At 43.3% G+C, this 57,671-nt stretch carries 50 protein-coding genes, 1 pseudogene and 1 riboswitch (2 of these 52 cut by a window edge); of the genes and pseudogenes, 21 read left to right on the top strand and 30 right to left on the bottom strand.

Annotation, left to right across the window (positions count from 1 at the left end):
• The 5 genes from LJ707_RS04660 to LJ707_RS04680 all read right to left on the bottom strand — a co-directional run.
• Window positions 1-1,484 carry the 5' portion of a TonB-dependent receptor gene (locus LJ707_RS04660; RefSeq protein WP_228949631.1) on the bottom strand. Its footprint begins 1,786 nt before the window's first position, so only the first 1,484 of its 3,270 coding nucleotides appear in the window; it begins with the start codon at window positions 1,482-1,484; its stop codon lies off the left edge, out of view.
• Window positions 1,485-1,783: 299 nt separating this feature from the next.
• Window positions 1,784-2,848, bottom strand: a complete 1,065-nt coding sequence (locus LJ707_RS04665) for a FecR family protein (RefSeq protein WP_228949632.1) — start codon at window positions 2,846-2,848, stop codon at window positions 1,784-1,786.
• 80 nt (window positions 2,849-2,928) lie between these two features.
• Window positions 2,929-3,471: an RNA polymerase sigma-70 factor gene (locus tag LJ707_RS04670; RefSeq protein WP_228949633.1), complete on the bottom strand. Its 543-nt coding sequence runs from the start codon at window positions 3,469-3,471 to the stop codon at window positions 2,929-2,931.
• Between the two features lie 204 nt (window positions 3,472-3,675).
• Window positions 3,676-4,917, bottom strand: coding sequence for a sodium:proton antiporter (locus tag LJ707_RS04675; protein ID WP_228949634.1), 1,242 nt, complete (start codon window positions 4,915-4,917; stop codon window positions 3,676-3,678).
• A 326-nt stretch (window positions 4,918-5,243) separates the two neighbouring features.
• Complete coding sequence (locus LJ707_RS04680; RefSeq protein ID WP_228949635.1) at window positions 5,244-6,182, bottom strand: alpha/beta fold hydrolase; 939 nt, start codon at window positions 6,180-6,182, stop codon at window positions 5,244-5,246.
• Between the two features lie 319 nt (window positions 6,183-6,501).
• On the opposite strand from LJ707_RS04680, the gene LJ707_RS04685 reads away from it, so the two are divergent.
• Window positions 6,502-6,723, top strand: a complete 222-nt coding sequence (locus LJ707_RS04685; RefSeq protein ID WP_370632375.1) for a VF530 family DNA-binding protein — start codon at window positions 6,502-6,504, stop codon at window positions 6,721-6,723.
• Between the two features lie 45 nt (window positions 6,724-6,768).
• Here LJ707_RS04685 and LJ707_RS04690 read toward each other — a convergent pair whose 3' ends face one another.
• The 8 genes from LJ707_RS04690 to LJ707_RS04725 form a co-directional block, all read right to left on the bottom strand.
• Window positions 6,769-8,064, bottom strand: coding sequence for a DEAD/DEAH box helicase (locus LJ707_RS04690; RefSeq protein WP_228949637.1), 1,296 nt, complete (start codon window positions 8,062-8,064; stop codon window positions 6,769-6,771).
• A 164-nt stretch (window positions 8,065-8,228) separates the two neighbouring features.
• Window positions 8,229-8,489 (bottom strand): Trm112 family protein, encoded by a 261-nt coding sequence (locus tag LJ707_RS04695; RefSeq protein ID WP_228949638.1) that lies wholly within the window; start codon window positions 8,487-8,489, stop codon window positions 8,229-8,231.
• Window positions 8,490-8,501: 12 nt separating this feature from the next.
• Window positions 8,502-9,137 carry a thiamine phosphate synthase gene (locus LJ707_RS04700; protein ID WP_228949639.1) on the bottom strand — a complete coding sequence of 212 codons (636 nt, stop codon included), beginning with the start codon at window positions 9,135-9,137 and terminating at the stop codon, window positions 8,502-8,504.
• The gene (locus tag LJ707_RS04705; RefSeq protein ID WP_228949640.1) at window positions 9,134-10,180 is read right to left on the bottom strand and encodes an AIR synthase-related protein; all 1,047 of its coding nucleotides are present in this window, start codon (window positions 10,178-10,180) and stop codon (window positions 9,134-9,136) included. The genes LJ707_RS04700 and LJ707_RS04705 overlap by 4 nt, the downstream gene beginning before the upstream one ends.
• A gap of 10 nt (window positions 10,181-10,190) precedes the next feature.
• Window positions 10,191-10,910: a class I SAM-dependent methyltransferase gene (locus tag LJ707_RS04710; protein ID WP_228949641.1), complete on the bottom strand. Its 720-nt coding sequence runs from the start codon at window positions 10,908-10,910 to the stop codon at window positions 10,191-10,193.
• 101 nt (window positions 10,911-11,011) lie between these two features.
• Window positions 11,012-11,109, bottom strand: a riboswitch (TPP riboswitch).
• A gap of 162 nt (window positions 11,110-11,271) precedes the next feature.
• Window positions 11,272-13,236 (bottom strand): OmpA family protein, encoded by a 1,965-nt coding sequence (locus LJ707_RS04715; RefSeq protein ID WP_228949642.1) that lies wholly within the window; start codon window positions 13,234-13,236, stop codon window positions 11,272-11,274.
• A gap of 11 nt (window positions 13,237-13,247) precedes the next feature.
• Window positions 13,248-14,246 (bottom strand): PorP/SprF family type IX secretion system membrane protein, encoded by a 999-nt coding sequence (locus LJ707_RS04720; protein ID WP_228949643.1) that lies wholly within the window; start codon window positions 14,244-14,246, stop codon window positions 13,248-13,250.
• The gene (locus LJ707_RS04725) at window positions 14,243-22,132 is read right to left on the bottom strand and encodes a gliding motility-associated C-terminal domain-containing protein (RefSeq protein ID WP_228949644.1); all 7,890 of its coding nucleotides are present in this window, start codon (window positions 22,130-22,132) and stop codon (window positions 14,243-14,245) included. The genes LJ707_RS04720 and LJ707_RS04725 overlap by 4 nt, the downstream gene beginning before the upstream one ends.
• A gap of 285 nt (window positions 22,133-22,417) precedes the next feature.
• Between LJ707_RS04725 and LJ707_RS04730 the strand changes: the two genes are divergently transcribed.
• Window positions 22,418-24,988, top strand: a complete 2,571-nt coding sequence (locus LJ707_RS04730; RefSeq protein WP_228949645.1) for an NACHT domain-containing protein — start codon at window positions 22,418-22,420, stop codon at window positions 24,986-24,988.
• Between the two features lie 364 nt (window positions 24,989-25,352).
• Here LJ707_RS04730 and LJ707_RS04735 read toward each other — a convergent pair whose 3' ends face one another.
• The 9 genes and pseudogenes from LJ707_RS04735 to LJ707_RS04775 form a co-directional block, all read right to left on the bottom strand.
• Window positions 25,353-29,123 (bottom strand): ATP-binding protein, encoded by a 3,771-nt coding sequence (locus LJ707_RS04735; protein WP_228949646.1) that lies wholly within the window; start codon window positions 29,121-29,123, stop codon window positions 25,353-25,355.
• Between the two features lie 191 nt (window positions 29,124-29,314).
• Window positions 29,315-29,734, bottom strand: a pseudogene (locus LJ707_RS04740) (DUF892 family protein); the annotation flags it as partial.
• 130 nt (window positions 29,735-29,864) lie between these two features.
• Window positions 29,865-30,233, bottom strand: a complete 369-nt coding sequence (locus tag LJ707_RS04745; RefSeq protein WP_228949647.1) for a PleD family two-component system response regulator — start codon at window positions 30,231-30,233, stop codon at window positions 29,865-29,867.
• Window positions 30,234-30,419: 186 nt separating this feature from the next.
• A complete protein-coding gene (locus LJ707_RS04750) occupies window positions 30,420-30,737 on the bottom strand; it encodes a histidine kinase dimerization/phospho-acceptor domain-containing protein (RefSeq protein WP_228949648.1) in 318 nt (105 codons plus the stop codon).
• A gap of 53 nt (window positions 30,738-30,790) precedes the next feature.
• Entirely contained in the window at window positions 30,791-31,312 is a 522-nt protein-coding gene (locus LJ707_RS04755; protein WP_228949649.1) for a cupin domain-containing protein, read from the bottom strand.
• Window positions 31,313-31,632: 320 nt separating this feature from the next.
• The gene (locus LJ707_RS04760; RefSeq protein WP_370632376.1) at window positions 31,633-32,349 is read right to left on the bottom strand and encodes an AI-2E family transporter; all 717 of its coding nucleotides are present in this window, start codon (window positions 32,347-32,349) and stop codon (window positions 31,633-31,635) included.
• Window positions 32,350-32,505: 156 nt separating this feature from the next.
• Window positions 32,506-32,724 (bottom strand): hypothetical protein, encoded by a 219-nt coding sequence (locus LJ707_RS04765; protein WP_228949651.1) that lies wholly within the window; start codon window positions 32,722-32,724, stop codon window positions 32,506-32,508.
• A gap of 19 nt (window positions 32,725-32,743) precedes the next feature.
• Entirely contained in the window at window positions 32,744-33,991 is a 1,248-nt protein-coding gene (locus LJ707_RS04770) for a sodium:proton antiporter (protein ID WP_228949652.1), read from the bottom strand.
• Window positions 33,992-34,268: 277 nt separating this feature from the next.
• Entirely contained in the window at window positions 34,269-34,607 is a 339-nt protein-coding gene (locus LJ707_RS04775) for a single-stranded DNA-binding protein (protein WP_228949653.1), read from the bottom strand.
• A 127-nt stretch (window positions 34,608-34,734) separates the two neighbouring features.
• Here LJ707_RS04775 and LJ707_RS04780 point away from each other — a divergent pair, with 127 nt between their 5' ends.
• Window positions 34,735-35,154 carry a DMT family transporter gene (locus LJ707_RS04780; RefSeq protein WP_370632377.1) on the top strand — a complete coding sequence of 140 codons (420 nt, stop codon included), beginning with the start codon at window positions 34,735-34,737 and terminating at the stop codon, window positions 35,152-35,154.
• Window positions 35,155-35,563: 409 nt separating this feature from the next.
• Here the strand turns inward: LJ707_RS04780 and LJ707_RS04785 are convergent, their stop codons facing one another.
• On the bottom strand, window positions 35,564-36,391 hold the full coding sequence (locus LJ707_RS04785; RefSeq protein WP_255678741.1) for an NAD(P)H-dependent oxidoreductase: 828 nt from the start codon (window positions 36,389-36,391) through the stop codon (window positions 35,564-35,566).
• Window positions 36,392-36,484: 93 nt separating this feature from the next.
• Entirely contained in the window at window positions 36,485-37,072 is a 588-nt protein-coding gene (locus LJ707_RS04790) for a Crp/Fnr family transcriptional regulator (protein ID WP_228949655.1), read from the bottom strand.
• Between the two features lie 141 nt (window positions 37,073-37,213).
• On the opposite strand from LJ707_RS04790, the gene LJ707_RS04795 reads away from it, so the two are divergent.
• The 9 genes from LJ707_RS04795 (at window position 37,214) to LJ707_RS04835 (ending at window position 42,994) form a co-directional block, all read left to right on the top strand.
• Window positions 37,214-38,518, top strand: a complete 1,305-nt coding sequence (locus LJ707_RS04795) for a spondin domain-containing protein (RefSeq protein WP_228949656.1) — start codon at window positions 37,214-37,216, stop codon at window positions 38,516-38,518.
• A gap of 99 nt (window positions 38,519-38,617) precedes the next feature.
• Entirely contained in the window at window positions 38,618-38,839 is a 222-nt protein-coding gene (locus LJ707_RS04800; protein WP_228949657.1) for a hypothetical protein, read from the top strand.
• A 62-nt stretch (window positions 38,840-38,901) separates the two neighbouring features.
• Window positions 38,902-39,564 (top strand): peroxiredoxin-like family protein, encoded by a 663-nt coding sequence (locus LJ707_RS04805; RefSeq protein ID WP_228949658.1) that lies wholly within the window; start codon window positions 38,902-38,904, stop codon window positions 39,562-39,564.
• 14 nt (window positions 39,565-39,578) lie between these two features.
• Window positions 39,579-40,034: a thioredoxin fold domain-containing protein gene (locus tag LJ707_RS04810; RefSeq protein ID WP_228949659.1), complete on the top strand. Its 456-nt coding sequence runs from the start codon at window positions 39,579-39,581 to the stop codon at window positions 40,032-40,034.
• A gap of 98 nt (window positions 40,035-40,132) precedes the next feature.
• Complete coding sequence (locus LJ707_RS04815; RefSeq protein WP_228949660.1) at window positions 40,133-40,741, top strand: sigma-70 family RNA polymerase sigma factor; 609 nt, start codon at window positions 40,133-40,135, stop codon at window positions 40,739-40,741.
• Between the two features lies 1 nt (window position 40,742).
• Window positions 40,743-41,033: a hypothetical protein gene (locus LJ707_RS04820; protein ID WP_228949661.1), complete on the top strand. Its 291-nt coding sequence runs from the start codon at window positions 40,743-40,745 to the stop codon at window positions 41,031-41,033.
• 19 nt (window positions 41,034-41,052) lie between these two features.
• On the top strand, window positions 41,053-41,742 hold the full coding sequence (locus LJ707_RS04825; RefSeq protein ID WP_228949662.1) for a cytochrome b/b6 domain-containing protein: 690 nt from the start codon (window positions 41,053-41,055) through the stop codon (window positions 41,740-41,742).
• The gene (locus LJ707_RS04830; protein WP_228949663.1) at window positions 41,723-42,502 is read left to right on the top strand and encodes a molybdopterin-dependent oxidoreductase; all 780 of its coding nucleotides are present in this window, start codon (window positions 41,723-41,725) and stop codon (window positions 42,500-42,502) included. Before LJ707_RS04825 ends, LJ707_RS04830 begins: the two co-directional genes overlap by 20 nt.
• Before the next feature lie 69 nt (window positions 42,503-42,571).
• Window positions 42,572-42,994 carry a DUF417 family protein gene (locus LJ707_RS04835; RefSeq protein ID WP_228949664.1) on the top strand — a complete coding sequence of 141 codons (423 nt, stop codon included), beginning with the start codon at window positions 42,572-42,574 and terminating at the stop codon, window positions 42,992-42,994.
• A 78-nt stretch (window positions 42,995-43,072) separates the two neighbouring features.
• Here the strand turns inward: LJ707_RS04835 and LJ707_RS04840 are convergent, their stop codons facing one another.
• On the bottom strand, window positions 43,073-43,357 hold the full coding sequence (locus LJ707_RS04840) for a hypothetical protein (RefSeq protein ID WP_228949665.1): 285 nt from the start codon (window positions 43,355-43,357) through the stop codon (window positions 43,073-43,075).
• A 109-nt stretch (window positions 43,358-43,466) separates the two neighbouring features.
• Window positions 43,467-43,691: a transposase gene (locus tag LJ707_RS04845; RefSeq protein WP_228949666.1), complete on the bottom strand. Its 225-nt coding sequence runs from the start codon at window positions 43,689-43,691 to the stop codon at window positions 43,467-43,469.
• Window positions 43,692-44,054: 363 nt separating this feature from the next.
• Here LJ707_RS04845 and LJ707_RS04850 point away from each other — a divergent pair, with 363 nt between their 5' ends.
• From LJ707_RS04850 to LJ707_RS04875, 6 genes are all read left to right on the top strand, one after another.
• The gene (locus LJ707_RS04850) at window positions 44,055-44,444 is read left to right on the top strand and encodes a hypothetical protein (protein WP_228949667.1); all 390 of its coding nucleotides are present in this window, start codon (window positions 44,055-44,057) and stop codon (window positions 44,442-44,444) included.
• Window positions 44,445-45,826: 1,382 nt separating this feature from the next.
• A complete protein-coding gene (locus LJ707_RS04855) occupies window positions 45,827-46,069 on the top strand; it encodes a hypothetical protein (protein ID WP_228949668.1) in 243 nt (80 codons plus the stop codon).
• Between the two features lie 1,190 nt (window positions 46,070-47,259).
• A complete protein-coding gene (locus LJ707_RS04860; protein ID WP_228949669.1) occupies window positions 47,260-49,113 on the top strand; it encodes a hypothetical protein in 1,854 nt (617 codons plus the stop codon).
• Between the two features lie 2 nt (window positions 49,114-49,115).
• A complete protein-coding gene (locus LJ707_RS04865; protein ID WP_228949670.1) occupies window positions 49,116-49,544 on the top strand; it encodes a hypothetical protein in 429 nt (142 codons plus the stop codon).
• 354 nt (window positions 49,545-49,898) lie between these two features.
• The gene (gene uvrA / locus LJ707_RS04870; RefSeq protein ID WP_228949671.1) at window positions 49,899-52,421 is read left to right on the top strand and encodes an excinuclease ABC subunit UvrA; all 2,523 of its coding nucleotides are present in this window, start codon (window positions 49,899-49,901) and stop codon (window positions 52,419-52,421) included.
• Window positions 52,418-52,855: a DUF4385 family protein gene (locus tag LJ707_RS04875; RefSeq protein WP_228949672.1), complete on the top strand. Its 438-nt coding sequence runs from the start codon at window positions 52,418-52,420 to the stop codon at window positions 52,853-52,855. The genes uvrA and LJ707_RS04875 overlap by 4 nt, the downstream gene beginning before the upstream one ends.
• Window positions 52,856-53,266: 411 nt before the next feature.
• Here the strand turns inward: LJ707_RS04875 and LJ707_RS04880 are convergent, their stop codons facing one another.
• The 4 genes from LJ707_RS04880 to LJ707_RS04895 form a co-directional block, all read right to left on the bottom strand.
• Window positions 53,267-53,608, bottom strand: coding sequence for a putative quinol monooxygenase (locus tag LJ707_RS04880; RefSeq protein ID WP_228949673.1), 342 nt, complete (start codon window positions 53,606-53,608; stop codon window positions 53,267-53,269).
• Window positions 53,609-53,673: 65 nt separating this feature from the next.
• Complete coding sequence (locus LJ707_RS04885) at window positions 53,674-54,051, bottom strand: nuclear transport factor 2 family protein (RefSeq protein ID WP_228949674.1); 378 nt, start codon at window positions 54,049-54,051, stop codon at window positions 53,674-53,676.
• Window positions 54,052-54,142: 91 nt separating this feature from the next.
• A complete protein-coding gene (locus LJ707_RS04890; RefSeq protein WP_228949675.1) occupies window positions 54,143-54,991 on the bottom strand; it encodes a sialate O-acetylesterase in 849 nt (282 codons plus the stop codon).
• A 20-nt stretch (window positions 54,992-55,011) separates the two neighbouring features.
• A complete protein-coding gene (locus tag LJ707_RS04895) occupies window positions 55,012-55,623 on the bottom strand; it encodes a TetR/AcrR family transcriptional regulator (protein ID WP_228949676.1) in 612 nt (203 codons plus the stop codon).
• Window positions 55,624-55,719: 96 nt separating this feature from the next.
• Between LJ707_RS04895 and LJ707_RS04900 the strand changes: the two genes are divergently transcribed.
• From LJ707_RS04900 to LJ707_RS04910, 3 genes are all read left to right on the top strand, one after another.
• The gene (locus LJ707_RS04900) at window positions 55,720-56,112 is read left to right on the top strand and encodes a RidA family protein (protein WP_228949677.1); all 393 of its coding nucleotides are present in this window, start codon (window positions 55,720-55,722) and stop codon (window positions 56,110-56,112) included.
• A gap of 79 nt (window positions 56,113-56,191) precedes the next feature.
• On the top strand, window positions 56,192-56,734 hold the full coding sequence (locus LJ707_RS04905) for a VOC family protein (protein WP_228949678.1): 543 nt from the start codon (window positions 56,192-56,194) through the stop codon (window positions 56,732-56,734).
• 118 nt (window positions 56,735-56,852) lie between these two features.
• Window positions 56,853-57,671, top strand: the 5' portion of a protein-coding gene (locus LJ707_RS04910) for an SDR family NAD(P)-dependent oxidoreductase (RefSeq protein WP_228949679.1). The gene runs 60 nt beyond the window's last position; the window shows 819 of its 879 coding nt (coding positions 1-819); its start codon is at window positions 56,853-56,855; the stop codon falls past the right edge of the window.

A 57,671-nucleotide genomic window follows, 5' to 3' on the forward strand; every position in this document is an offset into this window, starting at 1 on the left:
CGGTTATATCTATCTGTTTGCTGTATGGTTGAGTATGGGTTATTAATATCACCCAACTGGTTGGCAAACGCTTTTGATGTACCGAATGTACCATCAGGGTTAACGGTTGGTATGGCCGGGTTAAACCTCAATGCCGAAAATATTAAACCCGTTTGCGAGTTGTTATTATCAAACCCGTTATTGTTGGCAAAGGTAAGCTGCACATTTTCGCCAAGCTTTAACCATGGTTTTACTTTATGCTCGGAGTTTATACGCACGCTGTAACGCTTAAAGTCTGATTTATCGATAATACCTTTCTCGTTATAAATTGAAGTTGAGATATAATAAGTTGATACATCGTTACCGCCCTGTAGGTTAACATCACCATAGGTTACATGCCCGGTGCCCATAATGGCACGCTGCCAGTCGGTACGCTGGGTTGAGTAATAACTATCATTCCATGGTGCTTCAATGTCAACGCCATCATTGGTATAGCGCTCACGTTTCAGGGTATACAGATCGGGCGCGGTAAGCAGGCTTATGTATTTGGTGGAATTGGAGAAGCCACTGTAAAAATTCACGCTGGTTGATAGCTTTTGGCTGTAAGTACCTTTTTTAGTAGTAACCAACACCACACCGTTGGCCGCCCTTGTACCATAAATGGCACTTGATGAGGCATCCTTCAATATATCAACAGAGGCAATATCATTAGGGTTAATATCATTTAACGCATCAGGGTTACTGGTGGGCACACCATCAATAACAATCAGCGGGTTGGCATCATTAAGCGTACCTGTACCCCTTATCCTGATGCTTGGCGCGGCACCCGGCGAGCCATCGTTACGTACAATGTTTACACCGCTTGCCCGTCCTTCAAGCGCCTGAGCGGCAGTGGTTACGGGCAAATTTTGTATATCAGTACCCTTTACATTGGCTACAGAACCCGTTAGATCAACCTTTTTACTGGTACCGTAACCTACCACCACTACCTCGCCAAGTGCTGATGGTAATGCGGATAAGGTTACATTTACGGGCTGATCGCCGGTAATGGTAACAAGCTTTTTTTCGAACCCGATGTAAGTAAACTCCAGCACGCCGTTTACCTGCGCGTTGATGCTGAACGCGCCGTTTACATCGGTTGTGGTTGCTACATTACTGCCCTGAAGCCTTACCGTTACACCAATAAGCGGCTGACCGACAGAATCAATTACCCGGCCTTTTACAAGTATCTGGTTGCTTGCATTTTCGGCCGTTGAAATAATAACCACGTGCCCGTCGGCCATTTTGTAGGATAGCTTATCATCTATCAACCTGTTAAGCACCTGCTCAACGGTAGCATCCTTTACATTCAAATCAACACGGCCGAGTTTTTTGAGGGCGGCGTAATTGTAAAAGAAACGGTAATCACTTTGTTTTTGAATTTTGGTAAGTATGCTGCTTACCTCGGTTTGCTTAATGTTGAGTGTAAATTTTTGCTGCGAGTATACGTGCGCCGAAACCTGCATACATGTCACAAAAATCAAGAGGAAAGCTGCTTTCATTAGCAAAATAACTTTTAGGCATACAGAGGCACCCCGAATGGCAAATGCCCTTCTTGTTTTTTTCATTACTTTTGTTTTGAAAATTAACGGATAGAGTAAGCGCCGTCGAAAATCGTCTTACTCTTAATTAATAAGTCCCATATTTTTACAGGGAGGGGGTGCAACCCTTCCCTTGTTTATTATATATGATGCGCTTTTCAGGAATCGGTTTGGTAAATCTTTTTCTTCATACTTTAGTTTTTGAGTTATTAATAGTTTAGTTTTTATTGCTTGCGTGCCAGGTACACGGTACCCTGCTCTATTTTCGCGTTTATAGGTACAATATCTTTAAGTATATGCAGCGCGGTTTCAAGGTTCTCATTTTCAAGCACGCCGCTTATTTGTTCGTTACGTAAGGTTACATCTTCAAACACTATGCGCACATTGTATTTACGCTCCATAGCCAAAGCTGCATCAGCTAAGGTGGTATTGGCAAATATGATCTTATTCTCTATCCAGGCATTTTCAGGATAAACATTATCAACCGGTGCCGCCAAAGCAGCAACCTCATATTTTATCTGAGGCTCGCTTTTTCTATCGCCTTGTGCAGGTTTGGCAAAAGGCTTATTAATGGTAAGCTTTTCGTTAGGTGTTAATACAATCTTTTTTTCAGGGTCAGCAGTTAATTCAACCTGTACCTTACCTTCAAGCAGTGTAGTTTCAATTTTATCGTCATTACGGTAAGCTTTCAGATTAAATACCGTACCCAGTACCTTCACCGTGATACCGCCTGTATGTACATAAAATGGCTTGTGAGCATTTTTGGCTACCTCAAAAAAACCTTCGCCATCGAGCTGAACTTCACGTTTAGCACCCTGAAATTTAATTGGATACGAAAAGTGACTACCCGCGTTAAGCTTAACCCTGGTACCATCAGCCAATGTAATCTGCTTTGTTTTACCATAAGGCACATCAATTTGCTGTATTACGGCCAGTTGGTTTTGCTGATTTTTTACATAGTTAACATATAACATGTAAGCGGCTACCGCTACAGTCAACATAGCCGCTGCGGCACCTATCCACTTAAAATATTTTATACTGCCTACCTGCTTAACAACGGCATTATCACGGTCATCATAATTATTTATACGTGTCCAGATAGCATCTATCTCTTTATCAATATCCAGCGGCGGCTCATCCGCTTTTTGTGAGATAGCGTAGGTAACCTGCTGCGTTTTTTTATAGTGCGGGTATTGTGCTAAAAATAATTCGAGTTCTTTCAACTCCTCCTCAGTGGCTGAACCATCCAGGCTTTTGGCCATTAGTTCAGCAAACCTTGATTTTCCCATATCTTACTAATCTGATACAAGGACAGACACAAATACTGATTTTCCTAAACGGTTTGAAACTTTTTTTGGCAAACAGGCGATTATCTAAAATTACTGACAACGCTTTCAATTTTTTTAACAGCGATGGCAAGCTGCGCGAAAACGGTTTTGTTAGACAGGTCAAGTATCGTGGCTACTTCGTTGCAGGTAAGTCCGTCCTCTTTCACCATTTTAAATATGAGCTTACAGCGTGGGGGCAGGTTGTTTACAGCGGCTACAATTTCTTGCTGTAGCTGCTTACTGATAAGCAACTGGGATGGATCAGCATTGAGCTGAAAATAAAGCCTGTTACCTGCATTCAGTTCGCGCGCTTTACGGGATGAGGTGCTTTTAAGGTAATTTAAACTGGCATTTTTTACTGATACATATAAGTAAATCTCAATATTACGCACCATGGCCAAACTGTCGCGGTTATGCCATAGCTTAACAAATACATCGTTCACTATTTCTTTACCGGCTTCAGTATCATCTAAAAAAGTACAGGCAAAACGCGAAAGCTTTGTTGCCTGCATACGGTACAGGGCATTAAAAGCTGACTCATCATGATCAAAACGAACTAAATCAAAAAGTTCCTGCGTGTTCAAAACAACAGCAATTAACAACTTCTTTTTTTAAAAACGTGCTTTGTTCATTATTAAAATAACCAAAATGTTACAAACAGATTTGCTCCCTATAATTATATCAAAGCGTTAACTTTTAATTAAAATGATTTTGTGCCTGCTATAGATATTCATCCGGTGTTTACCGTAATTGCTCTTTTAAACAAGCGGCTGCGCAAGAAAAGATTACTAAGAGGTTTTAACCACCATATTTATGAATTTGTTTAATGTTAATCCTTGAACAACGATAGAGAAAATAACGATCACAAAGCCAGCAGTAAGAATAAGTGGCTTGTACTCAGAATCAGGTAATGAAAGAGCAAGAGCGACTGAAATACCCCCTCTTAAACCACCCCAGGTGAGTATGGCAACACTACTGTACTGCAAAGCCAGTGTTCGCCTTAATAAAGCTACAGGTAAAATAATGCTTAGCATCCTGGCAATCAATAATATGACAATCGAGACTGCTCCGATGAGCAGATAATCCGGACGAACCGTTATAGATACTAACTGCAGCCCGATAAGTACAAACAGAATGGTATTTAAAAGTTCATCTGCCAGTGACCATACCTTTTCAAGATTTTCGCCCTCTTTGATAGACTCATTCCTTTTGAAAGAATGGCTGCCGATAAGCAGTCCCGCAGCCACCACGGCAAGCGGTGCCGAAACATGTAATATACCTGCAATAGCCGCAATGCTGAGCACCAGGGTTAATGACAACATAACGATTGTTTGAAAATCGTTGATGGCACGCATCATGCGGTACGCTATTAAACCAAGTAAGCCACCCAATAACAACCCACCAAAAACCTCCTGACCGAAAAGCTTTGCTGCCTCCGCAAATGAAAAATTCTTTTCGGGGATACTCGCCACTTCTGAAAAACTAACAAATAATACGATGCCTATACCATCATTGAACAAAGATTCTCCTGAAATAATAGTTTTTAATCTGTCAGGCATTTTTGATTTTGTCATTAATGCAGCTACAGCAACGGCATCTGTGGGTGATATTAATGCGCCAAATACAAGGCAATATATAAATGGAATCCCGATCCCCGTTAAATGCAAAAGTTCATAGAATATTCCGGCAAAAAGTAATGTCGAGATTACCACACCAACAGTACTGATCAATAAAACCCCTCTGAGATTTTCCTTTAATTTGTTTACGTCAAAGTGAAGCGCGCTGGCAAATAAAAGAAACCCAAGCATCACATCGAGCAAGGTTTTTGAAAAATCAACCGAATGGGCAAGTTCAAGTATAATTCGGCTGAATCCGGGAAATATCGATCCGGTAGCAACAGTAATCATTGATGCTATAATGGCAAGTACCATTACGCCGATAACTCCCGGCAACTTTATAAAACGGGCATTAATAAAACTAAAGATCGTACTTATGGCGATCAGCGTGGTTATTATCAGGATTGTATTCATAGGCAATATAGATCAGGTGAGCCGTACCTTTGGTGCAGCGTTTAATAATTATATAAGTGACGATGGCGCTTTTTGTTCGATTTTAAGAGAAAACCAACATTAAGAAAATGCAAAGAACTTACATAAAACGGCAATTAATACTTTGGTTTTGAATACCTTAATAGCAATTAAAAATCCAGTTAATTCATCAGAAAAGTTTACACCCGGTCAATCCCACGATTGGAATCTCGATTTGGGGATAATTACATGCACACATTACAGAGCAGGCAAAAAAAAAGCCACCCAATACAGGATAGCTCTCTTTTATTTATATTATATATTAAGGTTTATTCTTTAATAAACCTTAATAATTCGTTATTGAATTTCTCGCGTTCTTCAATAAACAGCGCATGTCCGCTTTTATCAAAAGTCACCAGTTGTGAGCCGGTTATGGCTTTATTCATTTGTTGCGCAAGTGCATAAGCTACAATATGGTCTTCTTTCGCCTGCATAATTAAGGTAGGGATTTTTATTTTAGGCAGATCAGCTCTCAAATCTTCATCACGTAATGATATTAGAGCTTGCTCCATAGCGTAGGGAGATGATTGCAGCTCCTGATTGTAAAGCCAGTTACCAATTCCGGGATTTATAGCGGTCGGGGTTAAAGCAAACTGGCTGCCGATGCCGGCTAAAAGGGCCGGCCTGTCTATACTGATTTGATTTACCCAGCCTGTAATGGTTTCTTTATTAAACAACGGATATGGATAATCGGCAGTTTTGGTGTGCCTTGGTGCGGCAGCGGCAAACAAGGCCAGCTTTTTTAAGTGAGCTCCATTATATTTTGCGGTATAATGCAGTGAAATAGCACCGCCCATTGAATGACCACCCAAAACCGCGTCCTTGATATTCATCTGATCTAAAACACTTTTTATATCATCCGCAAACTGATCATAGGTGTACTTTCCGTAGGGCTTATCAGAATTACCGAAACCCCTCATTGTTATCCCTACAACCCTGTAACCAGCCTTCACTAACGCCGGGTACTGGTACTCCCACGATTCATCTCCAAGAGGATAACCAGGTATTAAAACCACAACAGGTCCGTCGCCCAGGTCGGTAACGTGCAGTTTTACATTTGGCGCTACCTCGTAATACGACTTACGCGCTGATGACGATGAGCTGTATGCCTGAGCGGATTCACTTTCTTTTTCGGATTTTTGAGAACAACCGGTAAAGCCGAACGCGATACCGATTGTTAGTAAGGACAATGTGAAGATAGTTTTCATGTTTTTTGATTTTTATTGATTTGTGTAATCTGTTAATACTGTTGCGGCCATTTTAAAACCTAACATAAAAAACATATCCAAAGCGTAAGCCAAACCATAAAAATCTACATTACAGATACTTACAAACAAACAATCATTTTTTTATTAACGAAATATCGCCAATATCCGAATAACGTTATACACATGCTTACGTATCATAACCGCTGTGTTCAGGTAATTACTATAAGGGTAGCATTAAATAAACAGCGTTTAAAAAACAAGATGATCCTGATTGGTAAGTAGTGATTTTAAGTTTCTATTTATACTACTTTTGTGAATGATGCAACAGCAAGTCAATAATCCACTTCATGGTAAAACTTTAGAAACGATATTGAATGATCTTGTAACTTATTACGGGTGGCATGAACTTGGGGCTCGCATTCGTATCAATTGTTTTAATGACAGTCCAAGTATTAAATCAAGCCTGAAATTTCTTCGTAAAACAGCGTGGGCAAGAAAAAAGGTGGAAGACCTGTATGTTTCCACCTCGTTCAATAGTTAAGTAAAATCATGCAGGATGACACCCTACATATCTGCCGGTTAGCTATTAATGCTTTTTCTTATTATTCATTTTAGCTTTTAAACCAGCCCGGTAATTATAAGTTTTAGCATTGCTGGCTTTCTTTTCGTGAAATGCAGCTCCGGGAATATCATCATTCGCTTTGGCAACTTTCTTTTCGGCAACATCAGCAAAAGTGCGTTCTTTTTCAACAATCAAATCTTCAGGCAATTCCCCCATAGGGATTTTTTGGCCGGTGGCCTGCTCAATTTTTTTAACCGCTGTTAGTTCAAGGTCCGTGGCAAAGGTAATGGCCATGGTTTCACTTTCAACATCCGGCAAATCGTTAATCATTCGGCCGATGTAGGTTTCCTTTTCAACCGGTAATTCAAAATGAATCAGGAAGGGAATATCATCCAGATCCAGCTTCTGCTCGGCATCATTAACTATAATAAGCACCCGTGTAGCCGAACTTTTAAACTCATGCAGCGATGCAAAACCATCCATCTCAAAAAACCATGAGTTTAGCAAAGCAACTGTACTTATACGGTCGTGCAGGTTTTTATAAAGTTTTTCAGCCGTTGGGCGGGTATTTACAAACAGTACTACTTTGGTAAACAGGTCTTCATCTTGTATAAACAAGTTCAACAAATTCAATTTGGTACCAAAATTTGGCAACAGGTACAACATCTGCGGATGCAGATTAAACCGCGGCTCTCCTATTTCTTCAACCTCAACTGTAGCTGGTTGCCTCATAAAAGGGCTTATCATTTTATTTAAACGCTCGTGCAATACTTCGGTAAACACAAGGTGCTGGCATTTAGGTATGCTGTGAGCAAGTTCGGTTACAGGTAATTGCAGGCCTTGTTTAACAATCAATTCGGCATCATCAATAACCAGTAATTCAATCTTGTTTACATCAAGGCCAAGTTTAAGATAAATTGCACGCGCCCTGTCGGGTGTTGCAACTACAATATCAGCACCATTGGCCATGGCATCAAGCTGTGCTTCTATGCCCTGGGCAGCAAATAAAGGCACTACATTAAGCGCTTTATTTTTGTTGAGCCGGCCAATTTTAGCAATAACCTCTTCTACCTTTTCTTTACCGGGTACCAGTATTAAAACTTTAGGCACACCAGTGGGTTTAAAGTTAAATTTATTAAGTGCGGCTAAAATATAAGTAGTGGTTTTGCCGCAACCTTCGGGGCCAACCCCTATTACATCCTGGCCCCCGTTAATACGCGCCAACGTTTTTTGCTGTATTTCTTTAGGAGCTACGAAACCTACTTCATTTAAAGACTGTACTAACCCTTTTTTTAGCTTAAATTTATCTGACCACGCCATACCTTATATTTAAAACCCCGAAAGTGCGACAAATTTAGTTTTTTATGCCGCATTTATCTCCCGGCTTATATTGGTTAATTGTTTTTATTTAATGAGGTTGCCAATAGTAGTGCTAAAAGTGTTTCGAAACAGGCTACTTTTGCGATGGGCATATATTTAAGTACTCAAGCAGGTAACAGATTAACCAGATCAAAATCATACTGTATTTTCCAGCGATCAACTATTGGCTGTTCAAGGGCTACCTGGCGGTATTCGTCAGGAGCCATGATAGGTACACCATATACAATAGGATATTTTCGCTTGCAAGTAGTACAGGTAAGCAATCCTTCTATCACGTTCTTTTCTATGTCTTGCGCCAGTACATGTAATTGTAAATCCTGCTTATCAAATGGGCAGCAAAGTTTATTTATAGTGTTTAACTTCATTATTACAGATTATTATTTTAAAGCATTTTGGTAACGCAATACTTTTTCAAACGGATTATCGGCGCTCATGACACCTGAAATTATTGCTACACCATCAAACGGTGTTTGCTCGCGAAGCGAACAAATATTGTCTGGCGTTATACCACCTGAAACGAATAATGGCATTGATGTGAGTTGACGTGCCTGCCTTACCGTTGAGGGCATAACAATGTCACAGCTACCGGCTGAAGGGGATGCAAACATGGCACAAAATGATACGTAATGTATTTTATTACTATCAGCCCACTTAACAGTTTTTAAATCGCCTGAACAGGTAATACCCGCCAAAAACGGACGATTTATTTGCTGTTTAATTAAGTCATAATTATCAGGTATGGCTGCAAAATGCACACCATCTAAAAATGGCGAATTGAGCATTAACTCCCACTCATTATCAATAATTAAAGGCACTTTATGAGCGCGGCATACGTCAGAAACCACTGCGATGTATTCCTGTTTATTTGTTTCGGGTAACCAGTTATTCCAAAGCTGCACAGCTACAAGCCCGGCCTTTAATGCTGCAGCCAATTTGCATAGCAGCAACGAGCGTTCCATAGCGGGATCAACAACAAGGTATACACCACCTTTTATAGTTTGAATGCCTTTCATTTCCACCCTTGTTTATAAGCTTTATAAAAAGCTGCCCAATAAGGGTCTTTCTCGTGATAAGGCATAACCCGCTCGTTATGCTCATCATCAATCAGCATACATCCCTGCTCACACTCAGCAAACGAACCGATTACGGTACCCTTTATTTGCCTGGCATTAAGTGCGGATATAACTTCATTAACTGTTCCCGGTTTTGCTGCTATAATCATAGCACCGGCACCAATACAATATCGATGATCAATACCAAATAGCCGGGTAACCTGTTGCTGAGCGTTGCCAACCGGCAAAAGATGATCGTATATTCTAACGCCAAGGCCCGATGCAACGGCCATCTCGTAGACAGCTCCCAGCACTCCTCCCTCTGTTACATCATGCATAGCCCTCACCTGCCCCGTTGCCTTTGCTGCAAGAGCATCCGGTAACGATGAGGTTTGATAAAACAGATCACAACAATTATAATAAACCTCCGTACCAAGCCTGTTTTTAACCGTTTCAGGAAAGCTCATTGCCAGTATAGCGGCTGATGATAAGGCACACCCCTTGGTAACAATGATCACGTCACCCGGCTGAGCTTTATTGCTTAATAAAATATCGTTTATCGGTGCGGTTAGCAACATAGTGCCGCCACCGGCGATAGTAGAGTTTTGTCCTTCTATGCTACCTGTGTGTCCCCCGGTTATCGCAACGCCGATAGCCTTGCAATAACGGTGCACATATTCCCAATATATCTTAAAATCCTCGTGAGATAAAGTTTGTGGCAGGTTGAGCACCATTTGCGCATACATCGGCGAAAAACCGGTTGTTGCCATATCATTAGCCATCAGATGTACCGAAAGCCAGGCAGACTCCGCAAGTCCCAGCGATGGGATAAGTGACAAAGGATCACTTGTCATGGCAATGCCTATATTGCCCCCTGCATCAACTACTGATACATCAACGCCGAAAGCCGGACCGCATTTAACATTGCTTCGCTCAAAACCCAGGCGAGGTAAAATCAGTTCATCAAAACCGCCAACCGATATTTTTCCGGATAGTTGAGTCATGGGTTAAATTTCAATCATTGAACTTTACGTAAAGACCAAAGAAGTCGCCCAGGGGCATACTCCACTGTTGCACCGGAAACCATTCAGGCAAACCGGTACAGGTCCATTCTATACTATAATTACGTCCCTGCAATGCTTTGTCAATCTTTTCGATCAGTAATTTTGGAGTATAAAAGGTGGCTGTAACATAAAAGGGGTTTTTACCGAATATTTGCTGCACCCGCCTGCGCAGTACCTTGGGCGAATTACGGTTCATCATGCCAAAGGCAATGCCATGACGGCCTACCCGTGCCGCTTCGCGGATTACCTGAACAGGATCACGATAATACTCAAACGTAGTTATAAATGCTACGGCATCAAAGGTATGGTCTTTAAAAGGCATATAATGCGAGTCGGCGTTCACCAAGTCGCCTTTAAATAAATGCACGGCCTGGCCAAGCATAAATGGTGACAGGTCGGCACCCGTGGCATCAATATCTATCTCGTGCCACCAGCGGGTAAAGCGTGTGGTACCACAGCCAAATTCTAACAGTTCCTTTACGCGTGTATCTTTGCCAAGCAACTGTGCCATTACCTTTTTTTGCCACACTTCGGCACGTTTATAACGTCCTTCGTACCATTGCTCGTAAGTATCGGTATGTTCGCGGTTAAAAAACCATTCTTTACGCCCTTGCCAATTAGTCAAACTCCGGGTCATGAGCCCAAAATCGCCGCTTTGTTTTAGTTCCATCAGAATTATTATTAATATAAAAGCCTTGCTCCCGGCACCATATATATACGGCAGCAGAAACAAGGCTTTGTATTAAATTGAACAGCATTTGCTGTAACATCCTAATGAAACCTTTGCATCCCTCCGCCGGTATTATCCGTATCAGGTTATCGGGTATCATCTCAGCCTTTAATTAATAAAAGCACCCCGTGCAAACATTGGCAATTTAGATATAGTTATTGTAGAATACAAGTGCGTTGTAAAAATCATTATGCTTGTATTTTTTGTTGTAAAATTATTTTTACCCTCTGCAGCATCAGTTTTTAAAACACCTGGAACATCGGTAGTGTGCAGTAAATTATATTTCGTTTAATAAATATCTTTATTCAACTTTTTTTACAGTGAACTCTGTACGCCTGTTTAATTGCCGCCCCTCGGGGCTATCCTTACCGTTGGGTAACGTATTTGGCGCTACAGGCCGCCGTTCGCCATACCCTTTTGCATAGAGCTGGCTTTCGCTTACGCCTTTTGATATGATATAATCAACACATGCCTTTGCCCTTGCTAAAGATAGGGCATCATTATATGCGTCTTTGCCTTTTGAGTCGGTATGGGCAGCAAGTTCAACCAACAGCTTAGGATTGTTGAGCATGATGGTAGCGAGTTCGTCAAGCACTAATTTAGATTCCGGCCGCAGGGTAGCTTCGTTATAATCATACCACACGTTTTGTATAACTATCGGCTTATTTATCTGGTACGCCTGCAAACATATATCGCCATTAAACAAGGTATCATTACCGGTACGCGCAGATGGCCTGCCCGGTAAAACTTTGGTAAAATATCCGCGCTTCTCTAACCTGATATTATACATTTTGCCTCCCCCGCCTATCAAGGTGTATATACCATTGATGTTGGTAATGGTATCGCCGGTTACTTTTTTGGTGAGCGAATCAATAAAGCTCACCTTAACACCGGCTAATGGTTTATGAGTAACACAATCTGACACTGAGCCTGAAAGAATACTTCGCCTGTCATACCCCTCAAAAATATTCAGGCAGCAGTCAGATTCACGATCAGAACTGAAATAGAACTTGTTGGAATTCTCATCATCAGGAAAATAATACAGATCATCTTTAGCTGAATTAAAGGGATAGCCCATATTACGAGATGCCGACCATTGACCTGATGAATTGCCGCTTTCAAAAAAATCAAATCCGCCCAAGCCGGTAAATCCTTTTGAACTATAGATAAGCTTTTGCTTTTTAGCGTTGTAATACGGTGCCTGCTCATCAAATTCCGTGTTTATAGTGCTCCCTAAATTGGTAGCATTCAACGGGCTTCCATCACTATTTAAATCACTCACCCAAATATCATCGCCACCCAGGCCACCGGGCTTGTTAGATACAAAGTATAATTGTTTACCATCAGCCGATACAAAAGGTTGTTTACTATGATGACCATCAGCATTTACATTACTGTTGAGCTTCTTCATAGCGCCTAACCCTTCGCTCCCAACCTGTATCATATAAATGTCGCAGGTAATTTTGCTGCCCTGCTTATACCAGCGTGTAAAATACAAGCGTTTGCCGGTAGGATCAAATGATGGCGTACCATATTCAACATCGTCTATATCCTGATCCTCTTTAAACACAACTATCTCTGGCGTTACAATGCCATTGCCTGCCGCGTAAATCCGGTTAAGCCGATCCTTATCGCCCGCAATCAAACGGGATGATGTAAACCAGTAATTGCCATTATACTTCATTACCGAGTAGGATGATCCATCAGCATTCCAGCCATCTTTTGCCTTAATAACATCAACCGCCGCAGGGTTTTTATATTGATACCTGGCAAAGCGGCAATTGGCTATCTCCTTTTGAGCAATAGCAAGATACTTATTGTCGCCCTTGTAACCGGCATTAAAGCGCTCCAGTTCGGCAATGGCTGCATCAAACTTTTGGGTAGCCCGCTGGCATACGCCATGCCAAAGCCTTGCCAGCGGATACTGCGCCTCATCAGCACTGCCTGCAATACGGGCATACCAGCCTTCGGCTTCAATATAATTTTCGTATAACCGATATGATTCTGCCAACTGATACACCAGGTAAGCCCTGCTCTTGTTAATTTTTACTTTTTTATCAACCTTTTCACCTGCCTGATATGGCACGTTTACAGCTATAGTAGTATCTAAACCCTCAGCCGCCTTACGGTAATAATGCGCGGCCTCGTAATAATCTTTATTACGGAACGCCTTGTCGCCCAATGAAATATTATTGTCTTTACTAAACTGGGCAAAGGCCGAGGCAATCAGTAGGGTTATAATTATGGTAAGGAGGATTTTTCTCATAACATCTAAAATTATAACCGTGGACAAATTGGTTCGGGGCCCTGAATACGTTTGCGAAAAACATAGCTAACCGACAGCTCGATACCTCCCCTGCTATTGCTGGCAGCATTTAGTGCCGATGTATTGAAATCATAGCTTGCACCAATAATCATGCTGTTTACATGGTAGCCTATATTGGCTATCGCGGCATCATCAAACCGGTACATGGCACCTAATATCAATCCGTTATCATTGGCCATCTTCATTTCGGTATACGCGCCAAAGGCTTTTATCTGGTTCTTGTTCTGCCTTACGTATATAGCGTGTGGTATCACGTCAAACGCTTCGGCTACCATCAGGCGTACCCCGGCATGAAAATTATAGCGCATAGGCAGTTTGGCGTTCAATCCATCGGTAGCGAACGGATCGCGGCTGCGGGTAAGGTGCGACACACTTACGCCACCAAAAAAATTCGCGGTTGAAGAAGGGTCACCGTCATAATAAAACATACCCGCGCTTGCATCAAACACCGTTGCACTGCTGCTTGAAAAATTTTCAAAATTGGGCATGTTAGGGTTATAACCGGTTGATGGATCGTACTGATTGCCTAACTGTAGTTTATTCATATCAAAACTACGGTTAATTATACCCGCCTGAACGCCAAAATTCAGCTTCTTGTTACCATCTTCGGATATGGCAATACCGTATCCGAATGAGCCGTAAGCGGCAAAGTAATTAAACCCCGCCGAGCCTGCCGCCTGGTTGATCACATTAAAGCCGATGCCTGCTTTTTCATTCGGTTTAAAATCAACAGAAAGAGCACCTGTTTTATAAGCATCGCCAATGCTGGCCCACTGGTTTTTAAAGTTGGCATTTACACGCAGATCGCCATTTATAACCCCGGTAAGCGCCGGGTTTAACCATAAAGGATAAGCATAATATTGTGAAAAATGCGGGTCAATCTGCGCTTTTGTTATTCCGGCTGTTACAAACTGCAGCAGCACGGTTATTAGTATTATAAGTCTTCTCATCGTAATAGGGTGATTGTTCCTTTTTTAAATATTTTCTGGCCATCGTTGGTTACTATATCCAGGTAGTATACATATACACCGACCGGTTGCCGGGTACCTTTATAAGTTCCGTCCCAGCCGTTTGCCTGGGTATTTGAACGGAAGATGTTTTCGCCCCACTGGGTATACACATTAAAGGTCATCGATTTAATAACCGAACCGTACACATATAGTATATCGTTATTCCCATCGCCATTCGGGGTAAACGCGTTAGGCACAAAGATCAGGTTGTCAGGTGTACGTGCTGTGGCTTTTACCAATACGGAGTTGCTGCTGGTTTGGCAATCAGCAGTACCTATAGCCCGTACTACTATTGAAATTGTTTCGCCGCTTTGCAGCCCTGTTACCGTGTAAGTAGTTGTATTGCCGGCATCGGTAAAGGTTTGCCCGTTATCAACACTTACCTGGTAACCGCCTGCCCCGGTAATACTTGTCCAGCTAATGGTAACACTGCTGGTGTTTGTTTCGGTTATTGATACCACCAGCGCGGCAAGTTGCTGAAATACAATCACCTGTACTGCCTTACGGGTTAACGAGGTACAGCCGCCATTATCAAACACGGCCTCAGCATAATAAGTGGTACTTGTATTCAAAGCCGGTGTATTAAAACTTGTACCCGTAAATACCGGCGTACCACCTGTTTGACTTGTATACCAACGAATGGTAGTACCGGTAGCCGATGTAGCTGTAAGCGTAGCACTGCTGCCCGGGCATATGCCTGCATTTTGTGATGTAATTTGCGGCGCGGCAGGTGGCGGCACTACTGTTACTGTTACAGATGTACGGGTGGATGATGCACAACCACCGGCGTTAAGCGCCTCAACATAATAGGTGGAGCTGGCTGTAACTACAGGGCTGTATACGGTACCTGTAAATACAGGACTGCCCCCCGTTGCACCGGTAAACCACCGGTATGATGATCCGCTTTCAGCATTGCTAACCGTTAATGTAACCGTATTGCCTGCACATGTTTGTACCGATGCACCCTGGGTTATAACCGGGGCCTGCGGCGATGGCGAAAGCGTAACTTCAGCAATTGCTACGTTATTGCTGGCACAGCCTGTACTGTTAATTGCTGATATATAGAAAGTTTTATTGGCTGTAACTACCGGTGTGGTATACGCTGTACCTGTAAATAGCAGGTTTGTACGTGCAGGCGAATCATACCAGTTGTAAGTTAAGCCTGCCTGTGGTGAGCTGATAGTAAAAGTAGCCGTTCCTCCTGAGCAAACACTGATGTCGGCATCGGCCAATACAGGCGTGGCCGGCAGAGTGCTTACTGTTACGTTTACAGCAGTACGTGCTGATGAAGCGCAGTTGCCGGCATTTGCAGCCTCAACATAATAAGTAGTATTAGCAGATAGTGCAGGTGTAGTATATTCTGTACCGGTAAATACAGGTGTGCCGCCTGTTAATGATGTATACCAGCGATAAACAAGATCTGCCTGCGGATTGGTAATAACCAATGTTGCCGCCGAACCTGCGCAAACCGCGTTACCACCACCAGCAAGTGTTGCCTGCGGCTGCTGAGGTATTGGCAATACATCAATATTGGTTTGTGTACGTGTACTGCTCACACATGATGAGCTGCTTACTGCTTCAACATAGTAAACACCATCAGTAGTAACACCATTTACCGTAAAACTGGTACCGGTAAATATCGGCGTACCGCCTGTTGCAACGGTATACCAGTTATATATATGCCCCGTAACAGGGTTAACAACCGTAATAGTAACACTACCGCCGTTACATACCTGTGTAAGCGCGGCGCTCAGCGCCGGCGCTGCCGGAGCGTCATTAATAATTACATTCACCGCCGTACGGCCACCATTGTTTATACAACCGGTTGATGTAGTGGCAGCTTCTACATAATAAATGCTATTGGCAGTTACAGCAGGTGTAGTATATGCCGTACCAGCAAATAACGCGGTGCCGCCTGTTGCAGCACTGTACCAGCGGTAAGTTACCCCGGCTTCCGGATTGGCAACCTGTAATACAGCGGTTTCACCGGGGCAAACCTGTACATTGGCATTTTGTACACCCGGCGCTGATGGCCGTTGATTAACGGTAACATTAGCTGCGGTGCGGGTAGGGCTGGTGCAATCACCATTACTTAGCTCGGCATAGTAAACAGCGTTTGTAACCGGGGTTACAATGTAGCTTGCACCGGTAAACAATAACGTACCATTTGTTGCAGCATTATACCACCTCACCGTAGCGCCATTTGCATTGGTCACCGTAAGAGTAACGCTTTCGCCTGCACAAATCACCGTGCTGTTATCAGCAAATACCGGGTTAGCCGGAAGTGGTGTAACATTAGCGGTTACCGCTACGCGGCCCGGGTTAGCACAGTTATTGGTTTCACGCACGCTTTCAACGTAATAAGTTGCTGTGGTACTTAATTCGGGTGTAGTAAAGCTTGTTCCGGTAAACAGAGGTACACCACCTGTTGGAGTGCTGTACCAGCGATAAATTACCCCTGCGCGTTCATTGTTGACCGTAAAAGTAGCGGTACTGCCTGAACAGATGTTTAATGTACCTGCTGCCACCTGCGGCTGTTCAATCTGTTTTGATGCATAATATACATTAAGTGTGTTGAATACTGCCGCGGCAACGCTGTTTAGCCTTATTTCAACCCGATCATATACTGTGGCGGGTACAAATTTTATGATAGCGGTTTGCCCGTTGCCCAGTAGTTGAAGGCTGATACCGCTGTTAAGGTTAACGCGATCATTGTTATACGTGGCCCCGTTAAATGAGGCTATTTGTAAGCGCTGCAATACTGCCGCTGATGTTAGCGAAGCTGGCACACTCATTTTCAATTTCACCGTATCGCCGGCCAGGCCAGCATCAGCAAATACCAGGGTTTGTGCCACGTAAGATCCTCCTCCTGAGATCGGCAGATTTAGCTGGCTAAAATCAGTTGTATCGGTATTTACTGAATTATCGGCATCACTTATAGTACAGCCAACGCAAGCCAGGCCGCCGTTTACATCATTGGTTTGCGTTGATGCCAGATCACAATTTGTTGAAAATACCGGGTTTACCGTAATGGTGACAGGAGTACGTGAAACGCTCACACAACCGGTTGCCGCTATACTTGCCTCAACATAATAAGTTGTTGTGCTGCTAAGCGCAGGCGTTGTAAATGTTGTACCTGTAAAAATCGGCGTGCCGCCTGATGCTGACGTATACCACCTGAATGTAGCACCCGCGGTAGCTGAACTTGCCGTAATACTGGCTGACTGACCCGAGGATACCTGTCCGCCTGCAGGGGTTACCACCACTGTAGGATTATCGGGCGCAGGGTTAACCGTAACATTGGCCTGGGCGCGTGAATCGCTCACGCATTCACCGTTCACTGCCTCAACGTAGTAAGATGTACTTGACGACAGCTCAGGTGTTGTAAATTGCGCGCCTGTAAACACCGGATTACCACCTGTGGCCGTGGTGTACCACCTGAATGTAACGCCCGGCTCGGTTGAAGTGGCGGTAAGCACTGCCGATGAGCCCGAGCAGGTTTCAGTCCCCGCCTGAGCTATTTGCGGCACCAATGGCGCAGGTGTAACGTTTGCCGTTACCTGCGTACGTGCCGAACTGCCGCATGCACCGGCTGTTGCTTCTACATAATATGAGGTTGATGCAGTTAGAGCCGGAGTAATAAACGTTGCGCCCGTAAATACAGGAGTACCACCTGTTGGCACACTGTACCAGTTAAAGGTTACCCCGGTTACCGGTTGCGCGGCAAAAGTAGCGGTGGTGTTAGCGCATATGGTGGCATTAGGTACTGAAACAACCGGCACATCAGGCTGTAGGGTTACAGTTATGCTTACCGGTGTGCGTACAGTTTGCACACAACCGCTGGCTGTACGGCTTGCCTCGGCGTAATAAGTAACATTAGCGGTTAATGCCGGTGTATTAAATACATTCCCTGTAAATACCGGGGTACCACCTGTTGGTGTAGTATACCAGCGCACGGTAACATGATCGGGCACAGTGGCGGTTAATGTTGCCTGCGTACCTTCACAGGCTGCAACACTTGCATTGGTAATTACCGGCGCGGCTACGGCCTGGGATGCTGAATAAATATTCAATCCGTCAAATAACCCGGCAACTGCTGCGTTAAGCCTCACTTCTACCCTGTCAAAATCGGCACCGGTTCTAAAGGCTATCCTTACACGGCTTGTACCGTTAACAAGGCGCACATTAAGTAATGAACCATTGAGTGTAAAACGGTCATTATTATAAGTATTACCATTATATGTTGCTATAGCGATCTGTGATAATACGCCAACGTCGGCAAGTGTTCCGGGGATGCCAAGCTCAACGATCAGGCTGTCGCCCGCTCGGCCGGTATTAGCAAACCGGAGCGTTTGCTGGGCGTACGCGTTTAGTAATCCCACCGGAACATTTAATCTTGAGAAAGTATTCGCGTCAGCATCAACAGCCCCTGTAGCATTGGCTACAGAACACCCGATACAGATCAAACCGTTTACATCTGTTGTTTGGCTGATGGCCGCGTCACATGGAACCGGGGTTTCATCGGTAGCGTTAACATTTACCAAACCGGCCGCTCTTACAGCAGACCGGACCCCGGTGACCTCCACAACGGCCTCGGCATAATAAGTTGTATTATTAAAAACCGCCGGTGTATTAAATGTAGCGCCGGTATAAATGCTGGTGCCGCCTGTTGGCGTGGTGTACCAGTTAAATATAACACCAGCCGTTGTTGATGTAGCCGTAAGCGTAGCCGAACTACCAGGGTTAACTGATTGCGTTGGCGGGGTTACCGCAACATCAGGCACTACTGCCGGCACAACGGTTATTGTTACCGCGGTTCTATCAGGATTAGTGCACCCTCCTGTTGATGATTCGGCATAATAAGTGGTATTTGATGTAAGTTCAGGCGTTGTAAAACTGGTACCGGTAAACACCGGGGTACCACCCGATGCTGATGTGTACCATTTTACAACAGTATTGTTAGCTACATTGGCTGTTAATGTAATAGTTTCGCCGCTATTGATACTTGCACTTGCCGGTACAACAACAGGTTTTGCCGGAGGATCACCAACAAGTACCTGCACAGGATAGCGCACACTGCCTGCACATCCGTTGCGTAAATTTTCAATATAATAGATAGTGTTTGCTGTAAGCTGAGGCGTAGTAAAATTAGCACCCGTATAAACAGGTGTTCCCCCGGTTGGCGTGGTGTACCAGTTAAATACGCCTGTAGCAGGAGAAGTAATGTTAAGCTGTGCTGTGCTGCCTGCGCATATTTCGGGGATGGATGCCAACACTGGCGCCGGATAGGTTTGTAATGCATAGTACACCCGTAATGATGTGAGCAAACTTGCCACGCCCGAATTAAGCCTGATGGTTGCCCTGTCATAACTGCCGGTAGCGGGTACAGATACCATGTACCGGTTGCTGCCGCCAATCGGCCGCAATTTCACTAACCCGTTATCAAGCCCGTAGCGAACAACCTGTGTGGTATTATTGTACAGGGCTATTTCAATTGATCCGGCCACATTAACATCAGCAATACTAACAGGGGTTTGTATCTCAAAACGCAAGGTATCCCCGGCAAAACCCGGTTGCTGAAAGCGTAATTCCTGTTCAGCATACCCTCCCGATAATCCGGCCAGTACGTTTACAGTTGAGTAGGTTGTGGTATCGGCATCAGTGGCAAGCGCTCCGTTGATTATGCTGCAACCTACGCATAACCCGTTCACACTGCTCGTTTGCGCGTTGGCAAAAGTACACGGCGAATTGTTATCAATAGCCACATTGATAGTTATACTTGTGCGCGTAGCTGCGCTGCAACCGGCAGCATTTACAGCTTCAACATAATACGATGTACTGATAAACAATGCGGGCGTTGTGTAAGTAATGCCTGTAAATACCGGTGTTGATGCTGTGGCCGAAGTATACCAGTTATAAGTTACTCCGGTTTGGGCGTTACTAACCGTTATAGCCGCCGCTTGGCCTGCGTTAATGGTAAGATTGTTTGCAGCAAGCACAGGTGCCGCGGGCAAAACTTGTACGCTTACAGTAGCTTGTGAACGGGCGGTGCTAATACAACCGGTAGCATTTTCAGCCTCAACATAATAACTGGTGTTGGCTGTTAAAGCGGGCGTGGTAAAATTGGCACCGGTAAACACTGGTGTGCCGCCTGTAGGTGTGGCATACCATCGATAAATTACACCACTTACTGGTGCCGCTATATTAAAAGCGGCCGTTCCTCCTGTACAGATGGTTACAGTACTGTTACTTAAAACAGGCGTAGCCGGTAACGGGTTAATTGTAGCGGTTACCTGTGTACGCGTTGGGCTGATGCAGGTGCCGCCCGCAATGGCTTCGGCATAAAAAACAGTATCAGTTGTTAATGCACCTGTTGTAAAGGTATTTCCTGTAAAAACCGGAACGCCGCCTGTTGCTGTAGTATACCAGCGCACGCTAACCCCTGTTACCGCCGGGGCCGAAAATGTGGCCTGCTGACCAGGACAAACACTTAAAGTATTATTGGCTACTACCGGTGCTGCGGGTATTGGATTTACATTTATGGTTACCGCTGTACGGTCTGAAGCATCAGTACAACCGGCGCGCGATGCTGAAACATAGTAGGTTGTATTTGCATTAAGCGCTGGTGTAGTAAAGCTGTTACCGGTAAAAACAGGAGTGCCCCCAGTAGATGCGGTATACCAGTTAAATACTGTATTTGGCACGGTACCGGCAGTTAAGGTTACACTACTGCCCGCACAACTTTGTACCGTATTTGTTGCAGTGCCGTTAAAGCTGATCACCGGCCGTGGTATTACCCTGTTTGCTTCATAAAAATTAAGGGTTGACAGCACATTGGCCAAACTACTGCCTAAGCGGAGCTGCACCCTGTCAAACGTGCTGCCTGGCGCGTAAGTTATGGTTACCCGGCGGCGGTTGCCTTCAAGATCAAGCAAGCGTACTGATAGTAAGGCCGAATTAAAATATATCTCGTCGTTATTATTAGCATTACCTGAAAATGTGTTTAGGGATATGCGCGACAGCACCCCGGCATCAATGAGGCCTTGCGGAATACCCAATGTTACACGCACAGAATCACCGATTACCGAAGGTGATGAAAAAATAACCGTTTGCTGCGCATAAGCACCGGCTATGTTTACCCCGGCGTTAAGGGTTGACGCGGTGTTGATATTGCCATCAATAGCGTTTTGCGGATTTGCAACACCGCCAACATCAACACCTAAATTTAAAAGACCAGCCGATATGCCGTGTAATTCATCAACCGCGGTATTACATGGCGCCGGGCCGGGCCCATAAAAATAGGAATCGTATACATATAAATTACTTAATACACCAAGCAGGCCGCCATTAAGTGTTACACGTATACGATCATAGGTTTGTGTGGGTGTAAACCCTACCTCAAACTGGTTATTGTTGCTTACAGCCGTTAATAAAGTTGCCGCGCTGTATGATGGCCCTGCCGTAGCGGCACCATTGTAGGCACGTATCGAAAGACCGCCAAGTAAGGTCAGATCAGCCAGGTTATCTCCTGTACCAAGCTTTATCCTTATGGGGGTATTAGCAGCAGGTTTTGTGCTGCCTGTAAATATCAGTTCCTGGTAAGTACTGGCAGCCAACCCAACAGCCACATTAATTACCGAATATGTTTGCGGGTTTCCATCAACTGCATTACCCGCGTTTTGTACAATACAATTTGCGCAAAGCAGCCCTTCGCGGCCATTGCGCTGGTCATCAGCATAAATACGTTGAGCACGAATTTTGTAAGATGAAAACAGGAGCAGGCACAAAATAAAACTGCACCTGCCAATAAAGGTAAATATGCGCATACAGACGTGTTAGGTTAATGATTGCTTTTCGCCTAACTTACGTCTGCTTACCAAATGAGGTTTGGAAACACTTTGTTCACTTGCCAAACCAAATAACTCATCTGTTCAGTATTTTAAATGTTGTTCATTTTATTCATTCCTATTTGTTGTACTCCTTTGTTTGTAAAATTTCTTATAGATCAATTATTAACAATCAAGATAATTTTGAAACATACCGGTTAAATAAAACGTAAAAACATTCTAACAAGTGATAAAAATCAACCAAAACCTAAATTCGTTTTGTAGATGAATGCGATTCATCCCAATTATATTGAACAACTTAAAGCATCTGTGCTCACTATAGCGGGTATAACAAATATTACCCCCTGCGATTGCCGCATCATTGCTGCCTCAATATTTAATAAAACCCGGCATCAGTTAAGTGAAACTACGTTAAAACGCGTTTTTGGGTTTGCACACAGCAAATTTAATCCTTCGTTATATACTATTGATGTAATGGCCACATACTGTGGCTACAGCAGTTGGGCAGCCTTTTGTGAAAGCCAACAAACAAATAATACCACAAATAACGACCCTGTTTGGGATACCCTGAAGCTACGTGCCGATAAAGTGACCCGCTTTACCTTACAGGCACTCAAAAACCGATCAGGCATACCTTATGCAAATACCATAAACCGAAAACTTATTGACCTGCACTTTGATGCTTTTTTTGAGGGCAATAACATAGCTACCGTAATTACCGCGCCAGCAGGATATGGCAAAACACTGGCACTTTGCCGTTGGTTAGACGACCGATTGAACCATCCTGAAAGCATTGATAATAAAGATATTATATTATTTTTTAGCAGCAGTGCCATGATCAGCTCGTTTATGAGCGGGCGCAGTGTAAATGAGTGGTTGCTTGATCTGTTAGGTTATTCGCCCGAAAAAGATATTCCATCCGTTTTAGCGAACGCAAAAGATGATGGCCGAAAGTTTATTTTGATTATTGACGGGCTTGATGAACATCAGTTCAAACCAGAGCAGTTTCAAAATATACTGGATCAACTGGCCAATGTGTTTTCGTTCTATCAATCGTGCAACCGTTTCAAATTCATTGTAACGATGCGTACGTCATCATGGACTAACCACAAGCACGTTTTTGATAATGGTGAAAAATGGTTTTTAGGTACGCAATATGGCGCCCCGCTGTTAATAAACGTGCCTTTATTAAGTGTTGATGAATTACGACAGTTAAGTAAAAACCTTGGTAATGATGCTAAACTACCGCATGATATTAAACTTATCGAAAAATTCAGCTATCCTCTGTACCTTCAGTTTTACTACAAAAAAAACAAACACAATTTTTCATTACATCATGCCAACCATGTATCAGTTAATGAATTGATAGCTGAATTTATAATTAACAAAGTATACCTGAGCAACAACTCAGCCGAAAAAATACTCCTGCTTAACGCGTTTATTGATGAAATGCGCCCTGATGATGGTTACTTATCCGTATGCAAGTTAAAGGTAAATCACTTGCTTAAACAATACAATTCGGCATATCGGGAATTGTTGGGTATTGGTGTGTTAAGAGAGATTAATGAAAGCGAAGGATTAAAATATCACATTAGTATACAGTTCATGAAAAGTGATTTTCTGGAATATATGTTAGCCAGAAAACTATTGCATTTAAATGATTACAAGTTTGACCAAGCCCTGGTTAATAACTTAAATGAGCTTGAGCATACCAATGCGCTTAAATTGCCTGTATTAAAATGGTGCCTGATGTATACCATACAAAATGGCAAAACAAGCAAATTAAGTGCTGTAAACACTATAGCTATTGATATAACTGAACGTACAGAGTTGTTGCGGTTTTTAATTGAGCTGATTAGTAGAACCCATCAAAATAAAATACAAAATAATGATTTAAATGCCGGTATTGACCATACTATCGTTAATGAACTGTTTGACCACTTCGTGCATCCGGAGTTAATTGAACCGTGCAATGAAGATATATTACTGGCTTTTAGTAAGTACAATATCAGCCCGGCTAACCGTGCGTCACTTTATATAGCGCTTAGCTTTACAGCTACAACAGCACTTGATTTAACAAAACTTGAAAAATACATCAATCAAATAAAACTTGAAAGCAAAAGCCACTATGAGACATATCCTATACACCCGTTAAGCTGCCTTGAATTTATTTTTAACTATTTAAAGTTTGGTACTATAGATCCTGATTTTATTGTAAAACTTACTAAGTACCTTTTTAAACCCGTTGATAAAAAAGCCGAAAAACCCTCTTTATACCAAATTTATTTGACTGTATTAAGTTTGGCTGCCCGTGTATGCGATAATCCATATAAAGAAGCACGGCTTGCTAAAAAGTTAAACGAGGAATATGGATCAAACGACCGGTATTTTAACCTTATAACAAATGCATTAACAGCTAACCGATATATCAACACCGGTTATATTGTTATGGCTGTTAACCTTTTAAAGGATATAGAAAACCTAACACAGGTTCCAGGCACTAAAAATGCAATGTTGTCCGATGTTTTATTACATGAGATTAAAATTAAATTGGCACTAACTACCGGCGATTACGATTTGCAGGCAAACACATTTGATAAATTTGAGCAGCTAACCACCAATGGCAACTACAATTTACCGAAATTACTGCTCTTGCAATTTATATTAAGCGTGTTTGGTAACTCTCCATTTGTTAAGAAACACGAAAAAGAGTTAAGCTACCAATTTTCAAAAATGCTTATCCGGCTTGGGGTTAGCAAAGCAGGTTTACAGTCAGAAAAGCATTTGAATAACATAGCCATTATATTTAAGAAAGAACAAAATAGCTATGTTTAGTTTGGATATATTCAATAAAAAAATGATTTTCAATTATTAATTCGATTACTTGCCGATACAGAAAGTACTTACGCGGTGACTATCAGCAAGTTACAAGATTTTAGTAACAAATTAGTAACAAACTTTTTGACCTAAATCCAGGTCATTATTGATACTATCTTGTTACCCGAGTGTGGAAAACTTGTTAATATTAGGCATTATTTTTCAATTTCAAAACAAATAAATATCCTGAATTTTGCTTTTATGGTTAATCTAAGTTTTCAAGCTTTGCCTATTGTATAATTAACAAAATTACGGATCTGATCGTTGAATAAAAATTTAAGCGTATTTCCTTGCGATAAATTTGAAGACAGAAACTATCACCTTATTGACTTAATTCGGCTGGTAATGTTTCGTATGGCAGCGTAAAATAAAATACAGATCCTTTTCCCAATTCGCTTTCAGCCCAGATGTGACCGCCATGCCTTGTAATGATTTCAGCACTTAAGTAAAGCCCTATACCGAAGCCTGATATCTTATGCGTTAGGTCATTCTCTACGCGGTAATAGCGTTCAAATAGACGAGGAAGATCGGCAGCTTTGATCCCAATGCCTTCATCCTTGACACTGACAGTGACTTTAGTTTCATCTGAGATACAGCTTATGGTTACCTGTTTATCCTTAGCATATTTTATCGTGTTACTTAACAAATTGGTCAACACTGTACCAATCTTATCACGGTCAGCGGTAATGCTGCTCTCTTCGCAATGTATCGCAAAACTTTGGCCACCCGCGGTCAAACTCACTTCCTCCACGACCTCGTTGATCAGCGCGCCCAAATCGAATAGGCACAGGTTCAGATGTATTTTTCCGGAATCTAATCGGGAAACATTTAGAAAGCCATTGATCAGGGCATTCATTTTTTGCACCTGACTATTTACCTTTTCAAATAAATTACCGTTAAAAGCGTCGTCTTTCTTTTTCGCATTCATTAAGCCCATCTGTGAAAAGCCGCTTAACGATGTTAACGGCGTTTTCAGCTCATGGCTGACCATTCCGATAAAGTCATTTTTGCGCAGCTCGTCTTCTTTGCTTTCCGTGATATCGAAGATAGTCCCGACCACTGAGATTACTTCGCCTTTAGCGTCCAGCTCGACCCTGCCCGTAGAATTCAGCCAGCGGCGCTTACTGCCATCAAAGGGCTGGATCTGGTAATCCTCGCTAAAACTGCCCTTGTTTTCCACCGCTTTTGCAATTGCTCCGCTGAAACGTTCACGGTGTTCAGGCACAACGACCCGCAGCGTGCTCTCATAGGTCAATACTTCATCCTGAGCTATCGCATGAATATTCCTTGCGCGTGGTGATACCTCCAGGTGATCGGTAGCCAGCGTGATCCGGTAAAAGCCCATATTCGCAGAGTCCATCGCCAATTGTAGTGTGTCGCCCAATTTCTGTAATTCCAAACGGGTGGTCACCTGGGTCGTAACATCTGCGGCTACCGCGATCATACCATTGATCAGTTCGTTTTCATCTTTTAACGGCTCAATGGTAAGGTTTACATAAGCGGTTGCTTCTTTTCCAAATCGGTTTAAAATAACCGGAACTTCAAGCGCCACATAGCGCTCTCCGGTTTGATAAACCGTATCCATGATCTCGCGGAAACCTTGGCTGTCGAGTTCCGGAATGGCGTCAAACAGCGGACGTTTAAACGTCAACTCGCGGGTGCGTCCCCAATAGGTGAGCATTCGCTGATTAGCCAGTTCGATGACATGGTTCCCTCCGCGGTAAATAGCCATAGCCACCGGGGCTTCCGTCAATAGACTCCGCAACTGCTGTTCCGCAAGGCCGCGCGCCTTGCTGATATTGATCTGCGCCCGGACTTTGGTCAATAACTCCGCCGCCGAAAAAGGTTTGACCAGATAATCATCCGCACCCGCCTCCAAACCGTCGATGCGCGCTTCTTCACCGGCACGCGCCGATAAAAAGATGACCGGTAACCGGTAAGTATCTTCGTTTTGTCGGATGTGGCTTAAAAGCGTTTTGCCATCCATTACCGGCATCATCACATCGCTCAGGATCAATGACGGTAATTCCACTTTAATTTGTTCCAGCGCCTCCGAGCCATTGCCCGCAGTTGCTACCGTAAAATACGGTTCCAACAATCTTTTCAGGTAAGCCCGCATATCGCCGTTGTCGTCTACCACCAAAATCCGGGTCTCTTTACTAACGGTATTATCCTGGCTGCTCACCATATCGCTGGCGGTTTGCGTCACATCCGCTGAATCGTTTCCTGCCTCATCCTGTAACAGGCTGTAAGCCTCCCTGATAAACGGCGCGGTTACCGCTGAGAAATCTGTATTGCGGGTACTTTCAACAACCTGACTGACCGGCAAATGTCTTTTTCCGGCCGGCATCTTTACCGTAAATGTACTTCCGCTGCCTTCGATACTGCTGACACTTATCTCGCCGCCATGTAATTGAACCAATTCGTTGACCAGTGAAAGCCCGATACCAGTGCCTTCATGAGTGCGGCCCGCTGAATTTTCCACACGGTGGAACCGCTCAAACATGTGCGGCATTTCCTTTTCAGGAATCCCCACACCGGTATCGGTCACTTCCAGTAAGGCGAAATTGCCCTCTTGCTTCAAACCGACCGAAATAGTTCCTTCCAGCGTGTATTTAAAAGCATTGGATAATAGATTAAGTACGATCTTCTCCCACATCTGGCGGTCAGCATAAAAATCGCTGCTTAAATCCCGGCAATCTACTTGGAGTTCCATGCCCGCTTTTTCAATGATCGAACGGAAACTGCTGGCCAGGTCGGTCGTCAGCTCGCCAAGATCAAGTTCCTGGTAAGCCGCCTGCACCCGCCCGGCTTCCACCCGGCTATAGTCCAGTAAATTATTAACCAGTTTCAATAATCGCATCGCATTGCGGTGGGTGGCGTCGATTTGGGCTTTTTTGTAATCGTCGGTTTCTGTTTGGAGCAAGTCCTCCAAAGGCCCTAACATCAGGGTTAAAGGCGTACGGAACTCATGGCTTACGTTGCTAAAAAACGCCGTCTTAGAGCGGTCGATCTCTGCCAGCGCCTCAGCCCGTTTCTGTTCCTGCTCATAAGCATAAACATTGGAGATCGCGGTATTATAAGTACCCGCCAACTGCTCGTAAAAATTTAAATAGGCCTCATCCAGTGCGCGGCAGGCACTGACCCCGGCAATGAGAAAGCCAAATAGGTCTGGTTGTCCCGAGATCCTGACCGGTAGGATCATCGCGGTATGTGGTGCGAGGTCATAAGGGCCGCTAGAAAAAGTACCAAACAAGGCCTGTAGGTTTTCAACCTTCAACAATTCGCCCGAAACAATTACCTGCCGCAGGGGCCATTGGCTTTCAGTAAGGTCGAGAACCGACGGCGCTAACGCCGCCGCATTAGCTACGCCTGCGGAACTGACCAGCTTAGCCTCGGCACCCGATAGCTCGTAGAACAGCATAAAGGGCAGATCCAACTGGTAGCTTTCGTATTGAGCATTAGTTAGATCAGCAATCTCGGTAACCGATTTGGCTTTACTTATCACCGCACCCAGGTCCTTTAAAACCTGTGTACGCCTGCCGGCCAGCATTTTTTCCGTCGTTTCCGTGATCGGGTGAAAGATACCGCCAATGCCGCCGGATTCATCACGGATAGGCGCAAAAGAAAAGGTCATCCAGGCCTCTTCCAGATAACCATAACGCTCAAGGAACATCCGCTGGTCGGTAATATAAGTTCCTTCTCCTTGCTGTCCGCGAGTGAATTTATCACCTACCACTTCAAGTGCAGATTCCCAACAGACACGGAAATTCATACCCATTGAGCGCGGGTGCATCTCGCCACAGATCGGCCGGTAACTGTCGTTATAAATTTGTATGGTTTCCGGACCCCAGGCAATCAGGATCGGAAAAGTAGATGATAAACACAAACTCACCGAGGTGCGCAAACTCTGCGGCCAGCTTTCCACCGGCCCCAGCGCAGTTTTTGACCAGTCCATAGAACGGATGAGTTTACCCATCTCACCACCACCCGATAAAAATTGCTCGCTGCCCTCGGCGCCTGTTGTCATTAATGTAATTTTATAGTTTGGTAAAGATAAGATTTCGACGATATTTTTTTTGAAGTTAAACATTTGGTTATGGGAATCCTTACGTGTTTTTAAAAATCATTCTGACCACAAATCTTTCAGAATTGATCCATCATGCGGCCATTTACGTGGAATAGTATAAATTTTGAATACAATGCTTTTGCATAATAGCAAATCCTGATCTGCCCGCCGTTAGTTTTTCTAAGCTTATCAAGTATAATGAATCAATTGTTAGATCAGCTGGTTATGTATTTCATAGTGATCAACAGGAATAGCGAACGATCCGCTTTTGATTCATCAAAATTTTCATTCAGTAATTGCTTGATCCTCGGATTTTTTAATTTCACAGCAGCCAATTGCAGCAACTGGAAAGAAGCCGCTTCTATACTCTCAATATTTTGCATGTAAAAAAGTATAGAAAGGTCGCGCAGCTCTTTGTCGGAGCTATGTTCGTGAATACCATCGTAAGCACCCTCTACCATCGATATCAGGCCGGTACAATTAGTCATGGAAGGAACCTGGTTGATTAGCCTATAGATCTCATCCATCCGCAAGATCTGTTTTTCAATATCTTCGAAGGTTTGCTTGATTGCGCGCTGTAGGTCCTTAAAATGAGCCTGAAATTCAAGTTCAGGTAAAAGCTCTACTAAATGTGATTTTGCGCAGTATTAACGGTTAAGGTAAGTGATAAAAAAAGTTAATAGTTTAGCAGGTCCTAATTTAATTTCTTTATTACTGAAGTTAATTGCTTTAGGCGCTGTCTTTGTTTTTTTCATGAGGTAATGATCAACTTGGGTAAAGCAGCGCTTTTACCCGCCTGATTAATTTCAAAATGTCGAAAGGTTTGCTGATCCAGCCATCGGCACCACAGGAACGGCTGATCGCTGCAAGATCTCGTTCCGCAGATAAAATGACGACCGGCAATCTTTTCGTCTTTGGGTGATTTTTTATACGGGAACAAATGGCATCGCCGTTTTGTCCTGAATTTTTCAAGTTGATATCAAGCAGCACCAGGTCAGGCATTATCTCCGTTAAATGATAACTTGCTTCACCGTTTTCTGACAGTACCACCTCATAGCCCTCTTCGTTTAATATCAAATTGAGTAATTCGAGTATATCCGGGTCATCTTCAATAATTAATATTCGTTTCGGCATTTACAGCATGGTATAACATTCTTGCTGCAATAAGCCGTCCGCAATCCCTTTAAATGTCATAATAGTTAACAAACAGCCTTTTTGTGGGTGTTTATTTTCGCCGGCGGGATTACTCAAAAATTAAATCGTTCCCATGGCGGTAGAATTAGCCGACTCACTACAGTTTGTGGTCATAAAAGGCCATTATCAATCAGCGGTATCTGAAATATTTTCGATCACCGTATCCAGTTCATCAGCACTGGCTGTCATCTTATCGATAATACTTTTTTGATGGGTATTCAAGTCCATTTCTACGAGCAGGTTGGCTAATCCCATAATATTTGCCAGCGGTTTGCGGATAACATGGGATTGCATAAAACTGATTTCGCTGAGTTTGTCGTTATTTACTGAAATCTCCGAGTTTGCATCATCAATACGACTCTTGGTCTTAACTTGTAAGGTAATATTGCAGGCGATGCAGAAAATCCCTTCCGGCTGTCCCTGCTCATCAAAATAGGATCTCATTCCCATTGGGTGACTATATGGGAAAATACTAGTTAATTAACGAACCAATATGCTCAGTCAAACCGATGCTGCAATATAGCTACCACATAAGGCGAATCGATCCGGATATCATGATTAGTATGGAGTGGGATCTCCAGATGGTCACCGGCATTTAGTGTAAAGACATTCTTACCTACGGTGCAGGTACAGGTTCCTTTAAGGATAAAAAAACTTTCCGCAACGATATCATGGGTCTCTTCCGGTACATTTAATTTAGTTACGACGAGCGTTTGTGCGATGTGGCCATTTTGATGTAACACATGAGCGAAGAAATCTTCTAATGGTTCAATTGGCAGGAGGTGCTCCACTGCTTTTAGCCAAGATTTGTAATTGGAGTATTTGTTGGTCGGCGGCAGGTTGTCAAGGTCAATGCTATCCTCCGCGAAAATTGTAGCCAGAACACGGGTTTTTAATTGGGGCCCCGGCGTGATCGCATGGCTAACAGCCAATTTTTCTAAGGTCAGTTCAATGTCCGTCAATTCCTGGCGGATCACCGGATAGATCACGCGCAAAGCTTCCACCTCGTTTCCAAGCACGGTATCAAATAACTCAAAGCAATACCGCTCTAATATACCGCTATTAATATAAGCTCTAACCTTCTTCGTGTAGCAAATATATCTAATATTTCGTTTATCAAAACAGAAATAGCAATGGAAAAAATTTGGAAAAATGCTTAAAAATTAGTCTTGATTGAACGCATCAATCTTGAATCCGAGATCTAAAAGTGCGCCTGTTTAGATTGGACAGCAGGGACAATCAGTAGTCGCTACTATACATCTCATTTGAACCACGACTTTATTTTTTCAGTAAGTGGCTTCTCTTTTTTTCCTTCATCGCCGTTACCTATCAGGTAACCCTAAGGTTTCAGGGGTTCGATATGATCGCAAACGATCTTTACCATTCCCAAGACCGGGATAGCCAGCACCATGCCGCCCACATCCCATACTGCTTCACCTAAAACCAGTACCATAATGGTAAATAGTGGGTTAACATCTACATCTTTGCCAACTACCAGCGGCTGCAAAATGTAGCTCTGTATAAATTGCACTAAACCATAAGTAATTAACACGCCGATAACCATACCGCTTCCGCCCCCCTGTGCTAAATCCATTAACACAGTAAGTCCGGTTCCGGTGATATTACCTACGAAAGGGATAATTTCCAGCATCCCGCAAAGAATAGCAAAGAATATCGCATTATTTACGCCAACAACCGAAAATCCGATACTATACATGATCCAAAGGCAAACGATCATCTTGGCCAATTCGGATACATAATTCTGTGCGACCTCTGTTGTTTGCGAGATGATCTCTTTCGTATTGGCCTGGTCTTCCGGCTTTACCAGTTTTAAGATGAATTTTTTAAAATGTGCCCGTGAATTAATTAAGAGGAAGACGTAGATCAACAACAAAATCGTTGTGGTTAACGAGCTTAATAAGGTTGCCGCAAATCCCGCGACATAAGATGCTGCACTTCCAGCCCCGGAAGTTCCTTGTTTCTTCAGCATTTGATACTGCTGCTGCTTTGAAACACCAAAGCTGTCGTTGATGTAATTTTGTACCTGCCCAGGTATTTATTGAATTGCTGTTCATTATGGCCCAAATTCGCCTGCAAATTAGACACCCGCCAGCTTACGAGAAAAACGAACCCGGCAACCACCAGGATTAGCGTCAATACACAGATAACCGCGGCGACCGTACGGTTAAGACCTTTTTTCTCCAGCCATCTGCTAAAGGGCAGGAAAAGCATAGCCAATATAGCCGCCGCCATCTGGTCGTTTCTCGTAGTCCGCTTCAGGTTCGAGCGCAATACCAATTTGTTCTACACGCTTTGGGTTTCCCGCTTCATCAAACAGCACCTTAACAATCCCTATTCTTGAATAATTATCTTTGGTAGCCATACGCGGGAACAAATACAAGTTTCCATCTTTTCCCCTTGCATCTGCCATATAGAAGGCCGCTCATAGTTTACTTTTGAGTTTTTACCTGCAACTTTTGTGCAAGTTTTCCGATAGTCAGTCCCTGTACCAATATGGAAAACACGACGACGATATAAGTGATCAGCACAAATTCGTCCCGGTGCATACCGGCGCTCAGAGAAAGTGCCAGCGCAACGGATATCCCTCCCCGCAAACCACCCCAGGTTAAAATCGCGATCGCATTGTTCTCAAATTTGATCTTATAGCGTAATAAAAGAACAGGTAAGATCACGGAGACCCAGCGCGCTAATAACACGATAAGAATGGATATTGCCCCGATAATCATTACTGTTGAGTTGATCTTGATAATGAGCATTTCCAATCCAATCAACAGAAAAAGTACGGCGTTCAATATCTCATCTACCAAGTGCCAGAACTTCCCTAAGTAATCGCGGGTTTCATCGGACATGCCTTCGGCTTTGGCTTTATTCCCGGTTATTATACCTGCAACAACCATCGCCAGTGGGCCGGATACATGCAGGTGTGAAGCCAAAGTGTAACCACCCATCACAATGGCCAGGGTGATCAACACCTCGACCTTATATTCGTCTATCGAGCGAAGCGCCGTGAACCCTAAATAACCAAGTACCGCTCCAAAAACCAGCCCGCCGACTGCTTCCTGTAAAAAGAGCTTACCAATTTCTAAAATGGAAAATGCCCCGTCTGCAGAACGTGCGATCTGCGCGATGCTGATAAAGATCACCACCGCTACGCCGTCGTTAAAAAGAGACTCGCCTGCAATCTTAACTTCCAAGGATTCCGGTATGTTGGCTTGTTTCAAAATACCCATCACTGCTATAGGGTCGGTCGGTGAGATCAGCGATCCGAACAACAGGCAATAAATAAACGGAATTGGCATGCCGAAAAATCCGAATAATAACCAGGTCATTCCCCCCACTAAGAAAGTAGAAACCAATATCCCTATTGTTGCCAGCAACAAGACCGGCCAGCGTTCAGCCTTTAATTTGCCTGCATCGATATGTATAGCCCCGGCGAAAAGCAGGAAACTCAGCATAAAATTCATCAACACATCCTGAAAGTCGACAGAATTGGCTAATTGAACCGCCTTTTCGGAAAGCAGCGATTTTGAATTACCGAGCAACACCAGGCCAACTGAACAAATAAGGGATAAGGCCATGATGCCGATTGTTGGCGGCCACTTGATCACGCGATGATTGATATAGGCGAAAAGTGCAGCTAAAACTATTGTGATAGAAATGATTTCCTGGGTATTCATTAAGGAGGGGAATTTGATGTTGATCGACTATTTTATGTTATTAACTTGTTTATTGGACAATCGGAACATCTGCACAAGACTTCGCTTTATCAATTCCAAACAAGGCGGTTAGAATCGATTGTTCTTTTGTATCCGTAAAATTTGAAAGACCAGCACGCCAAGGTTAACAATAATCAATACGATCCCTAAATTTCTATCCATTTACACGGTATTGCTTATCATTAAACAATATTGGTAGTAATTGTTTAGTGGTTAAGTATATCTGTCGTCATATCCGCTACTTCAAATCTCCCGGCCGACCAAGAATCTTAAAATAACCGGCAACGATTGCTGACTTATAACGCTTAATCCCGTCATCGCCGATAAACAGGTTCGTTGATGCTTTGCCTTCTACGTAGATCAACTTTCCCTTGGTTACAACACGGCTTGCCGTATCTGCAATATTTTCCTTCAGGATTATCGTATGTATGTCTACATGATCGCTTTTTTTTCCGTCTTTCAAAAAAGGTGTTTCAATTCTGAGCTGGAAGGAAAACAGTTTATCATGTTTTTCGCCTAACCAACCCGGTTCATTGTCTAAATATCCTATCAGAATGACTTTGTTGATTCCAGCCATTTAAATCCAATACTAATTTTTATTGTCAGTTAACTTTTGCTCTTCAAAACAAATTTAGGTGCTTTATAATCGTTTGGCAAATAATCGGAAGGTACTGTTGTAGCGTTACCGTCCTTAGTGCTTTGTAATTTGCTGCGAGGCAGGATATACCCTAATGGGCAAGGCGCTGACAAAAGATTACCCTCCGGAAGACATTGCCGCCTTTTCTGCTAAAGTTGGCTTCGTCGGTTTTATTCCTTTAATGATCTGGCAGTTCCATGAGTTTTCATTTGCTAACGTATCTACCCAAAGTTGGATATACCTTATTTTATATGGTGCCGGTACGATGGGGCTCGGCTCAGTCCTTTGGTACAAGGGTATTCAACAAGTTGAGGGTAGTACGGCCGCAACCTTTATGGGGGTAATGCCTATTAGTGCCTTGGTCTTGTCTTACGCACTTTTAGGCGAACAATTCAGATGGTTTCACCTGATCGGGTTTGCACTTGTATTTTCCGGGGTGGTACTTATTATTAGCGTTCATAGGAAAATGAATATGAAACTGATGTGAAAAACTTTGTCAGGATTTTGAATAATCAGGTTAAATTTTCGCCGTTGTTCAGATTAGAAAAATATCGGCAATATTGATGCAAGTGTGCGATAATTTTCCCTTAAAGTCAACCTTAAAAATTAATTAAAATTACAAGACACGAGAGAATAATTAACGGTTAACTTTTAAGGTTTTAAGTCTACGAAAACTCTTAAGATCTACTTTTGCATCCAGAAAATAGTGGACTATTTACTATCAATGTGTTATGTTATTTCAGCAACTAATCTGCAAAAAAACACTAAAACCAGCTATAAAACGTCATTTTAAAATTCGAAGTTAGGCACTGAATAAGGAGTGTTTACATTTTCAATTAAAATTTTAGAAAGGAGTATGCAATATATGAAGGTGCACACTCCTTTAGATTCATTTTCTAATCTGCAATATGAGCGGGTATCCCGGTTTTATGGGGATCAACCTCCGCCGCCAGCACATGCCTGTCTGGATAATCGCCGCCGTTTTGCGGCCGGTATGCGATCGGCGCATCTGTAAACAGACCTTCCAGCCGCTTTTCCCATATCCTTTTTTCATCTTCAACTTGTTCTGGTTGTATAAATGTCGAACTATAGATGACGTGGGTCGGCAGTACGTCCATTCCAGGGTAAAACAATGCCCCGTGCGTTAACGGAAAAAGCAATTGGTCAATAGGCCCATTAATACCTCTGGGGCTATAATCAGCTTGCGGCCCCCCTGCATATACTGACACCAAAGCTCTTTTACCTTTAAGGATCCCCTCCCCGAAACGGAATTGATTTGTCCCGTTCTTATAGCCGTAGGCAAAACCAAAAGCATAAACTCTTTCTATCCATCCTTTCAAAATAGCCGGCATGCTGTACCACCACAAAGGGAATTGAAAGATGACCGCATCCGCTGCCAGTAGCTTTTGCTGTTCAGCCAGCACATCTGCTGTTTGAGTTTGCGTGGCATACGCATTCCCGGACTCATGGATAAATGAAAGCCGATCTCCATTCAATCGTTGCGGAAAATCATGTTCGTCATAAACAGCCTTCCATTTCATGCCATACAGATCCGACAACATGACCTCGTAACCTAACTCTTCAAATTTTTCTATGCTCGTATTTACCATCGTTCTGGTAAGCGAAGTGGGCTCAGGATGGGCAAAAACTATCAATACTTTCTTTTTGATGATACCGCTGGAACCGCCAGCAGGTACTGCTTTTTTATTTTTTGAGTTTTGCATGTTCAATTAATTTTATGATTAACAATAACACAAAACTCCGACAGTAAATGCTGTTAAAAAATCAGCTATATAAAGAAATTTGATTAAAGTAGTTTAACTTTTCCCGGTTTTAGGATTGCGAAGTTGCGATAAATAAACCGGTGTAATACCTAAAAAGGATGCTATTGCATATTGTGGCACCTTCTGCAGAATTTCCGGGTATTGTTTAGAAAATTGAATGTAGCGTTCTTCTGCGGTCTTGCTCAAGTTGGATAATATTCGTCTTTGCAGATAGGCAAATCCGCGTTGGGTGATGATGCGGAAAAAACGTTCAAATTTCGGGACCTCTTCTAACAATTTTTGCTCGTCATCATACGTAATTTGAATTACTGTACTGTTGCTCAAAGCTTCGACAAATAGAGTTGCGGGCGTTTGATAAATAAAACTATTGAAGTCAGAGATCCACCAATCGTCAATTGCTAAAGCTATGGTATGCTCCTGCCCATCGTTACACATAATGTATGAGCGCAGCGCACCGTTTACTACGTAACTTCGGTATTTACAAATAAAATCGGGCTGTACAATAAATTGCTTTTTTTTAATTTTTCTTACCCGGAGTTTTGAAATAAATATTTTTTTCTCATCGTCGGTAAGATCAATATACTTTCCGACGGAGGCAAGTATCTGGTCAAAATCTCCCATTTTACAAAAATAGAAAAACAATAAGAAAAGAACGGAAGACTTATACCAAGTTGTTTTTAATTGAAGTTGTCAGAAATTTAATAGTAAAAAAATCTTCGTAAGGAATCATAGTGGCATTCGACCAATCAGAAAAATGATCGAATGAAACAATTAAGAAACATCAGAAAATGGGCAATAATAGCTCTTATTCCGCTTGGCTTAGCGGCATGTAAAAAGGACGACAAAGAGCCAGAAGGAAATAGTCAATCCATCACGCTTACTGTAGAGAATGTACTTCAATCACAACCTTTGGTACAATCGGGGACATTTCAGGGCAACGGAACACCCGCAGTGATCTTACCGGGTCAATCCACGACGATCACTTTTTATGCCGCGAAAGGAGAAGCACTTTCATTTGCGACGATGTATGGCTGGTCTAACGACCTATTCTTTGCACCCGTCAATCCCGGCATTCAGGTGTATGACAGGAATGGTAACCCCATTGAAGGCGATGTTTCCACTCAGGTAAAGCTATGGGATAATGGCACCAGGATCAACCAAAAGCCTGGCGCGGCAATTAACCATCCCGGAACGGCGGACAGTAAGAACATCGCGGAGGTCAACGGGACGGACGCTCAGGGCAACGCATATTTAGCGGCGTCCAAACTCGTCAAAGCAACTTTGAAATACAACGGCAATTCGCAGTTTACGCTGACGCTTCAAAATACTTCCGGCGGAACGGCTAATGAAACGCCGCTAAGCCCAGGCGTATGGAGTGTATCCTACATTGCCGGCGGAAATTTGTTAGCACCCAATCCGCTTTATGTGGGCGGCCAACCTACCGCCAATGGTTTAACAGGTATCGCCGAAGCGGGCGACAATACCGATTTGAGTGCCTATGTAAAATCGATCACCGGGATATTCACGCCGCTCTCTCCTGTGTTGGCGGTGGTCTATAACGGCATTGACAATCCGATATTCAAAGTGGGCGAAAAAGATCGGGGTAAAGGCCTGACCACTATTGCTCAGCAAGGTAACGCGGCGACCCTGGCTGACTATCTGAAAACCTTAACCGGAGTAAAAGCCGTTTACGTGCTGCCTGCACCCACGACAACCGTCTTATTGCCTCAAGTTGGTAGCGCAAAAGGCGGTATGGTATCTCAGGAATTAAAGGTAACCGATGGTGACCGTCTGGCGATCGCCACCATGTATGGTTTCAGCAATGATTGGTTCTTTACAACGGAGGGAAATGGTGTAGATGCCACTAAAAAAGGCGATATCTCCGGTAGTATCCGATTGTATGATGATGGTACGGCAGTAAATCAATTCCCTGGTGCTGGTGTAACACAGTTCAACCTTGCGGGGACCCCATTGAAAGAAGACCAGCCCATCGCGCTTGTCCCGAATCCCAATAATTTTACCACCCTGCCTGAGATCAACAATATGATCAGGGTTATACTGAAGTGATCGTGCAGGTTACAGGTTATTTTGGTGCCAAAAAATATATAAAAAAGCTGTAAGGTTATCATTAGCTGATCTACTAAGAGAGCAAAACAGACATATAAAATGAGAACATTCAATTTAAAATCCATCGGTATCGCAGCAGTTGCGGTATTGTTCCTATCGGTAAGTACTCAGGCTCAAGACAAAATGAGTAAGATGAAGAAAGATACGACCAAAATGTCAAAAATGGATCATAAAAAAGACCATGGCAAAATGGATAAGATGGGCAAAACCGGTAAAATGGGCAAGATGGATAAGATGAAAAAGGACACCAGTAAAATGTAAGTCTCTTCGCAGGCGGGATAAAACCCGCCTGCTTTTTTTAATATAATCAAAAAGAATATTTCATGATAAGAATATTTACTTTAACAAGCATTTCTCTGGCATCGCTCATGATGTCTATAGCATCGGACGCTAAGCCCTCGGCGCATAGCGTTGCTGATACGATCCGGACGGAGGTCTACCCCGACAAGCCAACTGAAATCAGTCCCTTACTGATTGGTGAAAAGATCCCGGCGGTTAAGATCCCAGCGGCTGACGGCAGCCTTTTTGATCTGAATGCAGCGATCGCTCAAAAGCCTACGATATTGATATTTTACCGTGGCGGCTGGTGTCCCTTTTGCAACCGTGAGCTGGCGGGTATCCAAAATATACAGGCAGACCTGGTGAAAATGGGTTACCAGATCATGGCCATCAGTACGGACAGTCCAGATAACCTGAGCAGGTCGGCCGAAAAGAATAAAGTAGCTTATCAGTTATTATCCGATGCAGATCTCGCGGTTTCCAAACAATTCGGGCTGGCCTTTAAAGCGCCCGCAGCCTATGGCAAAACACTTGAAACGGGTTCGGAGGGAAAGAATACCGATAAATTATTACCTGTTCCTTCCGTGTTTATTCTGGACAAAAAAGGTGTTATCCAATTCGAATACATCAACCCGGATTATCGTCAGCGGATCGGTCCGGAACTGATGACTGCTGTTGCCGGAACCCTGATCAAGTCCATTCAATGATAAATAGCGTAAAAATGCACACGTGTTCGAATCTGTTCCTTTATGGCCTGTTCGTCATCATGATGATCACTGTTCACGGCGCCAACGCGCAGACAAAAGGCAATATGAAAAGTAATTCAGGCATTGTTTTCGTCTCAAAAGGTTGGCAGGATACAAAGGCCATGGCCAAACAGCAGCATAAAAAGATCTTTGTGGATGCTTATGCTGTATGGTGCGCGCCATGCAAACAAATGAAAGAACAAACATTCAAAGATCAGCGTGTGGTTGCCTACTTCAACCGGCAGTTCATCAACGCATCTATCGATGTCGAAAAAGGTGATGGCCTGGTTTTGGCAGACGAGTTCGAGGTAGCTGCTTATCCGACTTTATTATGGTTAGACGAAAATGGAAAGCTGATCAAACGGTTTGAGGGTTTTGTAGATGCAAAACGGTTATTAGCAATGGTTAAACAAGTCGAAAAAAGTAATTGAACCAGGTACTGAACAGCCGAATAAAAAAATTACGTATATTTTGTAAGGTTTACGGGTATTAGCCGACTAAGGCGCAATACACCTTGATACCATGGCCAATGATGCATAATTCGATCAACGATGACCATACAGTGAATGAAACCGGACACCACCTGCTTGAGCCGCGGTTGTGGGTGGAGCGCCATGCGGATTTTCTGTATACCTATGCCAGTGCAAGGCTGAATGATGATGAGCAATGCCGGGACCTGGTGCAGGATACTTTTTTAGCCGCGCTTCAAAAAGTGGAAAGCTTCCGCGGCGATGCCAGCGAACGCACCTGGCTGACCGCTATCCTGAAATACAAAGTGATCGACGTGTACCGCAAGCGCTCCGGCGCTTTTGCAGCGAAGGATGAATATGGTACAGCCGATGATGAAATTGAGTTCTTCGATCCTGATAACCACCATTGGAAGCGGGAGCACTGGCCTGCCGTATTCGGGGTTGAAGATAAAGACCCTTTACAAAACAAAGAATTTCTGGCTACTCTTCAGCAATGTTTAAAGCGGTTGCCGCCTTTGTGGATGTCCGTGTTCAGCTTGAAGCACCTGGATGATGAAGGCACGGAAATGATCTGTCAGCAAATGAAAATATCCCCGGCCAACTTTTGGGTGATCATCCATCGCGCAAAAGTGAACCTGAGATCATGTTTACAAAAAAACTGGATCTGACATGAAAAAAGAATTGAAAACAGAGCTGGAAAGGATCGCCTACAATTGCCGGAAGGCCACCTTGTTGATAGAGAAGAAGCAGGAAGTGAAACTTACCATGAGGGAAAAGCTGGAATTGAAACTTCACCTGGCAGGGTGCTCCATTTGCAGAATATACGAAAAACAAAGTGTGCTGATAAATTTGATGATGCAAAAATTGTTCAAAGAAGAACGAAAAGAGATCAGACTGGACAGTAGTTATAAATTGGATCTGCAAAAACGCATTAATGATCAAATGATCGGTAACCAATAAAAGGGACAGTTAAAGAAGTATGAAGGTCATCAAAGAAAAACATTCCCTGGCCATGCGCTGGGCCCATTGGATTAATTTTCCGCTCCTGGGCATTATGATATGGAGTGGTTTGCTGATTTATTGGGCGAATGACGAGTACGAGGTCATGATCTTTGGTCACCGGTTCATCAAGTTCTTCCCGGAATGGTTTTATAACCTGCTGCATATACCGCATAGACTATCGGAAGGCATGGCCTTCCACTTTCTGTTTATGTGGTTTTTTACGTTGAATGGCATATTCTATGTGTTATATACCCTGATCTCCGGCGAATGGCGGGAACTTTGGCCGCAGAAACATTCGTTCAAAGAAGCCTGGCTGGTATTGTTGCATGACCTGCACCTGCGTAAAACTGCACCCCCGCAGGGCAAGTATAATGCGGCTCAGCGCATCGCTTATTCCGCCATTATCGTGATGGGCGCAGGTTCGGTGTGGACCGGGTTGGCTATTTACAAACCTGTACAGCTTAACTGGCTTACCTGGCTGATGGGCGGGTATCACTTGGCCCGGATATGGCATTTCGCGCTTACCCTGGGATATGTAATGTTTTTTGTCATCCACGTTATCCAGGTCATCATCGCCGGATGGAATAATTTCAGGTCTGTTATCTCCGGATTCGAAGTAATTAATGAGCCTCCAAAACCCACAGCACATGACGAAGAAAAAAGTTAAACAGCCGCTAACTGTTGAGCAAAAGATCAGGCGCCGTGAATTCCTGTCATTCGGAATTTTCGGCACTTTAAGTGCAGCGGCGTATGGCGGTTGGAAATGGCTTTACCACTCGCCGGAAGAACAAGCGGGTGTTACCGCAGGAGCCCGTGCACCACTGCGCAGGGCTTTGAATAAAACTGAATTGTTCTTTCGCAGGCTTACCTTCAACGAGAACCACCTCGTAAAAACTTACCCGGTGGAGATGGCGGCAAAAACTGTGAGGCATAATTCAGATATCGGTTCAGAAGGTGATGTGGATATAGACCAATGGCGATTGAGAATTGTCCGCAAAGATAAAAGCGTGCTCAACATCACCTATAAAGAAATACTGGCGTTGCCTAAAACTGAACTGGTTTTTGATTTTAAATGCGTGGAGGGCTGGGATCAGATCCAGCATTGGGGTGGCGTGCTGTTCAAAGATCTGTTAACGCACTTTGGCTTACTAAAGGAGGTTGAGATGGATTATGTGGGCATGATGACACCCGATGAGCAATATTATGTCGGCCTGGATATGCCCAGCGCTATTCATCCGCAAACGATCCTGGCCTATGAGATGAACGGCAAGCCGCTGCCCGCGCAGCACGGCAAACCCTTGCGCTTAATAATCCCCGTGAAATACGGGATAAAGAATTTGAAAAGGATCGGCACCATCATATTCAGCGACCAGCGTCCGCCGGATTACTGGGCCGAACAAGGGTATGATTATTATTCCGGGCTCTGATGCAATAAGTTTTTAACATCTGTAGTAAGTTTAGGCTACGTTGCCCGACAAAGCTTGTAAAAAATCATTATGGATCTAAAAAAAACAGGTTACACCCTCGGTGTTATTTCCACGATCATTGTACTGCTATGGATCGGCATTTTCAAATTTACGCCAAGTGAGGCAGCGGCTATCAAAGGTTACGTATCAAACAGCTTTCTGATGAGTTGGCTATACAAGGTCACATCCCAGCAAGGCGTTTCAAATATCATCGGCACATACGAGATTATAACAGCTATCTTACTTATCGCTTCATTCGTTAGTAAAAAAGCTGGCCTTATCGCCGGTTATTTAACAGCCAGTATCTTCCTCGGTACACTCAGTTTCTTATTCACAACCCCGGGCGTATGGAAAATAAGCGACGCCGTACCGGTAACTGATTTTTTCGTAGTAAAAGATCTGGCATTTTTAGCTGTAGGATTGCAGGTGATTGGCAAGAGTAAAATTAGTTGAATTTGGCCAATACTTAATTTCATAATGGAAAAATAGTGTTAAAGCGGCGATAGCAAGAAAATGCTGACTATCAATAACTTACGTTAAAGATATTTTACCCGTTATTTGCATGCTATCATCATCTGACCTGAAAGCGGCATCTTTCGCGAAGAAAACAGCAACGTTTGGGTTACGTATCAAATGCTGTACAAAGCCGCCTTTGAAAAATTCAAAAATGTTTCTTTTGGTATCACCATCAATAAACAGCAGATCTGCCGATCGCTCATTCGCTGTGTTCAGTACCTGCTGGTGCGCATTTTCAGTATAGTGAAAACTTATTCTGACCCTTGGACTTAATGACTTGACTTTTCGCTTCAGGACCATAAACGATCTTCCTAACTGTGTAACTCTCCTTAGTTTGGACTGGTATTTTGTAGATTTATTTAATTCAAAAATATAATTATTGTCGTTGGAACTGTGGAGATGTTGGAAACTACATAGAGTTTTCAATATCTCCACAGTTTAGTCGCTTATACAGGTCTGGCGTTATACCTCCCAGTGCTTCATGCGGCCTGCTGTAATTGTAATCTTCCATCCATTCATCTGCTAAAACCTGTACCTGATTGATATCTTTAAATAAGTAAGCATCCAGTATGTTTTCCCGGAAGGTTCTATTGAACCGCTCAATGTAACCGTTTTGCATAGGCTTGCCGGGCATGTGACCGAATAATTGCCGGTCTGTTAGGAACGCCGGGTTCGGTCGTAAGGAAACCGCCTAAATCTAATTCGGCGGTTTCCTAAAAAAAGCAAATTCCCTCAGCGAGCAATACCGGCTAAGCCTTTTTGTGAAAGTACCGCCGCCGCAGCCAAAGTCGGCCCAGTATTCCAGTTGGTTGCCCTTAATGGCACTTTGATGAATGATATTGCTTCCCATGAGTTATTGAACCGAAGATACCGAATACTTTTCACTGCTTTTACAAAATATCCAGATCTCGCGCCACATAATAACTCGGTACCATCAACCGGAATCCGGTCTTACGCAGCTTCGAGACATCCTTTAGTTCGGATTATTGATAAAAACATGTACGAAAAGGATTACGAAGCATCTGTCATGAGCTATTTCGAGCAAAAAATAAAATCGCATGAATTGCCTTCAGGATTACTTTCTGCGACACCAGGTAATATTAAAGCGGAATGCATAAAAGTCTGTACTAATCGTTTTGAATCGAAAGACGAAGTCATTATGGAGGAGTTTGTGCAGAAAAAAGAGGACGCGAGCAGCTATATCCGGGAGATATCAAAGCCGGATACATTAACACCTTATTCTGTTGATAAAGTCCATTACACTAATTACAAAGGACTTATTCACTTTTATACGATCAACGGACCACATCCGCTGGACACAAGCCGACGGTTGAAGCCGATGAGCATACACATTCTTGAAAAGTATGTGTATCATACCAAACATTAACAAAAAAGGTATCAGGGAGATTTTCATTGTATTGGCGCATGACTTTGAACATCTATTCGATACAATTTTTCCATTGTTTTATATTGAGGTGGATGGACAGGCAAGCAGTCCCTTTGAATTAGCAAAATACATAATACCATTAGGAGCCTGTGGACCAATTTTGATTGTAGGCGTTATAATCAGCACGGCTATAATGCTGTATTTTGGGCATTGCCATGTACTGCACGCTCTGTGCGTAAATAAGAGTCTTCCCGAAAATTATTAACACCAAAAACAACCATACAGGGCGTACGGTGACTATTTTTAATAAAGCCACAAATAGTAAAATTTTTTCAAAAATTATTTATTTAAAATCTACACATAATCTCAAGTCGATTAATTCAAAATTGCATTCTTAATACACTGATACGCAACGTTGAAGTTAAACGCTACAATGTGATATATCTCTGTAGTGCACGAAAATCAATATAAAGATTTTTTCTAATTATTAATCTCCTATCTACTTTTTCAACCACTAATTAATGCCAGAAATAGGCAACTACACTTAACTACAAACAAACCGCTGCCCAGTATTTTATATATCATGCGTCCGCAAAGTAACATTTTTGTGCACAAGCCTAATGGCAAGTGCATTCGCGGCCGCAATCGTAACTTCCTTGTTGAGTTTGAAGATGTACTAGGTGCGTGGTGCTGAGAAGGTTATTGAGGAAGAAAGTGTTATATACCCAATGTAACAACAATATAACGAGTAAGTTCCGTTTGATGATGATAAAATCAAACAACATGAAAAAGAAATCCATTATTCTAACAATCACCTTCACAGTCCTTTTGTTAAAATTTTACCAATGTTGCAATTTCGTGTCCGGTTGCAGGTCAGAGAAAGCATAGAACAAAGGTTTCCTAAATTTCATCTTTTGAAACATCTAACAATAGTTCGTAGGCTTTGTTAACATTAAGCATGACGGTTCGATCAACTATTTATAACAGTAAAGCCTTAACTGGAAATAATGAGGTATAGTGGTAAGGTTTTTTATTTTTAGCATCTTTCTTAATACTACTTATACGCGCATTAAGCTAATTTAATTCATTAGGATAAGAAATATATTGATTGAAATAATAAGCTAATATAGATAACGAAGGAATAGAACCTCATATTTTTGAAAACCACCAAGTTCATGACCTTAGTGATACCAAAATCTTATAATTTATATAAAATTATTAATAGGCAAGTAATTGACAATGTGATGCTAATCTCCTTAAATTTCTTTTTGATGTATTTAAGATTGTAATATTTATTGTTTTAACACTACTGGCACGGAAATTGGCCCATTTGATTTATCTAATTAAATAGGAATATCGTTAATCCCTTTAAAGATTTATTCATGAAAAAAATAATTGTCGCAGGGCTACTTGCCGCTGCATTCAGTATTGTCTCATGTGGAGGCAATGCCGATAGCCAAAATGACGATTCCGATAAAATTAATAACTCTGACACCAATGATCCCGACAAGGGTAGCCTTGATGATGGCGCTGGAACAGATACACTTTTTAAATCAAAATCTGAAAATGCAGATACAGTTAAAATGAATCAGGATGGGACAAAAGAAGAAAAAGCCGGACAGTAAAACGCCATATAGTGGTGACGTTAACTTGCCAAATAAGTTCATTTTTAAGCCGGAGCAATGGCTAGCCATTACTTGGGCAATTATCTTGTGTGTCTCAATTTTTGGCGCATTTATGGAAACTTAAGTTGGGATCGACTTTAAATGAAACGGACAAGCAGTGCCAAAGCTTTCCGCTTTCATCAATTTTTCGTCGTAAAACTTATTATAACTGTCTATATGGTCTCTCTCGTCGTCTTTTTGTTAGTGATGATATCAATTAAAAATCGACTTTATTGCTGGATAAGCGTAAAGACCTGTTAGAAATTGACGCCCAAATTTGTGCTTATTTAATTGATTTTCAATTTCATCCATATTTGGATGAGTTGGGTACGGCGGTTGATTTTATCGGCATCGTTAAACCCATCAAAACTATTCGAGCTCACATTTTGCCTTGATCAATTATGCGATAGTCAATGGAATCTAAATATGCTTCAAGTATTTAAATAGTTCTTGACGCTATTGACTTCATCCTTTATTTCGTATAATGTTACCTGGACGCTCCATTCAGGTCTTTTTTTCCACTATCCGCATCAGTTATTCCTTAAGGCAAAAGCATAGCCAAAAAGCGATGATACCTTCAGCATCAGTAAGGGGTGTCTGAAACATCTGCTGTAGTAACCTTCTTCGCCGGTCGTTCGCGTTTTATTAAAAAAATAAAGACGGAACCCGACTTGTATTAACCTGAAAGGTTCAAATCTTCCAGGGTTTGCTTGCCTATCTTAAATAGCTTGCTCATTATTGGCAATCCGCCCCGCCCGGTTTTAGAATATCCAAATGCCTCTATTATTAAGGATAATCATACTGTGGCGATCTGCACTCAACCCTATGTTAGGGGTGTAGGTATAGGATAGACTATTATCGTTGATTTTGATTGGTAATAAATAGACGTGATGCTTTTCTACCTAAGCGGCTAATCTCGTCCTCGCATCGCTTACTTTCATATATGACTTAATCGGATCAAATGGTTAATAGTGTACGGAAAAATTTTCTTAAACCAGCAGAAGCATATGGGAAGTTATAAGCTAAGTTATTTAATTGTCATGAAGGTATCATATTTATCAGACAAGGCAATAACAATTGCATTTCAGTAGGAATAGTTTAATCTTTAAGTTAAATACCTTTAACTGAGTGATATAATTTAAACTTTATCTATGAAAACAAAAAAACTACCATCAAAAGTCATCTCCTTTGCTTTTGTGTTGATTATTGCAATGACTGTTATTTACAGTTGCCGCAAGGAGAGCCGCGAATCTAACGCTACAGAATCTGTTGATGAACCTAAAATTGAAGCCGTTGACATCGAAGAATTAAAAAGTATTTATGAAAAAGAGACAAATCTCAAGGTTAATGCACTACAGGGGCAGAACCTTCAGCGATTTGTCAGAGGTAAAAAGGTAGATTGGACTCATTATTTTCAAAAAGATCGGCCAGACGCAAAAGTAATTGACTTCGACGTTGAACAGGACAGCAACATAGTCGTGCTTGAGCAACTTAAAGACGGAAAAAAGAACAACTACCGAAATAACACAAAAGCTGTATTTCTTGAATACAAGGATGGTAAACGACTTAATTTTTATATGAAAGTCATTGAGGATGTTTCTGTCAATGGAGGTTTCTCTGTAGCAAAGGATGTTCATTACGACTACGTTCCAACCAATTTCAACGGACTAATTTTATATTACACACTCGATAAATCATTCATGGGTGGATACCGGTATTCTGGCGGTAAACCCACAAAGAATATATCGTTGAATGACAAAAAACTACCTGGAACAAGTAATGTAAGAAATGGGTTGAAGGTAAATCTTGTTCAAACCTGTGTAACATATGATGTATATGAAGTGTGGTGCGAATGGGGCGGCACTCCTGACAATCCATACCAGTACTTTCACGGTTGCGATGAAACTTATATAGGTTCTGTCACCGAATGCTCAACCAGCACCGGCGGCGGTGGTGGTGGTGGTGGTGGCGTACCCAGCGATCCAGGTTATGGCGGTGGAGGTGGGACACCTCCGACACCTAATCCATGTACACCTGCAGCACCTACCGTTTCGGTAGCATCAAAAAGCGGCACGCTTAAGGTAACCCTTGTACAACCTCCTGATGGCGGTGGCGGTGGTGGCGGCGGCGGTACTTCTCCGTGTCCAACAGTAACTCCTCAGCAGCAAAAAGAAGAGGACCTTGAAGAAGCACTTGAAGAGGATCCTGATCTATTAATTAAATGCGCGGTTGCTGAAGCGTTTAAAGCGCTGGCATCGTACAAACCACCAGTGCCAGTAGTAGCGAGGATTGATGGCCTGAATCAAAGCTCTACAGATTTTACTTTATTTTCGAACCCGTACTTTGTACAGCAAATAAAAAATGCGGCCGGCTATCAAATTAACTTAGACCGCTTCGAGATCAATGTTCAGCAACTGCCTATTATTAACGGGCAACCGGTTACAGCGCCTCAGTTTTTAACATACATGCGTCTTAACATAAATAATTTCATTGATAATAGCATTGCGAAATTTGTACCCTATGATGATCAGGGTCACCAGGTAAATGATTATGCGAAATGGAATTCCAGCGACCCCATGTCAGCAATTTTACACTTAAACATGGCGGACAATGGATCTGTGATTGTTAGTGATGTTGCGAGCAACCATTGGACTGTTTCAACATTAAGAACGCCAATGGATGGCGCTCACCCGGTGAGTGGGAACAGAAGCTGGGGATTTGATGTGAAAAATGATGGAACCTATACTTTTTATGTTACCGGGGCGGACCGCTTAACAACCGGCAGGCATGAAATAGCACAATACTTATTTGGAATTCCTTTCGATGGCGCAGATAATCTTTGGAGCAGCTTTCAGACAAAGGTTACTAACTTTGTGAACAGTTCTAACGGAAGTGCATCTGTTGGTAATAGCATTAAAGAAAGGCCACAATATCAAATGGTAAGAGACTACTTTGATGGTAAAATAACCTTGCAGCAATTAAAGGCCATGGGAGCCTGCGAATAATTATGAAAGATACTGAAAAGGTAAATACACTCATCAAGGCAACATTAACAGGTGCGGCGCTGTTAGTGCTGTATAGTTTTATCTTCGATCTGGTTTACGATATTGCCAATACATTTGATAAGATTAAACAAGTTTTGATGTATTTACTTGAGTATTTAATTTTTAGAAGCTGGATAATAGCATTTTTGATTATATTTTATTATCAATTATTTAAGAACGCGCACGCTACGTGGTTTATAGCTCTTAAAATATTGTTTGTTGTAGGCGTATCCTTTATTCTTGCATTACACTATGGCAAAGATGATTGGAGCATTACCATTAATATGCCGCGAAATGAAAAATACATACCGGTTTATACCCTCTCGGGGCTAACTTTATGGATGTTCTTTTCAGACATTTTGAAACGGAAAAGCGAAAACGCTTTGAATTGATAGTTAGTATAAATTCAGATATTAAACTTTTACTGCTGTAAAAAGGCTTAGAAATGGGTCAGTGTCGCAGCGCAACGCTGGGCATTATGCGTTCGTACGAAACGGCTGACCGAACTTGACGCCTCTTTTGTCCGTTTTCTTTGGAAAATAGCGTAAGTGGCTACTTATTCCAAGCAGTCCTTTTCGTGTTTTGCAACCAGAAAATCCTGGGCGGCACTCAGGAAGCGGTCAAAATTCAAAGCATTTTCTCCGCGGAAATTCGCTAACGGGCAGTTTACGCTCCGCATCTGAACCGGGCAGTGAAAACAAAACGAACTGAACGAAACTTCGATCCCGTTTCCTTGTTCCATATCCATGGCGAAGAACGATACGGACCTTTCCGGCTTTGTGCGGGTGCGGGGTGCCCGAGAACATAACCTAAAGAATGTAAACCTCGATATCCCCCGCGATGCACTGGTGGTCTTTACGGGTATCTCCGGTTCCGGGAAATCCTCATTAGCTTTTGGTACGCTGTATGCAGAAGCACAGCGGCGCTACCTGGAATCGGTATCGCCTTATGCCCGCCGGTTGTTTAACCAAATGTCTATCCCGGAAGTCGATGAGATCGAAGGCCTGCCACCTGCGGTCGCTTTGCAGCAGCAACGCGGCGCGGCCAGTACCCGCTCCACGGTAGGCAGCGTTACGACCCTGTCCAATTTATTACGCATGCTGTATTCCCGTGCGGGCGACTACCCGGCAGGGCAATCGATCATTTATGCGGAATCATTTTCACCCAATACACCCGAAGGTGCCTGTACGGAATGCCATGGCCTCGGCCGGGTTTACGAGATCACCGAAAAATCGATGGTGCCCGACGACACCCTGACTATCCGGGAAAAAGCGATCGCCGCCTGGCCATCGGCCTGGCAGGGACAAAACCAGCGGGACATACTGACCACCATGGGTTACGATATTGACATTCCCTGGAAAGACCTGCCCAAAAAAGACCGGGACTGGATCCTGTTCACCGAAGAACAGCCTGTCGTGCCGGTATATTCCGGTCATACCCACGAAGAAATTCAGCGCTTTATCCAAAACAAGCGCCAGCCGGACTATATGGGCACCTTTACCGGCGCGCGCCGGTACGTCAGGCATACGTTCGCTAACACACAAAGCGCACTCATGAAAAAAAGAGTAGCGCAATATATGATCAGCAGCGAATGCCCGCTATGCCATGGAAAGCGCCTGCGCCAGGAATCCTTGTCCGTCAAGTTCGCCGGCTACGATATTGCGGAACTGTCCCGGCTTGCCCTGAACAAACTGGCCACGATCTTCGCACCCTATGCGAGCGGCGAGGCCAAAGCCCTCAAACAACTGGAAGAAAAACACCCCGAAAAGGTCGTTGTCGCCAAACGCATCGCCGAAGACTTCCTGGCCCGCGTACAGGTCATGCTGGACCTGGGCTTGGGTTACCTGACCATCGAAAGAAGTACCCCAACCTTATCGCCGGGGGAATTGCAGCGCCTGCGGTTAGCCACCCAGGTTCGCTCGAATCTTTTCGGAGTCGTGTACGTGCTGGACGAGCCATCGGCAGGTCTGCACCCGGCCGACACCGAGGCCCTGCTGCGGGCACTGGACAAACTCAAGGCATCCGGTAATTCCTTATTTGTGGTGGAGCATGAGATCGATGTGATCCGGCATGCCGACTGGATCGTGGATGTCGGCCCGGCAGCAGGTGAAAAAGGCGGTCATATTTTATACAGCGGCTTGCCCGAAGGTCTGCGCGAGGTCAAAGAATCGCTCACGCGGCATTATATCTATGACGATACCACGAAAACGATCAGCGATCCCAGGAAACCTAAAGACCGGTTAACACTGGAGGGCGTCACGAGAAACAATTTACAAAACCTCGATGTCGCTTTTCCTTTAGGCGTGTTAACCAGCGTGACCGGTGTCTCCGGCTCTGGCAAAAGCAGCCTGGTCAGCCAGGTTTTGGTAGAACTGGTGGCGGAGCATTTGGGCTTGCAGGTGGATATCACAGCCGATAGTGAAGCAGATCCGCTGGACGAGGCGCTAATACAAACATTGGGCGGCCATATTACCGGTGGTATGCAAAACATCAAAAGACTGGTGGTGGTCGACCAGAAGCCTATCGGGCGTACACCGCGTTCTAACCTGGCCACTTATACCGGCCTTTTCGACCATGTCCGTAAACTCTTTGCGGCTACGCCCATGGCCAAAGCGCGCAAGTTCGATGCCGGCCGCTTTTCATTCAATGTCGTCAAAGGCCGCTGCCCGCATTGCGAGGGTGAAGGAATGGTCATGGTCGAACTGCTGTTCCTGCCAAGTGTCTACACCCCTTGCCCGACCTGCGGCGGTACCCGTTATAACCCTAAAACATTGGAAGTTACCTATAAGAACAAAAATATCGCGGAGGTACTGGCCCTGACCGTAGATGAGGCCGCCAACTTTTTTGATGAAGAACCGGCGATCAGCCGCGCGCTGGAGGTCGTGCGGGAAGTTGGACTGGGCTACCTTCGGCTCGGACAGCCCGCGACCGAACTTTCGGGCGGTGAAGCGCAGCGGATCAAACTGGCAACAGAGCTGCAACGCGCCCAGCATGGTCAAACGCTGTATGTGCTGGACGAACCGACCACAGGATTGCACCCTTCAGATGTGGAGCGCTTATTATTGCAACTGAACCGCCTGGTCGATGCCGGCAATACGGTGATCCTGGTAGAACATGATATGGACGTGATCGCGGCCAGCGACTGGGTGATCGATATCGGGCCGGACGCGGGTGAATCAGGCGGCCGGATCGTGGCCGAAGGTGAGCCGGCAACGATCGTCAAAAACAAAGCGAGCCGCACCGCTCCCTACCTGGCGAGGCATTTATGAAAGCAGATACCCCATCTTATTTGAATTTTGATACCGGCAAATATGCCTGGAAGCCGGACATCGATTATAAAAAATACCCCGAACTTTATCGTGTAGGTAAAGGCGAACAAGGCGTACTGATCTGCGAACCCTACAAGAGCGAGATCGGGTCGAACTGGCGTTTTAAGACCGAGAAGATCGCTAAAGAAAGCAGCGCAAAGATCAATGCACAGTTCCAAAACTATCTCAACCAAGGTGATTTTGTCGGGGCTGATATGGCGCGTAAATACTTACAGATAGAGAACGTCGGTAAAAGCATCTCAAATAGAAAAGTCGAACTGCATAGGTATATAAGTTCTGCCTATGAAGGCATCCTATTTACAATAGAAAACGCTGCCAAAGAAAATGATCTCATTATTAAGTTTGGTCAATTATCTATCGAAAACAGTGGTTAGTTGAGAAAGTGCTCCCATTGCGACATTTGGAAATTTAAGCGCGGGTTGATCAATGAGTTAAGTTCGTGTGTGATCTGAAAGACATCGTACTAAAGCGACAAGCCGCTGGTAGAATCAGCGGCTTGTCGCTTTTCAGATAATTGCTTGATCGACTTTACGTATGAAAGATAAAACCGGCGATTTAATACATTATGCTTATTGCGATTTTCGGCAAATCCTTAATGGCAAATTTTTGGTATTTAACGTCTTTGTTATCGAAAAGTAAAGCTATCTCGCTTTACATTTCAATAAATTAGCAAAGTAGATGGCTGCACCAAAGTCGTTTGCACGACGGCGATAGCTTATACAATTTTGATACACCTTTAATTCTATACCATCATCAATAATTTAAACTTCGCAGTTCGCTATTAATTATTTTTTCGTCCATTGGCCTATGATCTCATAGGCAGCCGGGCTACGTTCGACATTCAATTCTTCCAACACTTTCTCAAAATCGACCGCATAAGGACTTTTCATCTGTACGTTCATAAAATGTTCTATGTTATCATTCCATATCTCATAAACAAGAAATTCGCCTGGGTTTCCAATGGCTTCATGCAAATTCGCACTTACAAAATTCTTTTCATGACTGATGGTGTCAAAAAGATCTGTCAACACTATTTTAAATTTTGCTGAGTTCTCAGGAGTCGATTTGAACCTGATGCTTAATATTAATTGATCCGCTTCCGTAGTTTTAGTTGGTTGTTGTGCCATTATTTTAAATTTATGAAATTGTAAATGCTATTCTCAGCGCTAAAATTCTGAATGTGTATTTTTCCTTAAAATAGACCATTGTTATTCTCGGACTGCCCGGTTATTTTTTGCAGCACGTCCCAATGCTCGACGATCTTACCAGCAGCATCAAAACGGAATATATCGATCCCTGCATAATCCGAGTCGCCGGGCCAATGTTGAAGACAATGTAAAACCACCAGGTCATTTTCTGCGATAATGCGTTTGATCGTAACATGTTTACCTGGGTACTCAACAGCCATTCTTTCGAAGTAAGAAATAAAGCCGTACTTTCCATCTGCTACAGTTGGATTATGCTGAATATAGGTCTCGCCAGCGTACAAAGAAATTGCCTCTGCTGGCCGGCAGTCATTGAACATAAGTTGATAAAATGCTATCGCTGTTTCCTTGTTTTTGTCCGTCATAATATATTCTACTTGTGCAATAGTTTGATGGATTAATTATTACTACATGATATTACATTACCCAAGTTATACCGTTCACCTCGTGTCCTGCTTACTTTATGTTAATTAAAGCAAGCTCTCCCTCAAGATCGCTTAACGATATCTTCCCAGCTGCGAAACTGATCTCCAAAAGGGCGGTTTGCTCTTTTGGTGTCAGTGCTCTGTCCTGAATAATATTTACCAGTTCATTTTCATTATCAGGGGGTATCATGACACTCCGTTTCTCAAAGAATGCTTCAAAATAACGGGTTCCGAATTTTCGTTGAGATACGGCATCAAAATGGAGGTCGTCTTGGTTAGCCTTCAATCCGGCAGCCGTCACGAAGTAAGCGTTCGGCCTGGTCTCGGCGAATTTCTGAAGCGACTGGTTGACCGCATTATATTCTGTGAAATATTGACCATATCTACCCCTGGTTAGAAAGTCTCCTAAGCCACCCGCTATAAAAGGGATATCAGGAACACCAAGCTCACGACGAAACGCATCAACAATAACATCTAATTTATCATAATACACTGCGGATCGCCCGACAAAACTATCATTTTCACCCTGGTGCCATAAGATCCCGCTCAGTGTGCTCATGCGCTGGGCTGCTTTCGCCTGGAAGACAGCATTTTCAAAAAGAGCACCACCAACTTCCCAGTCATCAAGGCTTGAACCCCCGTCGGCGCATGGAATAAGCCCGATCTGCCCATTCTCATTTTTCAGCCTCCATGCACCCGCAAAAGATGCAGCAAGCCCGATACCCGCGGTCGGACGGTCAAAATTGATAGGCTCTGTCATTGTCTGCCAACGTCCATTGATCAACATTTTGATATGCTCATCGTAGATCTGTTTAACATCCTTTAGGTACCCGCGTCCTGCCATATTGGATTGGCCGACCATTAAAAAGGAATTTATCATCTATTTTATATTTATATCGGCTAATTTTTCAAGGATTTGATCACCCGATCAAAAGCTGACCATATCAATTCTTCTTTGATCTCGAACGGCGCACCGGTTATGCTTCGGCCTTGTTGGTGAAAACGCATTAAGGTATATAAAGGGCCGAACGCAATGGACCAATAGACATCGATCGGCAGGGCATCCATTTCTCCACGTTCTACATTTACTTCGATGAACCTACCCATGTTCTTCTTGAAATTGGCAAGAAACCCGGCTGAGTCATCATTAAACATCTTCAGGAATTGCTGATGATAAGATGAATTGCTTATCTGGTCGAAGAACTGTCCCAATCCAGGATTCTCCATCATATAGTTAAACCGGTTTCTCCATTGTATCCTTAAACCTTCTTCAAGACCCGCTTCCGGATCGAAATCCATGTTCATAGCTGCTTCCATTTTTGCACCTTCTTCCAGCACGATCTTTACGATCAGGTCGTCCTTGTCTTTGTAATACACATATGGTGTGCCGACCGAGATACCGCAGGCCTTTGCTAATTTGTTGATCGTAAAACCTTCCAGTCCGTCTTTAACAATGATTTCTATAGCCTTCTGTCGTACCAGTTGCTTCTTTGTATCGTCTTTTGTCCTCATAAAAAATTACAAAACAAAATTAAATGAATAATCATTTAATAATATATTCATTTGTATTTAATTTCAATTATCACTAAAAGTAAAAAGAGAAAGAACATGGAAAAGAGAGTTATCAATCCCTGGTCCTGGCAGGAACAACTCAGCTATGTACAAGCTGTAGAAGTAAAAAATGTAGAAAGCACCCTTTACGTTTCAGGACAAGCAGCGGTACATCCCGATGGCACATCCAGTAAGGCTGATATGCGCACGCAACTACAGTTGGCGATCCATAATTTGGAAACCGTGATTAGTGGAGCAGGTTATCAATGCAGTAATATCGTTAAACTTACGATTTACACAACTTCTTCTGAGACATTTATTCAAGATTGTTTCGACCTGTTTCAGGCTTTTGTGGCAAAGCACGGTATGCAACAAGTGACGACACTGATGCAAGTAGTCGCCCTAAACGATACATTGAATGTAGAACTGGAAGCAACCGCGGTAAGATAATAAGGCAAGACAAAGTTTATAGTGCTTTATAATGATTACAGATAATAGTCAGCTTTCCAATCAATACAACAGCGTAATTATGGCGAAAAAAAAATTAAATACCATTTCAGGTATAGACCACATTGGGATCAATGTTCCGGATATTGATACCGCAACCCTTTTTCTTCAGGATGCCTTCGGGGCGGAAGTATTGTATGAATCTTACAGTAAAGAAAAACAGGCGTTAGTGGTTGAGGATGCTGATGCCACTACTTTGAACATGGCACAGCGATCGGAGCTTCATTCCTGTCGAATGATTAAAATAGGCAATGGGATCAATATAGAGTTATTCGAAATTCATGTTAACGGCCAAAGGGAGCCTCTAAGATCCAGCGATCTCGGATTGCAGCATTTTGCTGTTTATACAGATGATATTTCAGTATCGCTCCAAAGCTTTACTTCTGCAGGTGGTAAAGTTCTATCTGAACCAAAGCCGCTATTGTTTCCTTTAGAGACCGGGGAAAAGAACTTCTTTTGCTATGGGATAACACCCTGGGGCAGCACTGTGGAATTTATAACCTATCCCGAAGGAATGCCTTATGAGAATCAAACGAGCCTCAGAAGATGGAAGGCAGGTCAATGAGACATTGTACTTCAATTATCTCTAAGAGCATGACCTTTTGAACAAAACAAATTAGAGCTTTTGAACAAAGTTTGCCATATAATAGCTGCTTAGATTTGTAATCAAATATCGACTACAAATGAAAAAATTAAATAAGGTTTTGATTACAGGTGCAGCCGGCGGTTTTGGAACAAAGATCATAGAGGCGTTACTCAAGGAGGGTTACACGGTGACTGGCGCTCTCAGAGATGCTACCGGGAGAAACAAGGCAGCCGCTGAAGCTTTACGACAGCGTGGAGTGTTCGTGGTGGAAATTGACGTCACGGACGACGATAGTGTTGAAGCTGGTGTAAGCAAGGCGTCAGATGAAATGGGGGGTATAGATATATTGATCAATAATGCAGGAATAGGCACTGTGGGTATTCAGGAATCATTTACAGCGGAAGATTGGAAAAAGGTATTTGATGTCAATGTATTCGGCGTACAGCGAATGACACGCGCCGTATTACCATTTATGAAAAAACAACAGCAAGGCCTGTTGCTGTTGATCTCCAGCCTGAGCGCAAGGCTTGCGGTACCATTCCCTGGCCCATATTGCCCTTCGAAATGGGCGGCGGAAGCATTAGCTGAAAGCTATCGTACTGAAGTATCCAATATGGGTATCGAAAGCTGCATCATTGAACCAGGCGCATTTCCAACCGAATTCATAGGGTCACTTTTGCAGCCGAGTGACAGCGAACGAACATCTGACTACGGCGTTATAAAAGATATGCCCGAAGCAATGCTCGCTTCAATAGAAAGTGTATTTGAAGCGAACCCAGAGCAAAGCTTGAACAGGATCTCTGATACCGTTATCGATCTTTTAAAGATGCCGCATGGCGATCGGCCTATACGAACTGAGGTAGACACCATGTTCATGGGCGAGCTTGTCATACCATTGAATGAACAATTAGAAGCC

The sequence above is a fragment of the Mucilaginibacter sp. UR6-1 genome (assembly GCF_020880975.1).
Lineage (GTDB): Bacteria > Bacteroidota > Bacteroidia > Sphingobacteriales > Sphingobacteriaceae > Mucilaginibacter.

Excerpts from the sequence above, each read along its gene's own strand:
- LJ707_RS04840 (WP_228949665.1), bottom strand. The coding sequence starts at position 43,357 with ATGGTCCTGAAGCGAAAAGTCAAGTCATTAAGTCCAAGGGTCAGAATA.
- LJ707_RS04770 (WP_228949652.1), bottom strand. The coding sequence starts at position 33,991 with ATGAATACCCAGGAAATCATTTCTATCACAATAGTTTTAGCTGCACTT.
- LJ707_RS04735 (WP_228949646.1), bottom strand. The coding sequence starts at position 29,123 with ATGTTTAACTTCAAAAAAAATATCGTCGAAATCTTATCTTTACCAAAC.
- LJ707_RS04810 (WP_228949659.1), top strand. The coding sequence starts at position 39,579 with ATGCACACGTGTTCGAATCTGTTCCTTTATGGCCTGTTCGTCATCATG.
- LJ707_RS04830 (WP_228949663.1), top strand. The coding sequence starts at position 41,723 with ATGACGAAGAAAAAAGTTAAACAGCCGCTAACTGTTGAGCAAAAGATC.
- LJ707_RS04905 (WP_228949678.1), top strand. The coding sequence starts at position 56,192 with ATGGCGAAAAAAAAATTAAATACCATTTCAGGTATAGACCACATTGGG.
- LJ707_RS04805 (WP_228949658.1), top strand. The coding sequence starts at position 38,902 with ATGATAAGAATATTTACTTTAACAAGCATTTCTCTGGCATCGCTCATG.
- LJ707_RS04895 (WP_228949676.1), bottom strand. The coding sequence starts at position 55,623 with ATGAGGACAAAAGACGATACAAAGAAGCAACTGGTACGACAGAAGGCT.
- LJ707_RS04690 (WP_228949637.1), bottom strand. The coding sequence starts at position 8,064 with ATGGCGTGGTCAGATAAATTTAAGCTAAAAAAAGGGTTAGTACAGTCT.
- LJ707_RS04775 (WP_228949653.1), bottom strand. The coding sequence starts at position 34,607 with ATGGCTGGAATCAACAAAGTCATTCTGATAGGATATTTAGACAATGAA.
- LJ707_RS04710 (WP_228949641.1), bottom strand. The coding sequence starts at position 10,910 with ATGGAACTAAAACAAAGCGGCGATTTTGGGCTCATGACCCGGAGTTTG.
- LJ707_RS04795 (WP_228949656.1), top strand. The coding sequence starts at position 37,214 with ATGAAACAATTAAGAAACATCAGAAAATGGGCAATAATAGCTCTTATT.
- LJ707_RS04685 (WP_370632375.1), top strand. The coding sequence starts at position 6,502 with ATGCAACAGCAAGTCAATAATCCACTTCATGGTAAAACTTTAGAAACG.
- LJ707_RS04745 (WP_228949647.1), bottom strand. The coding sequence starts at position 30,233 with ATGCCGAAACGAATATTAATTATTGAAGATGACCCGGATATACTCGAA.
- LJ707_RS04800 (WP_228949657.1), top strand. The coding sequence starts at position 38,618 with ATGAGAACATTCAATTTAAAATCCATCGGTATCGCAGCAGTTGCGGTA.
- LJ707_RS04890 (WP_228949675.1), bottom strand. The coding sequence starts at position 54,991 with ATGATAAATTCCTTTTTAATGGTCGGCCAATCCAATATGGCAGGACGC.
- LJ707_RS04665 (WP_228949632.1), bottom strand. The coding sequence starts at position 2,848 with ATGGGAAAATCAAGGTTTGCTGAACTAATGGCCAAAAGCCTGGATGGT.
- LJ707_RS04850 (WP_228949667.1), top strand. The coding sequence starts at position 44,055 with ATGTACGAAAAGGATTACGAAGCATCTGTCATGAGCTATTTCGAGCAA.
- LJ707_RS04865 (WP_228949670.1), top strand. The coding sequence starts at position 49,116 with ATGAAAGATACTGAAAAGGTAAATACACTCATCAAGGCAACATTAACA.
- LJ707_RS04715 (WP_228949642.1), bottom strand. The coding sequence starts at position 13,236 with ATGAGAAAAATCCTCCTTACCATAATTATAACCCTACTGATTGCCTCG.
- LJ707_RS04675 (WP_228949634.1), bottom strand. The coding sequence starts at position 4,917 with ATGAATACAATCCTGATAATAACCACGCTGATCGCCATAAGTACGATC.
- LJ707_RS04750 (WP_228949648.1), bottom strand. The coding sequence starts at position 30,737 with ATGAGATCCTATTTTGATGAGCAGGGACAGCCGGAAGGGATTTTCTGC.
- LJ707_RS04815 (WP_228949660.1), top strand. The coding sequence starts at position 40,133 with ATGATGCATAATTCGATCAACGATGACCATACAGTGAATGAAACCGGA.
- LJ707_RS04720 (WP_228949643.1), bottom strand. The coding sequence starts at position 14,246 with ATGAGAAGACTTATAATACTAATAACCGTGCTGCTGCAGTTTGTAACA.
- LJ707_RS04885 (WP_228949674.1), bottom strand. The coding sequence starts at position 54,051 with ATGACGGACAAAAACAAGGAAACAGCGATAGCATTTTATCAACTTATG.
- LJ707_RS04765 (WP_228949651.1), bottom strand. The coding sequence starts at position 32,724 with ATGGCAGATGCAAGGGGAAAAGATGGAAACTTGTATTTGTTCCCGCGT.
- LJ707_RS04820 (WP_228949661.1), top strand. The coding sequence starts at position 40,743 with ATGAAAAAAGAATTGAAAACAGAGCTGGAAAGGATCGCCTACAATTGC.
- LJ707_RS04855 (WP_228949668.1), top strand. The coding sequence starts at position 45,827 with ATGAAAAAAATAATTGTCGCAGGGCTACTTGCCGCTGCATTCAGTATT.
- LJ707_RS04790 (WP_228949655.1), bottom strand. The coding sequence starts at position 37,072 with ATGGGAGATTTTGACCAGATACTTGCCTCCGTCGGAAAGTATATTGAT.
- LJ707_RS04900 (WP_228949677.1), top strand. The coding sequence starts at position 55,720 with ATGGAAAAGAGAGTTATCAATCCCTGGTCCTGGCAGGAACAACTCAGC.
- LJ707_RS04825 (WP_228949662.1), top strand. The coding sequence starts at position 41,053 with ATGAAGGTCATCAAAGAAAAACATTCCCTGGCCATGCGCTGGGCCCAT.
- LJ707_RS04875 (WP_228949672.1), top strand. The coding sequence starts at position 52,418 with ATGAAAGCAGATACCCCATCTTATTTGAATTTTGATACCGGCAAATAT.
- LJ707_RS04680 (WP_228949635.1), bottom strand. The coding sequence starts at position 6,182 with ATGAAAACTATCTTCACATTGTCCTTACTAACAATCGGTATCGCGTTC.
- LJ707_RS04785 (WP_255678741.1), bottom strand. The coding sequence starts at position 36,391 with ATGCAAAACTCAAAAAATAAAAAAGCAGTACCTGCTGGCGGTTCCAGC.
- LJ707_RS04700 (WP_228949639.1), bottom strand. The coding sequence starts at position 9,137 with ATGAAAGGCATTCAAACTATAAAAGGTGGTGTATACCTTGTTGTTGAT.
- LJ707_RS04705 (WP_228949640.1), bottom strand. The coding sequence starts at position 10,180 with ATGACTCAACTATCCGGAAAAATATCGGTTGGCGGTTTTGATGAACTG.
- LJ707_RS04695 (WP_228949638.1), bottom strand. The coding sequence starts at position 8,489 with ATGAAGTTAAACACTATAAATAAACTTTGCTGCCCATTTGATAAGCAG.
- LJ707_RS04730 (WP_228949645.1), top strand. The coding sequence starts at position 22,418 with ATGAATGCGATTCATCCCAATTATATTGAACAACTTAAAGCATCTGTG.
- LJ707_RS04725 (WP_228949644.1), bottom strand. The coding sequence starts at position 22,132 with ATGCGCATATTTACCTTTATTGGCAGGTGCAGTTTTATTTTGTGCCTG.
- LJ707_RS04835 (WP_228949664.1), top strand. The coding sequence starts at position 42,572 with ATGGATCTAAAAAAAACAGGTTACACCCTCGGTGTTATTTCCACGATC.
- LJ707_RS04845 (WP_228949666.1), bottom strand. The coding sequence starts at position 43,691 with ATGCCCGGCAAGCCTATGCAAAACGGTTACATTGAGCGGTTCAATAGA.
- uvrA (WP_228949671.1), top strand. The coding sequence starts at position 49,899 with ATGGCGAAGAACGATACGGACCTTTCCGGCTTTGTGCGGGTGCGGGGT.
- LJ707_RS04860 (WP_228949669.1), top strand. The coding sequence starts at position 47,260 with ATGAAAACAAAAAAACTACCATCAAAAGTCATCTCCTTTGCTTTTGTG.
- LJ707_RS04880 (WP_228949673.1), bottom strand. The coding sequence starts at position 53,608 with ATGGCACAACAACCAACTAAAACTACGGAAGCGGATCAATTAATATTA.